The sequence below is a fragment of the Paenibacillus sp. SAFN-117 genome (genome assembly GCF_051966115.1).
Lineage (GTDB): Bacteria > Bacillota > Bacilli > Paenibacillales > NBRC-103111 > Paenibacillus_L > Paenibacillus_L residui.
In genome coordinates this window covers 56,425-107,801 of sequence record NZ_JBQCLK010000021.1, presented here as the reverse complement: position 1 = coordinate 107,801, position 51,377 = coordinate 56,425, and the positions used below count along the sequence as shown (strand labels likewise).

Here is a 51,377-nt window from a genome sequence, read left to right as displayed (position 1 = left end):
GGCCCGCGGCGAACGCGCAGCCGGCCCCGCCGCGAGCCGGCACGGCGCCGCCAAGGGCAGCGCGCGGCGTCGGCGCCGCTTCGGCTGCGCCGGGCGGCGCTGCCGATTCGCGCGGGCGGGCGCAGCAGCGGGTCTATATCAAGATAGACCCGCTGCATGAAGCGCCGCACACGCTCGAATCGCTGCAGAGCCTGCTGCAGGCGCAGCCGGGGCTGCTGCCGGTCGTGCTGTTCTACGAGCGCGAACAGCGAACGGTCATGCTGAGCGAACGATATCGGGTCAAGCCTTCCCCGCTTCTTTTTCAGCAAATTGAAAAGCTCCTAGGCGAAGGAACGGTTAAAGTAAAGTGAAAAAGTAAGGCTTGACCGGGTACGCATTGGAACCATAGTGCCTTAGAGGAATAAGCTTTGCTGACGGCTTCACATGGTTAGTCATCCATACTAATATTAAAGCACTCCAAGGGTCTTTGTCGTTCGCCGCGGCAAAGACTCTTTCTCGTATGATTTCGGTCACGAAATTCCTGCGATAATACATCAATTTATAAGCGATTCAGACACTTATGGAGAAAAGCCTGCGAAAATACATTAATTTCGACATCAATTCACCCGATCACCCTTGGAACGAGAAAAAAAGATGTATTTTAGCAGGCTTTGCTGCGGACACGGGACCCAACGGCTAAAAGCATGCAGAATTGCAGGCTTTTAAACCCTAGATATCAAATAGAGGAAGGTTAGACGCCGACTCTGCTGGTGTGCGGACGGAATACGCTTCGAAGGCCGAACGTTTCTTTGTAGGCCGGATGACTTTCGTGGTATAGTAAAAAAGAACTAAGCTGCGCGAAAGCTCTCTCCGTTTTAAAGTAATAATACAGGCTGTTGAGAAAAATAGCTCGCGGAGCATGTCTGTTAGTTGTACGATTATTCGCGGCATTCGCATGTCTGTTCGAAGACCATGAATGATTTCGTACAAAACGTACTCGTTCGCATTCATCCGTCGTGCATTTGTATCTCTTTAGAGTAAAGTAGACGATTTCTCAACAACCTGAAAAATTCCTTTTTATTTCTTTGCTTCGGCGGTGTTGGCCAAAGGGAGAATGGGATTGAGTTGCCCGATAGTATTCCGGGGATTGGCAAACCGGCCGCAACCTTGGAATGAGCATAGGATGAAAGTTAAGATTTCGTTCACACCTGTGTCCAATAATTGTCCATTTTCATGTTTTCTCACGCTTTCCCGCGTATTTATAACGGTTCCATCGGCTCCAGGGCGACTTGTCTTTGTTGCTATAAAAAGACGGGTTATGGTATCATTAATCCATTGTATAGGCTATATGAAGCAGGAGTTAGGGAGGTTATCGGCCATGTGGACAGTTATTTATATCGCTCCGACGGCCAAAATAGCGGATCGCATAAAGGAGAAGCTGACGGAAGAAGGGTTCCTCGTTCAAGTTCGGGCCATCAGCTTAACCAAGAATCAGTATGAAATTTTGGTTCCGGAAGGAGAACTGGAGGAAGTTCAGGAAGTTCTTAATTCCATTCTGCATCGGTAATCATCCTGCTGAAATTAACGCCTGGTGAGGTGTAAACGTGCTAAAGGATTTTTTTTACAAGAAAAAAAAGTACGCCACAATTCCTTCTGAAAGGGCAAAAAAGGAAATTCCCGAAGGAATCGCTAATAAATGCCCTAAGTGCGGTGCGATTCAATTCAGCACGGAGCTGGAAAAGAACCTGAAGGTCTGCGCTTCCTGCGGTTATCATTTTATCTTAAACGGTATGGAACGGATACAGATGACCCTGGATGACGGACGTCTGTTTGAATTTGACAGTGATATGATTTCGGCCGATCCACTTGAATTCCCGGGGTATCCCGAGAAGGTCGGAAAGATGATCGAGAAGACGGGCAGCAAGGATGCGGTCATTACCGGAGAAGGAACGATCGGGGGTTATCCCGTCGTTATTTGTGTGATGAGCTTTGATTTTTTCAGCGGAACGCTTGGCAGTGTGGTTGGAGAGAAGATCACCCGGGCGATCGAAGTGGCCATGCAGAAGAAGTACCCGTTGATTATTTTTTCCACTTCCGGAGGGGCCCGCATGCAGGAGAGCATATTGGCTCTTATGCAAATGGCCAAAACCAGTGCCGCTCTAAGCAAGTTTCACGAGCAAGGCGGTCTTTATATCTCCGTACTTACAGAACCGACCTTGGGCGGGGTAAGCGCCAGCTTTGCCATGCTCGGCGATTATGTGTTGGCCGAACCGGGAGCCATTATCGGTTTTGCCGGAAGAAGGGTCATTGAACAGACGATTCGGCAGAAGCTTCCAGACAATTTCCAGACGGCTGAGTTCAATCTGCAGCACGGTCAGTTGGATAAAGTAGTTCATCGGAAAGAATTGAGGACGGTTTTGACGCAAATTTTGGACATGCACACGGTGAAGGAGGTGTCTTCCGATGGCAGGTGATTTGCCGTTTGAGCAGCCTCTGGCGGAATTGCGTGCGAAAATTGAAGAGCTGCGCAGGTTTGGCAGCGACAAGAATATCGATTTCACCGAAGAAATTATGCGGCTGGAAGAAAGATATGCGCGGCTGGAGGAAGAAATCTACACCGAAATTTCCGTGCAGCACAAGCTGCAAATTGCCCGTTTTCCCATGCGGCCAACCACCCTGGATTACATACAGAACGTATTTACCGATTTTCTGGAGCTTCATGGGGACCGTTTGTACCGGGATGATTTGGCCATCGTCGGAGGACTGGCGAAGCTTAACGGTGTGCCGGTTACAGTGGTCGGCCATCAGAAAGGCAAGGACACCAAGGATAACATCGCTCGTAATTTCGGCATGCCCCATCCCGAAGGCTTTCGCAAGGCGCTTCGCCTGATGCAGCAGGCCGACAAGTTCAAGCGGCCGATTATAACCTTCATTGATACGAGCGGTGCTTATCCCGGAGGAGCGGCGGAAGAACGGGGACAAGCTGAAGCCATTGCGCGGAATCTGAGAGAAATGGCATCTTTCAAGGTGCCTATTATTTGTGTGGTCATCGGAGAAGGCGGCAGCGGGGGAGCATTGGCACTGGGCGTCGGTAACCGTGTGCTGATGCTTGAGCATGCCATCTATTCGGTCATTTCGCCGGAAGGTGCCGCTTCCATTCTGTTTAAAGACAGCACCAAGGCGCTGCAGGCAGCGGAAACGATGAAAATTACGGCCCAGGACATTTTGAAACTTGGAGTAATCGATGAAATCATCCCCGAGCCCAAGGGGGGAGCGCATCGCAATCTGGAGGAGCAATCCAGGAACATCAAAGAAATGCTTTGGAAACATCTCGAGGAGCTTGTCGCATTATCCGCGGACGAGCTACGGGAGGACCGCTATCGCAAATTCCGCTCGATAGGAGAAGTAGCCTTGTATCAGAATGGCTGACCGGAAATCATGGGAAGCGCCTATAAACACCATATTTCTATCTTTTATAGTCATCCTTGGCGGCAGTATTTAACTGCGGAGGATTGTTGAACTTACAGGAGGAACAGAACTATGCGTAAAGCTAAAATTGTATGTACGATCGGACCGGCCAGCGAAGCACCGGAAATGCTTGGCAAATTGATGCAGGCGGGAATGAATGTGGCCCGTCTTAATTTCTCTCATGGGGATTTCGAGGAGCATGGGGCGAGAATTCGCAATATCCGCGAAGTGTCAAAGCGGTTGAACAAGAACGTTGCGCTGCTTCTTGATACGAAAGGGCCGGAGATTCGGATCGGCAAGCTTGCGGAAGAACCGATTGAACTCGTGCAGAATGAGCGTATAGTGCTTACTACCGAGGAAATTCTGGGGGATAAGCATCGCATCTCCGTAACGTACAAGGATCTGCCTTCCGATGTTTCCATCGGCTCCACCATTCTGATTGACGATGGGTTGGTCGGGCTGGAAGTAGTGGGGATCCGCGGCACCGAGATCGAGTGCGTCATTGTTAACGGCGGACAAATCAAGAGCAAGAAGGGCGTCAATGTACCGGGAGTGAGTACGTCCCTACCGGGAATTACCGAGAAGGACGCCAACGATATTGTGTTCGGGATCGAGCAGGGGGTAGATTTCATCGCAGCTTCTTTCGTTCGTAAAGCAAGTGACGTGATGGAAATTCGCGAGCTGCTGGAGAAGCATAATGCCAGCCATATTCAAATCATATCCAAGATTGAGAATAGGGAAGGCGTAGAGAATCTGGATGAAATTCTGGAGGTATCGGACGGTCTGATGGTCGCCCGTGGGGACCTTGGGGTGGAAATCCCGGCCGAAGAAGTGCCGCTGGTCCAGAAGATGATGATCCGAAAATGTAACGAGGCAGGCAAGCCGGTTATTACCGCTACGCAAATGCTGGATTCGATGCAGCGGAATCCGCGCCCTACACGTGCAGAGGCGAACGATGTCGCCAATGCCATTCTGGATGGATCGGATGCGGTTATGCTGTCCGGAGAGACGGCCGCGGGCAAATATCCGGTGGAATCGGTAGAGACCATGGCACGGATAGCCGAAAAAGCGGAAACGGCCTTAAATCACAAAGAAATTCTCGAGAGACAGCGTAAAGCCCAACAAGTCACGGTTACGGAATCTATCAGTCAAGCGGTGGCCAATTCTGCGCTGGATCTGCAAGCCAAAGCGATTATTACACCAACGGAAAGCGGTTATACAGCCAGAATGGTTGCCAAGTACCGTCCGAAGTCGCCGATCGTAGCCTATACTCCTTCAGAGCAAACTATGCGTAAGCTGTCTCTGGTATGGGGGGTTATTCCGGTTCTGGGGCATAAGGCTAAAACGACCGACGAAATGATCGAATTCGGAATTGAAGGCGGTATGAAGGAAGGTCTTTTCCGGCTTGGTGATCTGGTGATTATTACTGCAGGCTTGCCGGTTGGACAGTCCGGAACGACCAATCTTATTAAGGTTCATCATGTCGGACAGCTGATTGCCAAAGGCCAGGGTTTGGGAACGCAATGCTCCACCGGCCAAATCGTAACCGCCCGCACTCCTGAAGAAGCGAATGCCAAGATGACGGAAGGCTCTATTCTGGTTGCCGTATCGACCGATAAGGAATACATGCCTGCGATTGAGAAGGCGTCCGCGGTGATTACGGAGACCGGGGGAATTACTTCACATGCCGCTGTTGTCTGCCTGAGCTTGGGCATCCCGGTTATTGTAGGAGTCGAGAATGCGTTTGAAGTGCTGCATGACGGATTGGAAGCAACCGTTTATGCCGAGATGGGCTTCATTTACTCCGGCAAGGCCAACGTCATATAGGTCGATGGAAACACGCCTGGGAAAGGGCGTGTTTTTGCCGTGCTTCGTGGTGAGATTGACTTCGTTATAAGAAGACATGCACTTTTGATTGTCTTTTCTTATAGTGTAAATGAGTCTGGAGATGGGGCTTAACATGAAAGTTACCCGTGACTCAAACCGGCTGTCGTATGCTGCGTATAAACCTGCTTGAGCGTTACAATTCCTACAGGAGGTGGTCCAATGAATCGATGGCACGTTCATTCCATCCGTGTCCGGTATGAGGAAACGGATCAAATGGGGGTTGTCTATCATGCAAACTATTTGACATGGTTTGAAATCGGCCGAACGGAAATGATAAGAGAGACGGGTTTTACATACCGTGAGTTGGAAGCCAACCGTCTTCTGCTTCCGCTCGTTGAAGCTTCCATGAAGTTCAAGCAGCCCGCAAGATATGACGATGAAGTAGCGATTTATACACGTATGGCGGATGTGACCCCCATCTCTATTGTATTCGAGTCGCAAGTCCGCAGAGCAGAGGGGGGTGAAGCGGAAAGTGGGAGGCAGGCGGATGTCGATGACCAGCCTGAAGGAGAGCTGTTGGTCAGCGGCATGACCAAGCATATTTGGGTCAATCCGGAATGGAAGCCGGTCCGGCTTGACCGGCAATTTCCCGAGCTATATGAACGGCTGCCTGTAAATCGGTAGAAAGGAAGATGCGGATGCTCAGATGGATAATCGTTCTGCTGATAGTCGCTCCCGCTTTGGAAATTTGGGGAATTCTTTCGGTCGGAAGATGGATTGGCGGCTGGCAAACGTTTCTTTTGATCGTCCTGACCGGACTGATCGGAGCTTATCTGGCCAAGAGAGAAGGGCGTAAGGTGTGGGAATACGCACAGCACCAAATGTCTCTCGGCTACAGTCCGACAGCTTCGATACTCGATGGCATTATCATTTTTGTCGGAGGAGTTTTTCTTCTTGCCCCCGGTTTTATAACGGATATCATTGGCTTGATCCTTCTGCTTCCATTTACTCGCCCGGTTGTCAAGCGCTGGCTCTATTATTGGCTGGAGAAGCAAATCCGGAATGGAAAATTCACCTTTATCATCCGCAGGTAAATGGAAGAATTAGAGCCGGTAAGATGATAATAAGATTTCAAGCTTTTTATACTCGAAATCAAAAAAGACTTTAATTGGTATCTGACTTGTATTAAAATTTGTTTATGGTACCGATAATGAACTTTTATAGCCCCACTGTTCACTTCTTCGACAAAATCCTTTATGATAAAAGGAGTTAGAGAAGTACAACACTTGTGAAATAAAATATTTATTGCAAACAAAGGAGAGAGATAGGGATGACGGCGACAAAAGGCCTGGAAGGAATCGTCGCAACTACTTCCTCAATAAGCTCAATTATTGATGGTGTGCTGACCTACCGCGGGATCAATATCGACGATTTGGCGGAGAAGGCAACCTTTGAAGAAGTTGTCTATTTGCTTTGGTACGGGAAGCTTCCGAACCAAGCGGAGCTGGATCAGCTACATAGGGATTTGAGTGCTAACAGCAGCGTCCCGAGCGAAGTGATTGAGCAAATCAAGCTGTACCCGAAAAACACGAACTCCATGGCTGCTCTAAGGTCCGCCGTGTCGAGCCTTGCGCTCTATGACAACGAGGCTAACGACATGAGTAAAGAAGCGAATGTACGCAAAGCGATTCGCTTGCAGGCACAGCTGCCTACTCTGATTGCCGCTTTCGCAAGAATCCGGGAAGGCCAGGAGCCGATCGCCCCGAAATCCGGTGCCTCCATTGCAGAGAATTTCTTGTATATGCTGACTGGCGAACAGCCTGATCCAATAGCGGTAAATGCCCTGGATAAAGCCCTTGTTCTCCATGCAGATCACGAGTTGAACGCATCGACATTCGCTGCCCGCGTAACGGTAGCCACTCTGTCCGATATTTATTCCGGGGTGACCTCGGCAATCGGCGCATTGAAGGGACCTCTTCACGGGGGGGCCAACGAGGCGGTTATGGCTATGCTTGAAGAAGTGGGCTCGATCGACAATGTCGAGAGCTATGTTAACCGCAAGCTGGAGAATAAAGAGAAGCTGATGGGATTTGGTCACAGGGTCTACAAGAATGGAGATCCCCGTGCCAAGCATCTGATGAAAATGTCCAAGGAACTGGGCAAAATTACGAACAATATGAAGTGGTACGATATGTCGGTCAAGATGGAAGAAATGGTTACCCGTTTGAAGGGACTCAAGCCGAATGTCGATTTCTATTCCGCTTCTGTTTATACTTCACTCGGCATTCCGAGAGATCTGTTTACGCCGATTTTTGCCATTAGCCGGACATCGGGCTGGACAGCTCATATTCTGGAACAATACGATAACAATCGTCTGATTCGTCCTCGTGCGGAATATACAGGCCCGGTGGGCACGCCGTACGTACCGATCGAGCAGCGTTAATAATTTACAGAGTGCAATCTGCGCTCCAGACCTTACGGGCCGTGCGAATCGTACCGAAACGCCTTCCCGTTTATCCGTACGTTCTCGACCGGTTTACTCTGCTAATACATTAAAGAGGAGGAAATAAAATCATGGCTCAATTCGAACAATTTTCCCTGCCGACCGAAGGCGAGAAGATTACTATTAAAGACAGCGTACTTCAGGTACCTAACAACCCGATCATTCCTTTTATCGAAGGAGATGGCACGGGACGCGATATTTGGCGGGCTTCCAAGCGTGTTCTGGACGCCGCTGTAGAGAAAGCTTACAAAGGCGAGAAGAAGATCGCATGGTATGAAGTATATGCAGGGGAGAAAGCATTCAACAAGTTCAATTCCTGGCTCCCTAACGATACTTTGACGGCTATCCGTGAATATATCGTTGCTATCAAAGGTCCTCTGACTACTCCGATCGGCGGCGGTATTCGTTCTTTGAACGTGGCGCTTCGTCAGGAGCTGGATTTGTATGTTTGCCTTCGTCCGGTACGTTATTTCAATGGAGTTCCTTCTCCGGTTAAACGCCCTGATCTTGTTGATATGGTTATTTTCCGGGAGAATACGGAAGATATTTATGCCGGAATCGAGTATAAGGAAGGCACACCGGAAGTTAAGAAAGTGATCGAGTTTCTGCAGAAAGAAATGGGAGTTAACAAAATCCGTTTCCCGGAAACGTCCGGTATCGGAATCAAGCCTGTTTCCAAGGAAGGATCTTCCCGCCTGATCCGTGCGGCGATTGAGTATGCTCTGCAGCATGGACGCAAGAGCGTTACTTTGGTGCACAAAGGCAACATCATGAAGTTTACAGAAGGAGCCTTCAAGAACTGGGGCTACGAGCTGGCGGAGCAAGAGTTCGGTGATAAGGTGTTCACTTGGGCCGAGTATGATCGCATCAAGGAAGAGAAAGGCACCGACGCTGCTAACGAAGCTCAGAAAGCGGCAGAAGCTGCCGGCAAGATCATCGTGAAGGACGCTATTGCCGATATTGCTCTGCAGCAGGTGCTGACCCGTCCGACCGATTTCGATGTCATCGCTACTCTTAATTTGAACGGGGACTATCTGTCTGACGCTTTGGCTGCACAAGTTGGAGGAATCGGAATTGCACCGGGAGCGAATATTAACTATGTAACCGGACATGCTATTTTCGAAGCCACCCATGGTACGGCGCCTAAGTATGCGGATAAAGACGTAGTTAATCCGGGATCGGTTATTCTGTCCGGAGTTATGATGCTGGAGCATCTTGGCTGGCAAGAAGCGGCTAACCTGATTTACAAAGGTATGGAGACCGCTATTAATAACAAAACGGTTACCTATGACTTTGCCCGCCTGATGGAAGGCGCGACTGAAGTGAAATGCTCCGAGTTCGCGGATGAAATTATCAAGCATCTTGGATAAGTTAGACGCAGTTAATCTTTTAGAGCCCGTTTCTTAAGAAACGGGTTCCCCAATTTATGAAATCTCCACATAAATCTCTGAGTGAAAGGATCTGTTATCCATGGCTATCCGTCGCAAAAAGCTGTCTGTTATCGGTGCCGGTTTCACTGGAGCTACTACTGCATTAATGCTTGCCCAGAAAGAATTGGGCGACGTCGTACTTCTCGATATTCCCCAACTGGAGAATCCGACCAAAGGAAAGGCACTGGACATGTTGGAAGCAAGCCCGGTACAAGGATTCGACAGCAACATTATCGGTACTTCCAATTATGAAGACACCGCTAATTCCGACATTGTCATCATTACAGCAGGTATTGCCCGCAAGCCCGGCATGAGCCGTGATGATTTGGTCAATACCAATGCCGGAATTATGAAATCGGTTTGTGAGAATGTTAAAAAATACAGTCCGGAATCGATCGTCATCATTCTAAGCAACCCGGTGGATGCTATGACTTATGTGGCCTATCAGACATTGGGCTTTCCGAAGAACCGCGTGATCGGTCAATCCGGAGTTCTGGATACCGCCCGCTACTGCACGTTCATTGCACAGGAGCTTAATGTATCGGTTGAGGACGTTCGCGGATTCGTATTGGGAGGACACGGTGACGATATGGTTCCGCTGGTCCGTTATTCCAATGTTGGCGGAATTCCGATTGAGAAGCTGATTCCCGCGGACCGGATCGAAGCGATCGTCCAACGGACCCGTACCGGCGGCGGAGAAATCGTTAACCTGCTCGGCAACGGCAGCGCCTACTACGCACCGGCTGCATCCCTTGTTCAGATGACAGAAGCCATCGTTAAGGACAAGAAACGCATCCTGCCGGCGATTGCCCTCCTTGAGGGGGAATACGGCTATGACAATCTGTTCATGGGCGTTCCGACGATTCTGGGTGGAGACGGAATCGAGAAAGTGTTCGAGCTTGAATTAACTGCCGAAGAGAAAACGGCGCTTGACAAATCCGCTGATTCGGTACGCAATGTAATTAAAGTCGTGGAAGGCAACTGATGATTCAAGCTGTTCCGGTATGGCTCACTGCTCCGGGGCAGCTTTTTTCCATTAAGCTTCATCCGGCCACAATTTCCTATGCTCCCGTATAGCACGAACCTTTGGCTATATTGTGTCCGGCAAGTAAAAAATGTGCAGTCCGCCCTTGGGACAAGTTGTAAGCCTGACAGGCATTTAGTATACTGATAGAGTACATAACTCAAACATTCAATAGGAGGGCTTTCATGGTCAGTTTTATTTTATTTCTGCACCTGTTAGGCTCCATTGGGATGGGATTTTATCTGCTCTTTCCTTTTCTTCTGATGAAAAAAGGGGAGGAAGGTTTGGCTCAGACGGTTGGCAATTATAATACGGCAAACCGGGTAGGGCAGATATTGCTGCTCGTCCAGTTTTTGACCGGAGGATACATGATTTCCCAAGCCAGTTATTCTACGGCCTGGATGATCGTCGTTATTCTGCTCGTCGTCGTTATCGGCGGTCTAACCGGCATGTTGGGCAAGAAGTTGAAGTCGGCTCGGGAGGCTCTCAGCTCCGGCAAGGCTGCGGCCGAAGCGGGAATGGGAGAGGTGCAAACATTTTCCTGGCTGATTGCCCTGAGCTTCCTTGTCATGATCATCCTGATGAGTTACCCATTCTAAGGAAAGAAAAACGCTGGAGAGCCAGTCCTATTCGGACAGCTCGTCCAGCGTTTTTTCGAAGCTGGGTGCCAAATGCTCAAGGAAATACCGGACCTCCGGCAGATCAAGCTCTATCATAGACTGCTCAATCTGTTTCTTGGCAACGGCGAACTCCCGGTTTCCCGTAGACAGCTCCGTCACACATTTGATATATGCATCCAACAGGTCAGCCGCCTTGACCATGACCCGCAGTTCTTCATCCTGTCCGCCTTCCAGCAAAGGACGGTAAGCATCCTTCAACTGAGGGGGCATCATGGACAGCAGCTTCTTGGAAGCGTGCCGCTCGATCTCGCGGAAGCTGGACAAGATGTCCTCGTTCTGATGCTTGACTGGTGTCGGGATATCGCCGGTGAACACCTCAGCCGCGTCATGGAACAGTGCCATTGATACGGCCTTGTCCACCGGCAAGCTTCGCCCGTAAACCTCGTTGGCAATCGTACAGAGCACATGGGTCAGCATCGCCACATGAAAGGAATGCTCCGCCACGTTCTCGCTTACGACATTGCGCATCAGACTCCATCGTTTAATATATCTTAGCCGGTACATATACGCGAAAAAATGGGAGTCCATAAGCCCCTCCTTTCTCCAACCCGTCCAACTTGATTATCCGCCAGACGTTCCCGCACATCATGACTCAAACAATAGCTTCTCGATATCGCTCCACCTGGCATAGGCTTTGCCCTCGATAACCTGAACGGGCTGTCCGATCGTTAAGCTGTTATTCTGGTGAAGAACGGTACGGCTCCCGGGACGAAGCTTCCATTCTCTGCCTTCATAACGAATAACGATCAGCCCCTCGCTATCCTCAGCTACTTCACCGCCCCAGTTCTCTACCATTTCCCTGAGCGGAATACGGTCATAGTTATGATGAACTGCCTGAATCTGGTTCTGAATCGATTTGTGCAGCTTGGCCGGCGAAATGTACGGGCCTCCCGCATTAATTCTTGGAATCGCGAGCCTGTCGGTCTGCCGTGTAGCCATTCCGGGTGCGATCGTGAATGCATACTCAATTCCCGCTGATTGCAGCGCCTCAGCCGCATCCCGATCATAGATTCCGAAAGGATAAGCCAAGGAATCGATAGGCGACGGGTTAACCTGCTCCAGTACCGATCGGCAGGTTCTGGTGTCGGCCATTATCCGCTGCCGGTAATCCTCTTCGCTCTCCCGCTTGCCGCTATCCAGATCCAGTCTTGCTGTTAACAGCGCCTGGCCATCCACTTTGTCATGCAAGGCATGAGTATGACATTGCACCTCAATCCTGCCGGGGGCTGCGGTGATCATTTCCGCAATTTGCTGTTGGGACATTGCCGGAATATAGCTCGCTTGCGGATTTAACGTGTCCTTCGTAATGGCGAAATTAACCGCAGGAATATTCAATTGGGATAATACAGGATAAGCATTGCTGTAGAAGCTCTCATATCCGTCGTCAAAGGTGACCAGCACGGCGTTGTCGGGGACGGGGCCGCCGGCTAAGTACTGTTTGAATTGATCGAGTGTAATAAATTGGTAGCCCTGTTGCTGTAAATAGGTCAATTGCCTCTGAAAAAGATCAACCGTGATCGTGCCGGAGCTTTGTATGGTGTCATCGACGTGATGATACATGATGACAGCGACCTGTTCGCGGTACATAGTATTCGGCTGATAGGCTGATAGAGAAGAGACCAATAAGGTCAAGCCGATAATCGTAACAAACAAGCTGCGAACAAAGAATTTAATCATTTCCATTCTCCTTACTTTGGCAGATACCTTATCAGTATATCAATTTAATTATCAACATACTATATTGTCATAAACATTTGCTATGCCAAAAGCAAGTCAATAATATTTTATCGAATGATAAGCATTTAGATTGATTCATTATTGATGAATAATAAAAACTATACCTATTAAAAGGTTCGGTATTAAAGATTAAATTTAGTAAAGATACATTGATTAATTCCTGTGAACGATGTTTAATGCACTTCAGGCAGCAAATTAGCGCTACTATGGAAAGGAAGAGTGAGTTGGGATAATGGAAACCTACCGATTGGGTTTTGATAAGCGCAGGTATATTTATTACGAGGAAGTGAGGGGATGTAGCAAAGTTTGACGGAAATCTGAGGAAAAGGAGCGATTTGGTTGTGCATAGCTTGACTGCGGTGATGAGTAAAATTTGCATTCAGAATTACTGTAGGGAGTACTGAAAGTCTTTATGAGCAAGCGCCACATTTCGCTTTTGATCGTGTGAAACTTGTGAGAGTCAATAATATCATTTAAAGGTGGTTTTAATCTCAGGCCATCTAAATTGATAAATTGTCGCCGATCTCCTTATACGCCTACGCTCTGGGATCGACGACAATGAATATTTTGGAAACTAACCGTTGGATCTAGATGATGTTTTTTGCATGGTTAAGATTCTATAACAATAGCAGGAATTATTATATTATCGATATTTATGGACAGTGCCAAAAGCTATCGCATGGTGGCAATGGACATTCAGAGAAAAATCCCATACAGTAATCATCGCTATTCGGTGAGACGGTAGATAAATTAAAAACTAATGCAGTAATAACAAATAACCCAGCTAATTTTTTCATTCTTTTCACCTCCTATTTCCAAAATATTACATTTTATTATATCAAACATTCGATATATGTCAAGGTCAGATGATGCCGAGGAACACTATTACGCTGTTTTCAGATGGAATACAACTTAACTGTTTTTCTATAGAGTTTATAGATAGAACTGACTCTCTCATATTATTTCTAATTTTTAAATAAATTTGGGTAAGCAGGAAATCAAATTGGATTGACTAGATTTTTGAAAATAGGCCAAATTCGCACTTGTCAACTTTGAAATCCAACTAGACAAATGGGACGTTTCCAAAGGCATTGCAAACTAAAGCTGATCGATTCGACAGGAGTAAGATTGCTCTCATCCTTTCTAACTGGGCCTATTAGGAATTACTGAATTTCTTCTAATGAGGAAAATCCGTGAGAAAGAATGATCATTCGACTCTCCCGTAATATGATATAATTATAAGCGTGTGTTCTATCGTGAAGTTTCATTGCAAAACAGGAGAGGAGTCTTAATCACATGCGGCATTTTCAAGAGAGCGTGTACCGACTAATCGTAGAAACGTCAACTAACTTGCCGGGGGATGTCCGTCAAGCGATTCGCAAGGCCCGCGAGCTGGAGGATAAAGGGACCCGGGCGGCCTTGTCTCTGTCTACCATTGCCAATAATATTGAAATGGCGGAGTACAATGTTTCCCCTATTTGTCAGGATACGGGGATGCCTACTTTTATTATCCACGTTCCGGTCGGAGCCAATCAGATAGTAATGAAGCAGCAAATTTATGAAGCCGTGAAGCGGGCGACTCAGGACAGCAAGCTGCGTCCGAATTCCGTTGATTCGCTGACCGGAGCGAACAGCGGCGATAATCTCGGGCCGGGAACGCCGGTCATTCATTTCGAGCAATGGGAAAGAGACGATATCGAGATGAAGCTGATCTTGAAGGGCGGCGGCTGCGAGAATAAAAATATTCAATACAGCCTTCCTGCTGAGCTGGAAGGTGTCGGCAAAGCCGGGCGCGATCTGGACGGTATTCGCAAATGTATTATGCATGCCGTTTATCAGGCGCAAGGACAGGGCTGTAGCGCGGGCTTTATCGGCGTGGGCATCGGCGGCGACCGCACGACCGGCTATGAGCTGGCCAAGCAGCAGCTGTTCCGCAGGGTGGATGATGTGAATCCGGTCGAGGAGCTGCGCCAATTAGAAGAGTACGTGATGGAAAATGCGAACAAGCTCGGCATCGGGACGATGGGCTTCGGCGGCGAAGTGACTCTGCTCGGATGCAAAATTGGAGTGATGAACCGGCTGCCGGCCAGCTTCTTCGTTTCCGTAGCCTACAACTGCTGGGCTTATCGCCGTCAAGGCGTTATTCTGGATGCCTCTACGGGCGAGATCAAAGAATGGCAATACTCGGCCGGTGAGAAGGTGGATGTGACCTTGGGCGAAGCGGAAAGCGCCGCAGCGGATCAAGGCGGGGAGCGCCGTCAGGTCGTTCTTCAGACGCCCATCACCGAGGAGCAAATTCGCGAGCTGCGGGTAGGCGACGTCGTTGTCATTAACGGTCTGATCCATACCGGCCGCGATGCTTTGCACAAGTATCTGATGGATCATGATTCGCCTGTCGATTTGAACGGATCCGTTATTTACCATTGCGGACCGGTTATGCAGAAGGATGAGAACGGCGAGTGGCATGTGAAGGCTGCCGGACCGACAACGAGTATTCGGGAAGAGCCTTATCAAGGGGATATTCTGAAGAAATTCGGAATCCGCGCCGTAATCGGCAAAGGCGGAATGGGGCCGAAGACGCTTAAGGCTCTGCAGGAGCATGGAGCCGTCTACCTCAATGCCATCGGCGGGGCGGCGCAATATTACGCACAATGTCTGAAGAAGGTGGAAGGCGTAGACTTCATGGAGTTCGGTATTCCGGAAGCGATGTGGCACCTGCAGACGGAAGGCTTCGCTGCCATTGTTACGATGGATTCTCATGGAAACAGCCTGCATGCCGACGTGGAGAAAGATTCTCTCGAGAAGCTTGCTCAGTTCAAGGAGCCGGTTTTCAAATAAATGATATTCGAATCTTATTATATTTAAAAAAGGTGGTCGGGCAGAGCGTTCTGTCCGACTTTTTTTCGGATTCTATTTACAGTTCCGGGACACCCGACTTTATTTCTTTACAATTTCTCAACAATCGGATTTGTCGGGTTCGGTGGATTTTCGCGGCAGCTCGGGTTACGATAAAGCTATCTAGTCATGGACAGCCATCTTGCGCGGAGGAACGAAGAGATGAATAAATTCAGAACCCGATTGACGGTTATTTTTATCATTATGATTGGCTTGTCGGTAACGGCAGCGGGAATTCTGGCTGCCAAGCTGCAGGAAAACACCTATATTCAAGCCCAGCGTGAAAATATGGAGAGAGAGCTGCATCTCATCGTGTCGACCTTTGATTGGGTGGCTTCGGGGACGGATGAGGAATTGATACGGCTATACAACGAGTGGATCAGCCAGCTCAAGCAGTCGGCGGATGCCCGGATTACGGTCATTCGGGCGGACGGCCGGGTGCTGGGGGACTCGGATCACGATCCCTTGACCATGGATAACCATTTGGACCGGGAAGAGGTGCAGGAGGCGATCCGATCCGGCTCGGGACATTCTATCCGCTACAGCGATACTTTAGGCCATAATATGCTGTACGTGGTCATTGCGAGCGATGCTTCGGATCAGCCTTTCGGGTATATCCGGATGGCCAGAGATTTGAGCGTTGTCGAATCCTCCCTGCGCAAGCTATGGTTATTCTTGGGCGGCGGTCTGGCCGTATTGTTTCTATTGGCAGGTGTGATCTCCTATCGATTGGCTCATAATATGACCAGACCTTTGGAGAAGATTATCAGGGTAGCGCAGCAAATCTCGCACCGTGATGCCCGATCCCGGGTAACCGTCACCCGCAATGACGAGATTGGAATGCTGGGCCGCGCCATCAACACGATGGCGGACAGTCTGCAGAGGCAGGTTCACCGGATTCAAGAGAATGAAAGCCGCCTGAAGAGCGTTCTGGACAACATGCCGAGCGGGGTGATGATGGCCGATCTAAGCGGCAAAATCGTGCTGTTGAACCGTGCGGTGGAGGATATTCTCGGATTCGCGGCGGAAGAGCTGCGAGGCACAGTATATACCGAAGCCAAGCTGCCGTTCGAGCTGAAGCAGATGATCCGGGAATGCTTGGAAACTCATGACCCGATTCATGATGAAATGATCGTCTATTTTCCGGAGGAGCGGATTTTGGAGGCGAATATCAGTCCGATGGCGCGGAACGACGAAGAATGGTCCGGAATTCTCATCGTGCTGCATAACATGACTGCGGTCCGCAGGCTGGAACGGATGCGGAGCGAATTTGTCGCCAACGTTTCCCATGAATTGAAAACACCGGTCGCCGCGGTCAAAGGCTTTGCCGAAACACTGCTGGCGGGAGCCATGGATGATAAAGAGACGGCCAAGTCGTTCCTGCAGATTATCTATGATGAGAGCGAACGCCTTAACCGGTTGATCGGCGATATTCTCGAATTGTCCAAAATCGAGTCACGACGGATTCCGCTGCAATTCTCTCCCATTGAGATGGAGCATTTTGTTGAGCAAACTGTTCAAGTCGTCAGTGCGGAAGCGGACAAAAGGGGGATTCGCCTCGAATCCTCGGTTCCGCCGAACTTGTTCCTGGAGGCGGATGAAGACAGGCTGAGACAGATCATGATCAATCTTCTGTCTAACGGGATAAATTACACCCCGGAAGGGGGAAGGGTCAGAATAGACGTCGAGGCCGTTGAACAGGAAGAGGGTCCCGAAAGCTATGAACGGGTAAGAATAACGATAAGCGATACCGGAATCGGCATTCCGAAAAAAGACCTTCCCCGCATCTTCGAACGCTTCTACCGGGTAGATAAGGCCCGTTCGAGAAGCTCGGGAGGTACCGGGTTGGGGCTGTCCATTGTCAAGCATTTGGTCGAGCTTCATAAGGGGACGATTTCCGTAGAAAGCGATGCGGGGCTTGGCTCCCGGTTTACTATCGAGCTGCCGGTTATTCATGATTCCTGAACCCGGCTTAACAAAACAATGCCGTTCAAGCTATAATGGAATCAGTTGGACGTTTGACGAATGGGGGATGGGTTCTGGAATGACTCATAAAATATTAATCATAGAAGATGAACCCACGCTGGCCAGACTGCTGTCCTACAATCTGTCGCAGGAAGGCTATGAGGTTCAATTGGCGGACCACGGCAGTGAAGGGTTGAGGACAGCGCTGCACGGTTTGCACGATTTGATCGTCCTCGATATTATGCTGCCGGGGATGAACGGCTTCGAAATTTTGTCCAGGCTTCGCCAGCACGGAATTCGTACGCCGGTCATCATATTGACCGCCCGCAACGCGGAAGAAGAGGTCGTTCAGGGCCTGAAGTATGGCGCGGACGATTACATTACGAAGCCTTTCGGAGTCGCGGAGCTATTGGCCAGGGTGTCGGCTGTGCTGCGGAGGACCGGGAATGAGGGCTCCGGCGTCAGCCAGGAAAATAACGGGGAGAAGATAATCCGCGTGGGGGAGTTGGCCATCTACCCGGAGAAATATGAGGTGGTCCTGCACGGGGAGCCTATCACCCTTCGTCCGAAGGAATTCGAAGTACTGCTGTATTTGGTGCAGAGGCCGGGGGTCGTCATTACCCGCGATGATCTGATGAATGCCGTATGGGGCTTCGATTACATCGGAGGACAGCGAACGGTTGACGTCCATGTCAGCTCCTTGCGCAAGAAGCTTGAGATGAATCAGCAATCGGTACAGATTGAATCCATTCGCGGTGTCGGCTATAAATTAGTCGCCCGAAAAGAGAAGACCCACTGAGCATTTCCACACAAAGTACTGACGAACTTCTCCAAGAAGCGAGGCCGATAATAAGAGCATAAGTACACTTAATTTACCACGTTATTGGAGAAATGTTCCATTTTTAAACTCCGAATCCGTTGGAGTGCGGACGGAATAAGCTGCGAAGGCATACGTCACTGTATGGGCTTATGTTATGCCCGCAATGGGATGGATCTATTGAGAGATGCAGGCAAGATCATGGTTGAAGGTATTTTTAAATAGAGGAGGCCGTGATGATGCGTAAATTGCGATGGGGTGTACTGGGAACCGGTAAGATTATTTCCAAGGCGGGAGTGGCCATTCACAAGGCCGCGAATAGCGAATGGGTAGGCATAGCCGGACGCCATGCCGAAACGGGGCGGGAGGCCGCGGAGAAATACGGGCTCGAACACCGGTACAACAGCTACCGGGAATTGATCGAAGACCCGGACATTGATGCGGTCTATATTGCTTTATTAAATCATCTACATAAAGAATGGGCGATTGAGGCGCTGCAAGCGGGGAAGCACGTGCTGCTGGAGAAGCCGTTCACGCTAAATGCACGGGAAGCGAAGCAAGTCGCCGACACTGCCAAAGCTAACGGAGTGCAGATCATGGAAGCGCATTCTTGGCGATTTCAGGAAGCATATCATGGTGTCAAAGCTTTGCTTGAAGAAGGAGTTATCGGCGATCTCGGAATGATGTGCAGCCATTTCTCATTTATGGCTCCGTCGGACAGCACCCGTTGGGTGCGCGAATGGGGCGGAGGCGCTTTGTATGACATAGGCTGCTATCCGATAGCTTGGAGCCGCTTTCTGATGGGGGCAGAGCCGGAAGCGGTTGAATGTCATATGGTCATGTCTTCTACCGGAGTGGATACCCGTTTTATCGGCACCTTGTATTATCCCGACGGGAGAGTCGCCCATTGCAGCGCTGCCTTCGATATGGCCAACGGCTCCGGCTTCGAGCTGTATGGAACGAGGGGAAGACTATCGTTGAATTCCCGCGTTCAACCGGAGAGCGTCACTCTGACCGCGGAGTATTCCGGTATGGAACGCCAGTGGACTTCGGACAGGATTCAGCCTTATGTCCATCAGGTCGAAGGCTTTGCCGATGCCATATTGAACGGCCGTCCCGTTCCTTATTCCGTCGAGGATGCCATCCAGCAAATGACGATAATGGATGCATTATTTCGTGCCAATGAGGAGCGGACCCGCATTTACCTGAATGATACCGCTAAATGATGTCGGCTTAGCAGTAAGCGGCGCGGCGCGTTAATCGATTTGGGAGCACATGCGCTTGATACGACACTATAAACTCAAAATAATAAACCGGCCCTGCCGTCAGGCTAAGGCCGGTTTTCCTGCAGTTACTTATTCTTTAGGTTTTAAATGCGGCCCCCAGAGAAACAAGATGATAATAGAAATGACAATCACCAGAGGAGGCGCGATCATGATTAGAAAGAAGTCCATCCCAATCATCCTTTCTTCGAGGTTTTTCCTTGCACATATTTGCTGTCGAACAGAAACAACCGCATGATCAGGAACAACGATGGAATGAGCAGAACCAATCCGGCAATGAAGGCGACAATCAAGGCAATGGCCATCGTTTCGTTAGTAAATCCGTCGTAAATCGTAATGTAAGGATACAACAGGTAAGGCAAGTGGGCCGCCCCGTATCCGAAGAAAGCGAAGGCGTATTGCAGGATGACAAAGATAAATGCCGTTCCATACCTGCGCCCTTTCCACAGAAAGAAGAAAACGACGAGAAAACAAAGGAACGATAGGACGAACATCCACGACAGATCGACCATTCTGTTAAAATGCTCCGGATTGTGTTGGCTGATAAAGAAGAAAACGAACAGGCTGGCAAGTATCGTCGGCATGCTCCAGGCAAGGGCGTATTTACGCAGGATGCCAAGAGCGGCATCGTCCTTCGCTCTGGAAGCATAATAGGTCAGGAATGTTGCCGAGATATACAAGACGCTTACGATGGCCAGCATCACGACGGCCCATGAATAAGGGCTCAGGAACAGCTTGTTGTACAGGAAAGTAATTTTTCCGTCGACTACGGAGATATAGCCTCCCTCGGAGATTGTCAGCACGGTCGAAAGCGAGGCCGGGATAAGAAGCCCCGTAGCGCCATAGAGAAAGGCGTAAATCCGGCTGTTTCTGGCTCCGTAGGTGCCGAAGGCGTAATAAGATCCGCGAATAGCCAGCAGAATAATCGCGATGCTTCCCGGAAGCAGCAGAGCCGTTCCGAAATAATAAGCCGTGTCCGGGAAAAAACCGATAATGCCAACGAAGAAAAAGACGAGAAACACATTGGTGACTTCCCATACGGGAGATAAATAGCGTTCAATAACCCCTTGGATAATATGCCTCTTGCCCGTAATCATACTGGAATAGCTGAAGAAGCCGGCCCCGAAATCGATGGAAGCCACGATCAGATATCCGAACAAAAAAATCCACAAAACGGTTATCCCTACAACTTCGTAGCTCATTGAAGATAACCTCCTTCTGCCGCGCCCTCCTCCAGCTCTTTCTCAGCCGGGTGGTTACGGAACAGCTTTCTCAGTACCTTAATGCAGGTTATAGCCAGTACAAGATACAATAAGCTGAACAATATAAGCATAGTTCCTACGTGCTCGGATGTCGTAGCTCCTTCCACCGTTTTCATATATCCTCGCAAGATCCAGGGCTGACGTCCGACTTCCGCGAAAATCCAGCCGAATTCGATAGCCAGGATGGCTAACGGGCCGCTGGCCACGATGAGCCTCAGCAAGGTACGGCGATGCGGGTTCCACGATTTTTTGTACTGCAGAACCATATAAACGCAGGAGATCAAGGCGAGGAAGACGCCGATCATAACCATTCCGTCGAACAAATAGTGAATATAGAGCGGCGGGCGCTCGTCTTCCGGAAAATCGTTCAAGCCGATCACTTCGGTGTTCGGCATGCCATGAGCCAGTATGCTGAGAGCATAAGGAATCTCAATGGCGTATTTGACCTGATTATCTTCCGTGAGAATACCCCCTAATATGAGGGGAGCCTTTTCGATAGTTTCAAAATGCCATTCGGCCGCAGCGAGCTTCTCCGGCTGGTATTTGGCGAGAAATTTACCTGAGAAATCACCGATCACCGCCGTCGAAATGGAGAAAATAAACGCCGCTGTCATCGTCAGATTTAATGCTTTTTTATAGTAGACGTGATCCCGTTTCTTCAACAGGGAGAAAGCCGCTATCGCAGCGAGAATAAAAGCGCTGGTCATATAGGCGGACGACAGGACATGGGAGACCTTAGTCGGTGTGGCCGGATTGAACATGGCCGCCAACGGCTGAATGTCCACCAGCTTGTTGTCTTGAAGCGTAAACCCTTGCGGTGTATTCATGAACGAATTGACGGTCGTGATAAAGAAAGCCGAAGCAGAAGAACCGATGACAACCGGAATGACGAGCAGGAAATGAGTGAAGCGGGATTTGAACCTGTCCCATGTATACAGATAAATTCCTAAGAAAATCGCTTCAAAGAAGAAAGCAAATGTCTCCATGAACAACGGCAAAGAAATAACCTGGCCGGCAACCTGCATGAAGCTCGGCCACAGCAAGCTCAGTTGCAGCCCGATAGCTGTTCCGGTTACAACGCCGATCGCTACCGTAATGACAAATCCCCGGGCCCAGCGTCTGGCAAGCAAAATATAATGGGGGTCCTTGCGGCGGATGCCCGTCCACTCGGCAAGAGCGATCATAAGAGGCACCCCGACGCCGACCGTTGCGAATATAATATGGAAACCGAGTGTTAAAGCCGTAAGAATTCTGCTGTATAAAGCCGGATCATTTGCAAACATGGCGTGAACTCCTTTCTCCCGTCAGGGTCAGAATAATCTTCTCAATAAGGCCAGCAGCATAACGGAAGCGGTGATGATGCACAGTACGATCAGCTTTTTTTCCTGTTTTTTATAATGGTTCATTCGGCTTCTTCCTTTCCATTAGCCAGAATTAATCCTCTTATCTATATATTAAGCCGAAAAGTGTGATCTTTTTCACATATATTGTGAGGAGTTCATGTCAACTTGTTTACAAACTGATGAATATTGCATGGCAGCTTGGTGACACAGGTATTCGGAAGCAGATTGGCAAGTGTCATTGATGCCGGGGAATGTCTTCACTGGAGACGGGTACTTGTCCATAGGCGCAACAGAAATAGTCGGTCGGTTCCACCAGATGTACGGGAACAAGGAAAAGCAAAGAAGCCGGGGGAAACCTTTGGCTTCTTTGCTTTTGTCAGTGCATGCGAAGATTGCAGGCCGTTTATTGACACTCGATTTATAAACGCTTATTCCGAACGTTTTTTGTCGGATTCGTAAATTGTAGGGGTGCCGAAAGGCTGGAACGATGAAATTTCTTCCTCGCCCAATCCAAAGGCCGTTTTACCGGATTTGGATTCCGCATGGGCGCCAAGTCCGTAGGGCATAACGTTTGGCAGTCCTGCGGCCTGCATGTTAGCCTCGTACGGCATGAAATTGGGCAATCCTGCGGCCTGCATGTTAGCCTCGTACGGCATGAAATGGGGCAGTCCTGCGGCCTGCACGTTAGCCTCGTACGGCATGAAATGGGGCAGTCCTGCGGCCTGCACGTTAGCCGAGTGCGGCATCACATTGGGAAGCCCGGCGGCCTGCACGTTAGCCGAGTACGGCATCACATTGGGAAGCCCGGCGGCCTGCATGTTAGCCGAGTAAGGCTTCACATTGGATTGGCCGGCAGCCTGCATGTTAGCGGAGAACGGCATGACATTGGGCTGACCTGCGGCCTGCATATTAGCGGAGAACGGCATGACATTGGGCTGACCTGCCGCCTGCATGTTAGCGGAGAACGGCATGACATTGGGTTGGCCGGCGGCCTGCATGTTAGCGGAGAACGGCATGATATTGGGCTGGCCGGCGGCCTGCATGTTAGCGGAGAACGGCATCACATTGTGATGGCCGAAATCATCCGGCTCTTGACCATACGGCATTATGGTAGGGGTGTATCCAGGCGCACCATATGTTTCATAGGGCATCGAATAAGGATGGAAGCCTCCCTCTTCGGCAAGGCCATGAAGTCCGGGATAACCCGGGGATTTGGACTTCCCGCCGGTTTGCAGCGGACCGATATTCGGCGCCGCCTGATAAGGCATCACCTGTGCAGGTGCGTTGGACATCGCCGAGTACGGTGCCGTTTGTTCCTTATATAATGTCTCGGTATGCATGCTGTGAAGTTTGGGGATGCCTACGACCTGACCGGCGCTTAAAGTCTGTGAACCTTTAAGATGAGGGTTCATCGTGCTAATGATTTGTGCCGGAACGTTGTAGGTTTCCGCCAGCCTTCCTAAGGTGTCTCCGTCTTCACACATATGCTGAGTGTAGAAGCTTTCATTCCTCTCATCGTCCTCACGGAAAAACGGGAAGAAGAACGGGGTCAGGAAGAAGAATGGAAAGAAGCGGCGCGGAAAAAAGAACGGACTGAAAAACGGGAAAAACTGTCTTTCGTCAAAACCTTGTGTCGTCGATGACTCAAATGAAGCACTCATGAATCGATCCTCCCAATCATTTCTTTTTGTTTTTTAAATATAGGCCATTATATGTGCGAATTCATGAACTGGTTCAATCGCCCGCCCATTTGGGCTTGCCAGAAGATTTTACATTCGCTTAACGAAACGATTGTTTTCCATTAACAAACCGTTGTTACGATGGAATTGTTAAGAACGAAGAGCATTTTTAAAAAGGGAGGACTCATGAATGTTTAAAAAGGTGACGAAAAAAGGTTTAAGCTTGGCTTTATCTGCCGTCCTGGCAGTAGGATTATTGGCCGGATGCGGCGGCAAAGAACCGGCGGGTAACGCGGGAGCGAATCCAAGCCCATCCCCGACGGCAACGGCACAAGCGAATGAGCCGGATAAAAATCCGGAAATCAGCGGCATGGTGACTTCCTCCGGATCAACGGCTCTCCTGCCCCTCGTTAAGCAAGCGGCGGAAGATTTTATGGCGAAGCATGAGAAGGTAACCATCAACGTGACCGGCGGAGGTTCCGGAACCGGAGTCAAGAATGTGGCGGACGGAACGTCGCATATCGGAAATTCGGACGTAGAGGCCGACGAGCAGTATAAAGATATTCTGGTAGATCATATCGTAGCGATCGCTCCGTTCGCACTTATTGTTCATAAGGACGTAACGGTCGACAATTTGACGAAGCAGCAGGCGGCGGACATTTACATGGGGAAAATCACGAACTGGAAGGAAGTTGGCGGGGAGGACAAGCCAATCGTGCTCGTTCACCGTCAGGACAGCTCCGGTTCCCGTAAAATCATTCGCAAGCTGATTCTCGACGGGCAGGAATTTTCCAAAGAGGGAGTTACCCAGGATTCCAGCAAGACGGTCGTAGAAGCGGTTGCTTCGACCGAAGCGTCTATCGGCTATGTTGATACACCTTACTTAAACGATCAGGTCAAGGCTCTGAAAATCGACGGCGTCGCGTTTTCCAAAGAGACTATCAAGGACGGCACCTATAAGCTTTATGGAGAGGAGCACATGTATACGAAAGGACAGCCGGAAGGAGCCACGAAAGCCTTCCTGGATTATATCATGAGCGATGAATTCCAGAATGAAAAGGTGGAGAAGCTTGGATTTCTGCCGGCCAACCTGTTGAAATAATAGCGATCATTCCGAAACTTTCAGGCCAAACGGTTCTTCTTTTGTGAAGGATCGTTTGGCTGTTTTGATGAAGGAGCAATTCCTGTTATGGCAGCCTTTTTTAAAGTTCGGGGCTCCCCGCAAAGTACCGGAATACGCTTCGAAGGCCATGCGTCATTTTGTGGGATATTTTACAGGGCTCCCCGCAAAGTACCCGGAATAAGCTTCGAAGGCTGCGCGTCACTTTGTGGGGGATTATAGGGATACGTTGGAAGCTTTTTTTTATATATTTCATAAAGATTGAAGGGCAGCGGCGAAACAAAGAGAGGGTTGGGGCTCATTTTTACAATGCGTTAACAAAAGCTTGATTCTCCTCTAACATAGTTCCCTTATGATGAAATTACTTGAAAAAAAGATTTGCCGGGACATCTGATCGAGATGTACGAAGGGGGATTATCATTTGGCTTACAAAATAGAGGACAAGTTGGAGGAGGTTAAGTCCGTTACACCGGAGAGCGGCGGCACGGCTCGCTGGACCCATAACCAGAACAGTAAGGACACGGTGATGAGGTGGCTGTTTATCGTTAGCGCTTCTTTAGTCTCCGTTATCATTTTTTCAATTATATTGTTCGTAGGCTTTCAAGGAACACAGGTGTTTAAAGATGTCTCTTTCGCACAGCTTTTTCTGTCTACGGACTGGAGTCCGTTATCGGATACTCCCAAGTTCGGTATTCTGTCCTTCCTGTTCAGCACCTTGCTGTTGACTCTGCTGTCGGTCATCCTGTCCGTGCCGATTGCCTTGTCAGGAGCGGTGTTCATGGCCAAGATCGCTCCGAAATGGATGAGGGAACTGATGAGGCCGGCAGCCGACTTGTTTGTCGGAATTCCATCGGTCGTATACGGACTGATCGGACTGACGGTGCTCGTTCCTTTCCTGGGCAAAACGTTCGGAGGTGCGGGATACGGTATACTGCCTGCAGCTATTATTCTGGCCGTCATGATCCTTCCTACTATTCTATCCATCTCCGAGGATGCTATCCGCAGCTTGCCGGGCAGGCTGGAAGAGGCGTCCCTGGCGCTGGGAGCCACCCGCTGGCAAACCATCTGGAAGGTGCTGCTTCCCGCAGCCAGGCCGGGGATACTGACTGCCATTATTCTCGGAATGGGGCGGGCCATCGGAGAAACTATGGCCGTCTTCATGGTCATCGGAAACTCGCCGAAAATGCCCGGATCGCTGCTCGATTCCACAACCGTATTGACGACCGCGATTGTAAAAGATATGGGCAACACGTTCTACGGCACGGCCTGGAACAACGCGCTCTATATGATGGCGCTGGTCCTGCTCGTCATTTCCATGCTGCTGATCATCATTATCCGAGTCGTCGCCAAAAGGAGTGAACTGCGTTGAAGCTTAGCAAAACAACCGATCGTATTGCGACCGTCTATTTTTGGGTGATGGGGATCGTGATCGTTGCCATTCTGGCCTGGTTTCTGATTCGGATTCTGGGTGACGGGCTGCCTCATATTTCCTGGAGCTTCGTGACCGGCAAGCCTTCGGAAATGACGGCGGGAGGGGGAGTAGGTCCCCAGTTGTTCAACTCGTTCTACATTCTGTTCCTGTCTCTGGCGTTCTCGCTCCCGATTGGGGTCGGAGCCGGAATATACCTGGCCGTATACGCTAAGAAAAATAAATTTACGGAGCTGGTCCGCATATCCGTCGAGGCACTGTCCTCTGTTCCGTCGATAGTCTTCGGGCTGTTCGGGGCGCTGTTGTTCGTCAGCCTGATGGGTCTGAAATTTTCCATCCTGGCGGGGGCGCTTACACTGTCGCTGCTGAACCTTCCCGTATTGGTGCGGGTGACGGAGGAAGCCATTCGTTCCGTCCCGGAATCCTACTGGGAAGCCTCGCTGGCGTTAGGCTCCACACGCTGGCAGGCGATCCGCAAGGTGCTTATCCCGGCTTCCCTGCCCGGGCTTATAACCGGGATTACCCTTGTATCGGGCCGGGCGCTTGGGGAAACCGCGTTATTGATCTATACAGCGGGGCTGTCGGTTTCGCGAACCTTTCCCGATTTCAACCCGTTGGTGATGGGGGAAACCTTGGCGCTTCATCTGTGGTATTCCGGTTCCAGCTCGCTCGCTCCGGATGCTAAAGAAATAGCTAAAGCGAGCGCCGCGCTGCTCGTAATTATCGTATTGGTATTTAATTTGCTCATAGCCATTCCAAGCCGAATACTGCAAAAAAGGCTGTCAGGAGGGAAATAACCGGTGGGTCAAACAGAGAAAATCAAAGTGGAACGATTAAATTTGCATTATGGAACAAACCAGGCTTTGTACGATATTGAAATGAACATTCCGGAAAATTCGATTTGTGCCTTGATCGGGCCTTCCGGCTGCGGGAAATCCACCTTCCTGCGGACGCTGAACCGGATGAACGACCTTATTGAGGGCGTCAAAATAACCGGGGAAGTCAAGGTTGACGGCCGTAATATTTACTCGCCGGACACCGATGTCGTCTCCTTGCGCAAGCGGGTGGGGATGGTTTTCCAGCGGCCGAATCCTTTTCCCATGAGCATATTTGATAATGTGGCTTATGGACCGCGAATTCACGGAACGAAGAAGAAGGCTGTCCTTAACGAAATTGTGGAGCGCAGTCTGAAGCAGGCGGCTCTATGGGATGAGGTCAAGGACCGTTTGCACAAATCCGCGCTGGGCTTGTCCGGAGGACAGCAGCAGAGGCTGTGCATTGCCCGTCTGCTGGCAGTGGAACCGGACGTTCTGTTGATGGATGAGCCGACCTCGGCCCTCGATCCGATTTCCACCTTGAAGGTGGAAGAATTGACGCAAAATCTGAAAGAACGGTACACCATTATCATTGTTACTCACAACATGCAGCAGGCCGCCCGGATTTCCGATTATACTTCATTTTTCCTGAACGGGTATTTGGTGGAGACGGACAAAACCGACAAAATGTTTACGGCCCCGGGAGATCAGCGTACGGAAGATTATATCACTGGCCGATTCGGCTAAAGGACCGGCGGAGGAAATTTAGGAGGGAGAAGAAATGGATACTCGCCCGAATTACCGGCAATCGTTGGCTGAATTGCAGCGATATCTGATGAAGATGGGGAACGAGGTCGAGCAGCAGATCCAACAGGCTGTTCAATCCTTGACCGATCTGGATGAGCGGAAAGCGAAGGAGACTGTGAGCCGCGACGATTCGATCGATGATATGATGATGAGAATTGAAGAGCGCTGTTTACGGCTTATCGCCCTGCAGCAGCCTATGGCTACGGATTTAAGAATTATTGGCATGACGCTGAAGATCGCCATCGATTTGGAACGGATTGCCGATCATGCGGTCGATATCGCCAAGGTTACGCTTCGATTGTCCGGTGAGAAGCTGGTCAAACCGCTCGTCGACATTCCAAGGATGGCCGAAGCCGCCATGGGGATGGTCAAGGACAGCTTGCTGGCCTTTACCGAGAGAGATATCCAGCGTGCGGCCGCCCTGGCCGAGCAGGATGATGTTGTCGACCATATCTACAGCTCCATGCTCCAGGAAATTACCGGCATGCTGGGCAAGGAACCTTCATCGAACCGGCAATGGATCCACCTTCTTCTGGTCGCCAATTATTTGGAACGGGTAGCCGATCATGCGACCAATATCGGAGAAGGAGTCATTTATCTGGTCACCGGCAAGCGCAAAGATCTCAATTTGTAATCCGGTCAGATTACAGCAGCACTGTCAATTGTTCGAGTTTACGAATAACGGCTACTTTTTTGCTCCCTATTTTTCTGAGGGAGCTTTTGTCTTTATGCCCGGGATTTAACCAGATCGCATCCATACCGGCACGGAGCGCACCGATTACATCGTTGGGCCATGAATTCCCGACCATAAGCGCCTGTTTGGGAGTGACCTTCATAGCCTGCATGGCATGGACGAAGATAGCCGCATGGGGCTTGCGCTTATCTTTCTGCTGGGAAGTGAATAAGTGTTCGGGAGGGAAAAATTTGTCCAGCCCGAGAGCGGTTAAATGCCGCTCCTGCTTCTCTCGCCGGCCGTTGCTGATGATGGCCAGCCGATAGCGGGGAGCCAAGTATTCCAAAGTATCGAGAACTCCCGGAAACAGCTTGGGCGATTGCTGCGCTCTTGCGTCGATCCGCTGCAGCAAGGATTGAATAAAGGATGGCTCCTGAGGGAGAGGGAGCGGTTTCAAAGCAGCGGCAAGAGAGCTTTGCCTTAACTGCAGACGGGAAGCGGAGGTACGTTTTTTGGAGCCGGCTCTCGATTTGTATTCGGAGTGAAACTTCGCCAGCGCCTGCCTGGCTATCCCATCTCTCTCAACGGAAAACCAACGGTCTGTGTATTCCTGCAGCACTTCGATGAAGCTTTCGTTATAGGCCGAGTCGGGGTCAAGCAAGGTTTGATTCATATCGAAGAAGATGACCCTCTTCCTCTCCGGCGTAAATAAACGTTTCAATTAACGTTCACCTCGGGCGTCGAATTTTGTAACTGCTCACTCTATCCCTATGCGGGCTTCAACTAATTTATCCTGCCGCTTTCATGCCCTGTCTATCGTATGCTATGATGAAATAAGAATGAATAATGGGGTGTGTGCGCATGAGCAAATTAATATTAATTGATGGTAATAGCATTGCCAACCGCGCTTTCTACGCTTTACCCTTGTTGACCAATTCGAGCGGACTGCACACCAATGCCGTCTACGGATTTACGACCATGCTGCTCAAATTGATCGAGGAGCAGCAGCCGACGCATTTCATGGTCGCCTTCGATGCCGGCAAGGTTACGTTCAGACATAAAGATTATAAAGAATATAAAGGCGGAAGAGCGAAGACGCCGCCTGAGCTGTCCGAGCAGTTTCCCCTGCTCAAAGAGCTGCTCCAAGCCTTCGGAATCACTCAATTTGAACTGGAAGGATACGAAGCGGACGATATTATCGGAACCCTGACCCGTCAAGCGGATGAACAGGGCATTAACGTGCTGGTAGTTACCGGGGATAAGGACATGCTGCAGCTGGCATCCCCGCAGGTCACTATCGCCCTGACGCGCAAGGGCATAAGCGAGGTAGAATTGTACGATCCTGCAGCCATTGAGGAGAAGTACGGTCTTAAGCCTCTGCAAATTATTGATTTGAAGGGTCTGATGGGCGATTCCTCCGATAATATACCGGGAATTCCCGGTGTGGGAGAGAAGACCGCGCTCAAGCTGCTTCATCAATATGGCAGTGTGGAAGAAGTGCTTGCCCATGCGGACGAATTGAAGGGCAAGATGCAGGAGAAGGTTAAGACTCATGCGGAGGATGCCCGGATGAGCAAGGAGTTGGCCACCATCTTCCGGGAGGTCCCGATGGAGTTGACCTTGGACGAGATGGCGTACTCCGGAAGCGAGGGACAAGCACTCGCTTCTATGTTCCAGAAGCTGGAATTCAAATCTTTGCTGGATAAGATGGATTTCACCGCCGAGGAAGCGGGAGAAGAGCCGGCTGAGGAGCTTGAATGCCAATGGGTGGATACGTCAGCCGCCGCTGCCTTCGCGGACAAGCTGAAGACGGTAAGCGCCATCTATGTGGAAGTGATCGGGGACAATCCGCATTATGCGGAAGTGGTCGGCATTTCCTTCTATGACGGAGAGACCGCCTATTATGCTCCTCTCGATGTGATTCTGTCGGAGGAAGGGGCGCCGATTCGCGCTTGGTTGTCCGACCCTTCGAAGAAGGTGGCATCGTACGATGTGCATCGGGCGGATGTGGCGCTGTCCTGGCAAGGCATAGAGCTGCGAGGCTGCTCGTTCGACGTGCAGCTCGCCGGTTATTTGCTGGATCCGACGGAAGCGAGCCATACGTTAGCCGCTATTGCCTCCAAATTTTCCGTCGGTGTGCTGAAGGAAGACGAAGCGGTGTACGGCAAGGGGGCTAAATTCAAGCTGCCGGATTCGGAGACGCTGAATAACCATCTTGGGCGCAAAGCGGAAGTGATCGCCAGGGTAACCCCGGTTCTGGAGAAAGCTCTGGAGGACAGCGAGATGGCCAAGCTGTTCCATGAGCTTGAGCTTCCTCTGTCCGCCGTGCTGGCCGGGATGGAGAAGCAAGGAATTCTCGTACACTCGGAAGAGCTGAGGACGCTTGGGGTCGAGCTGAATGAGCGCATCCAGGATTTAATGAAGACCATCTATGACTTGGCCGGAGGAGAATTCAATATCAACTCTCCCAAGCAGCTGGGCGAGGTTCTGTTTGACAAGCTGCAGCTTCCCGTGATCAAAAAAACGAAAACCGGTTATTCCACCGATGCGGAAGTGCTGGAGAAGCTGGCTTCGCGCCACGAAATTGTGCAGCATTTGCTTAATTACCGCCAACTGGCCAAGCTCCAGTCAACTTATATTGAGGGGCTGTTAAAAGAAGTTAACGAACAGACCGGAAAAATTCACACTTATTATAAACAAACGATTGCAGCCACCGGCAGACTCAGCAGCCAATACCCGAACCTGCAGAACATTCCCATCCGGCTGGAGGAAGGCCGCAAAATCCGTAAAGTCTTCGTTCCGTCGGAACCCGGCTGGTCTATTCTCGCGGCCGACTACTCGCAGATTGAGCTGCGGGTGCTCGCTCATATTTCGCAGGACGAGAAGCTGATGGAAGCTTTCCATCATAATATGGACATTCATACCAAGACGGCAATGGACGTATTCGGAGTTGCTGAGGAAGACGTGGATTCCAACATGCGCCGCTCTGCGAAGGCCGTTAATTTCGGAATTGTATATGGAATCAGCGATTACGGACTATCGCAAAATTTGGATATTACCCGAGCGGAAGCGGCCCGGTTTATCGAGCAGTATTTTTCCGTCTTCCAGGGGGTTCGCCGATATATGGAAGAGATTGTAATGAAAGCCCGCAAGGACGGCTTCGTAACGACCCTTCTCCAGAGGCGCCGTTATTTGCCGGAAATTAATGCGTCCAACTACAATCTTCGCTCCTTCGCGGAACGCACCGCCATGAACACGCCGATCCAAGGGACGGCAGCGGATATTATCAAGCTGGCCATGGTCCAGATCGCCGACCGCTTGAAGCGGGAGAAGCTGGCCAGCCGCATGCTGCTGCAGGTTCATGACGAGCTGGTGTTCGAGGTGCCTGATAATGAATTGGAGACTATGAAGCAGCTGGTTCCTGAAATGATGGAAAAAGCGATTAATCTGGACGTACCGCTGCGGGCCGATGTAAGCTGCGGAAGGAACTGGTACGAGGCCAAGTAGCCGGCCGGGTGGCAATCGCCCCGGTGTTGAGGTATGCTCAGTAATGTGAAGAACTGAATGGCCGGAGGTGAACAAGATGCCAGAGCTTCCAGAGGTAGAAACTGTAGTTCAAACATTAAACAAGCTCGTTAAAGGAAAGAACATCAACGAAGTCAGCGTCCATTTGGCGCGTATTATACAGCGGCCGTCCGACCCGGATGAGTTCTGTGCCATTCTGAGGGGAAGGTCTATACACAATATTGAGCGGAGAGGGAAGTTCATCCGTTTTCTTCTGGACGGTCTTGTTCTCGTCTCCCACTTGCGGATGGAGGGGCGCTATGGTCTCTACCAATCGGATGAACCGGTAGAGAAGCATACGCATGTTATTTTTCATTTTGATGACGGTACGGAGCTGCGCTACAAGGATGTGCGGCAATTCGGAACGATGCATTTATTCTCCCCCGGAGAAGAATTTGTCCAGCCTCCCTTGCATAAGCTTGGACTAGAGCCGCTCGGTCCCGAGTTTACGTTCGAGGCGTTCCGTGAGCAAATTTCTCCTCGCTCCACGAAAATCAAGCCGCTGCTGCTGAATCAGGAACGGATTGCAGGAATAGGCAATATCTATGCGGATGAAGCCTTGTTCAGGGCCGGTATTCATCCGGAACGAACGGCGGATTCCCTCACACGTAAAGAATTGCTCCGGCTGCATGAAGCGATCATAGAGACGCTTCAGGAAGCGGTGAGTGCCGGCGGGTCCTCTATCAAATCGTATGTCAACGGCCAAGGAGAAATGGGCATGTTTCAGCAGAGTTTGAATGTTTATGGCCGTAAGGATATGCCCTGCAACGAATGCGGACAGCTTGTTGCCAAAACCGTTCTTGGAGGAAGAGGGACGCATTACTGTCCTTCGTGCCAACCGTTAAAAAGGCGCAAAGTCCGCCGATAAACAGACCGGAGACGGGCCTGCTTCCCGCTTCGGTATCCGTCCATTCCTGCGATAAGCATGCAGTGGGCCCTGTATCCCGGGCATGCACAGAATAACGGCTTCTCCCATATGATGAAACTGACTCGCCTAACCGAGGACTTTATTCCCGGAATAGGAAAGGTCCCGTCAGGCGGGCGGTCTTCACGGGAGGGATGCAGGGATGATGGCGACATCATTAATCATATTGGCATTAGCTGTAAGCTTGGATGGGTTCGGTGTAGGGATTACATATGGTTTGAGACGGATCAGAATCCAGGCCTTCTCTATAATAATCATTGCTATTTGCTCCGGGTTGACCATTCTTCTATCCATGCAAATAGGGGGCTTGCTGTCCCGGCTATTTTCCCCGTCAGCAGCCAGTGCGCTAGGAGCCTTCATTCTGATCGGCATTGGAATCTGGTCTTTATATCAAATGCTGTCCAAAAAAGACGAGTCCAACGAAAATTCCGATTCCGGAAAACCGGAGCATGAGCCGGCGGCATCTTCATCTACCCATGTAAATAAAGCCATTGTCAGGATTGAACTCAAACGGTTGGGGCTGGTCATCCAAATTTTAAAAACCCCTTCGGCCGCTGATTTGGACCGTTCCGGGGTCATCTCCCCCTCAGAAGCGGCCTTGCTTGGCCTGGCTTTGTCTCTGGACGCTTTCGGGGCGGGTATAGGAGCGGCGTTATTAGGCTATAATCCTTATGTCACTTCTGCGGTTATCGCTATTTCCAGCGGTCTGTTTATTGCCGCGGGGCTTTATGCGGGCTTGCGTTTTGCGGGGTTTGGCTGGATGCGGAAATTATCGCTGCTGCCAGGTTGTTTTTTAATTATGATGGGGATTTCCAAGCTGTTTTGAAAAGACCGAGATGGGCGGGTAAGACACAGGCCGAAGGTTATATATGAAGCAACGGGATTTGTCTTATATTACTGTGTTTATAGACTATTATTGGGAGTGCAGCTTTTATGAATATAGGTTTGACTGGAGGAATAGCCAGCGGCAAATCAACCGTAGCCTCTATACTTGTTGAGCGGGGAGCGGTATTGGTTGACGCAGATCGGATTGCCCGGGAGGTAGTGCTTCCCGGAACCGAGCTGTTGGAGCAGGTTGCGAACCGTTTCGGACAAGCTATTCTTAATCCGGACGGTTCCCTGAACCGCAAGAAGCTTGGAGAAATCGTATTTGCGGATGACGCAGCGCGCAAAGATCTGGAGGGCTTGCTGCATCCGCAAATCCGATTGCGTATGAAACAAAGAATGCAGGAGGCGGAGGATACCGACCCCGGCCGATTGGTCGTTGTGGATGTGCCGCTTCTCTATGAATCCGGTCTTCAGCAGATGTTCGAGCAGGTAATGGTGGTCTATGTTCCCCGTTCAAAGCAATTGGAGAGACTGATGGCGCGGGACGGAATTACCGCAGCACAGGCGGAGCAGAGACTAAACGCTCAGATGGATATCGAGAAGAAAAGAGAGCTGGCCGACATTGTTATTAACAATGAGGGAAGCTTGACGGATACGATACGACAAATTGACCATTTTATAGAAGGAAAGGGGCTCTGATGAAAAGAAGACGGAAGCGAAGCCGGTTATGGTTCGTACTTTCATTTATTGTAGTGATCGTTGTCTTATTCTACAACAGCAATTGGCTTGGCAAGCTCGTTCATCCGATTCACTACCAGAAGGAAATTTTTCAGTTTGCGGAGCAGAACGGATTAGACCCTTATTTGGTAGCCGCCATTATCCGGGTGGAAAGCAACTTTAATCCCGATGCGGAATCGAAGAAAGGTGCTGTCGGGCTGATGCAGCTAATGCCGGACACGGCCGACTGGATATTGGAGAAGGAAGGATTTAGCACGTATGATTTCAAAGATTTGCGAAATCCGGAGCTTAATATTCAGGCAGGCACGAGATATCTGAATTTCTTGTTTGAATATTTTAACAATAATCGATTTGAGGTATTGGCTGCATACAACGCGGGGCAGGGCAATGTGAAGAAGTGGAAGGAAAGCGGAATATGGGACGGAACCTTGCAGGACGTGGATCGTATTCCATTCCGCGAAACTAAAAAATATGTCAGCTCTGTCGACTATTATTATAAGAAGTATATGGAAATCTACGCTAAAGAAAGGTAATATTGAAAGCATCGGACAAGCTCCGTAAGGAGCTCGCCGATGCATGAGGTACAAGACTAAAGAATTCCTTAACGGTTACCGCCAGACAGTTGTTGCTCAGCGATTTGTACCAGACGACGGGTGATATGACCTCCGATTGCACCTGCATCACGAGTAGCCATGTTACCCATGTAACCGTCTTGAGGAATGGCGATACCCAGTTCCTGAGCTACTTCGTATTTTAATTGATCCAATGCAGCGTTAGCTTGAGGAACAACCAATTGGTTGCTGCTCCGAGATTGTCCTTGTGCCATGTTGTTCACCTCCTTGTCGGTTGGTAATTCTATTATGTGCGCTTTGTTTGGGATCATAACAGGGAACGTCTGGTAAGAAGAATCGCAAATGGGAGAACGGGAAGAAGGAGGGACTCAAGTTGAAATGTCCATTTTGTGATCATTCGGGCACTAAAGTATTAGATTCGCGAGCCGCTAACGAGAATAAATCGATACGCCGGCGTAGAGAATGCGAGAAATGCTTTCGCCGCTTTACAACGTTCGAGATGGTGGAGGAAACACCGCTAGTCGTTATCAAGAAGGGTGGAAGCAGGGAAGAATTTAACCGCGAGAAAATTTTAAGAGGCTTGATCCGCGCTTGTGAGAAAAGGCCAGTTTCCATGGAAACATTGGAGAAGATGGTTTCCGAAGTGGAGAAACAGATTCGCAATACAGCCCGCAATGAAGTAGAAAGCCGGGAAATTGGCGAGATTCTGATGAACCAGCTCTATCCTGTGGATGAGGTGGCCTACGTTCGCTTCGCTTCAGTTTACCGGCAATTTAAAGATATTAACATGTTTATGAAAGAACTGAACCAGATCCTGACTAAGCACCAGCCGGATCCTAACGATGCCCCCTGAATAAATAACGCGGACACGGGTAATTTACGCGAGTCGCGTTATTTTTTTGTATAAAGAGCAGAACTTATCCCGGATTAAACAAATTAGGAGTTTCTCTCTTCCGGTAGAACACAACCGGCATCCGTGCATGCCGCACTGTCCTCTGATCCGCCGATGATGGTAAGCGGATTCTCTTCACCCCAGGCTTTCTGCAATGCCTCCACGAACACTTCACTTGGCTGTGCCCCGGATACCGCGTATTTACGATTAATCACGAAGAAAGGAACGCCCCTTACGCCAATCTGGCTTGCTTCCCGTTCATCATTTCGTACTTCATCGGCATACTTGCCGCTGTCTTTCAGAACCCGAAGGGCCTCCTCGCGATCCAGGCCGACCTCTGCGGCCAAGTCTGCCAATGTTTCATGATGGCCGACGTGCAGCCCATCGGTAAAGTGAGCTTTCAGCAATCGCTCGGTCAACTCTTTATTCTTGCCTTGGGAAGCCGCGTAATGAGTCAGACGATGAGCATCGAAGGTATTGGTCTGGATCGTGCGGTCGAAGTAGAAATCAAGGCCGACCGCCTTAGCTTGCTGCGCAATTTGGTTCGTATTGGCAATGGCCTGATCACGGCTCATTCCATACTTGGCCGCAAGCATGTCATATACGCTCGGATTGCCGTCGCGGCTGGCATTGGGATCCAATTCAAAGCTCCTATAAATCACTTCTACCGATTCCTTATTGGCAAACTGCTGCAGCCCGGCTTCGAACCGGCGCTTGCCGATGTAACAGAACGGACATACATAATCCGACCAAATTTCAACTTTCATTTTTTTCTAACCTCCAAATTTTGATAATAATAAGTATGCACATGCGGTGAAAACCAAATTATAGCACCAATTGGATAATTCCTGACAGATCTTAACAAGGATTAGACGAAGGTACGGTTGAATTTGGTCAACAATTTTCCGAAGGTATGGCAATCTTCATCGGACCAATCCTTCAATTTTTCCGTTACCCTTGCTAATCTAGCCCGCTTGCTTTCATCCAGTTCCTTGGCTCCCAAATCCGTAATTTGCAGAGAGAAGGATCTTCGATCTTGGGGGTCTGGTGTTCTATAGATGTATCCCTTCTGCTCCAGGGCCGCAGCTTGCCTGCTGACTGTGGAAATATCCAACCGGAATTCGTCTGCGAGAGCCTTGACGCCGGCGGAACCGTGAGCAGAAATTTGATGCAATAACAGGTATGCGGACCGGTCGAGGGTTCCGATTTTCTTGTCAGACGCAATGGAATTGATATGACGAACCAGAATAGCCAGCTCCAGCTCTATAGTTTCCAACGATCTCGGGTCCAATTTTTGTATCACCTCACAACAGAAGCTGCTTAATGCTCATACTCATGGTAGCATAATCGTTCATTTTTTCAAATTACAGCTAATGAAAGAAGATTTATTGACATGAAAATATATAGTTGTATAATACAATAATGTAGTTTCATTATACAACTTATTTTGTTTTCTTTGAAATTTAACTTTAATCGGAGAGGAGCAGGTATATGTCATATCAGAATTCGACAGAAGGCAGTTCATCCAATGCGCCTCTTTATGAAGAGGGGAGCCTTCTTAAACAGCCCAAGGCGGTTTGGGCGGTATTTTTCGCATGTATTATTGCTTTCATGGGCTTAGGCCTGGTAGACCCGATTTTGCTGGCTATTGCCGATCAGTTGGAGGCAACCCCCAGTGAAGTCTCTTTGCTTTTTACAAGCTATAATGCGGTCATGGCGGTTGCCATGTTAATAACGGGAGCTATCTCATCGAGGGTCGGAATCAAGCTGACACTGCTCGCCGGTATAGTAATTATCGCAATTTTCTCCTGTCTCGGCGGCCTCTCTAATGGAATATGGCCTCTTATCGGTTTGAGGGGAGGCTGGGGGCTGGGCAACGCGCTGTTTGTCGCGACGGCTCTGACCGCGATTGTTACTTTGTCCAAATCCGGTACGGCTAAAGCTATTATTTTGTACGAAGCGGCGATTGGACTAGGCATTTCGATAGGTCCGCTGCTTGGCGGCGAGCTCGGTTCCATTTCTTGGAGAGGACCCTTCCTGGGAGTGGCCGGGTTGATGGTCATTGCTTTCGTCAGCCTGCTTATTCTTATGCCGAAATCCCAGGTACCGCAGGCCGGGAAGCTTCCAAAAACCTCACTGCTCGATCCGTTCCGGGCAATGAAACATCGATCTCTTGTCGTTCTTGGAGTAACGGCTTGCCTGTATAATTTCGGTTTCTTTACATTACTGGCTTACGCGCCATTCGTTATGGGCTTGAGTGAACGGGGATTAGGCTATGTATTTTTGGGATGGGGCTTATTGTTGGCAATAACATCGGTATTTATGGCGCCGAGGCTGCAGCAGAGGTTCGGAACGATTAAATCCATGTGTGCTATGCTGATCTTGTTTGGCGTAGACCTGCTGGCCATGGGCATCTGGACTTCTACTCAGTGGTTAATCATCGCGGCCGTTATCATCGCCGGAGCCCTGTTGGGGAACAATAACACACTCATCACCACGGCGGTAATGAATGCCGCTCCTGTCGAACGTTCCACCGCGTCCGCCGTATACAGTTTCCTTCGTTTTCTTGGCGGGGCGGTTGCGCCGTTCCTGGCAGGAAAGCTCGCGGAATGGTACAATCCCCATGTTCCTTTCGTAGTAGGTGCGGTTTTCGTAGTGCTGTCCGTTTTCTTTGTGCTGGCAAACCGAAAGCACCTCAACCATGTTGACGATATGGAATCCGGTCATTAATTTTCCAATATTTCAAAAGGGCTGCTTTTTGCCTTTGCAGCCCTTTTTTCAATGGAGGATTTCAATTTATGAAGTTCGAAAATTTCTTAACTCATCCGATAACTGCAAGGCCAGACGGTCCAATTCTTCCGCCAGCTCCGTCAGCCGGTGGATGGAATGGCCCTGTTGCTCCACGGTGGCGGATACCTCTTCGGTCCCGGCTGCCGTTTCTTCCGTAATAGAGGTTGTCGTTTCCATGGCCTGCAGCATTCTCTCTTTCTGCTGTGTGGTGTCCAATATCGCCGCCGCAATGCTCCGAATCTGCTCCGTATTGGACTGAACGGTGCTCAGAATGGTTCGGAAAGCCGAGTCCGTATCCGATACAGCCGATTCCTGGCGCTGCATTAGGCGATGAGCCTCCTCAATCACGGTCATCGTATGCTTGGATTCGCGGCCGATTTCATCTATGATTTCGTCTATTCGGGCAACAGCGCTTTGGGATTGGTCGGCCAGCTTTCTGACTTCTCCGGCGACAACGGTAAATCCTCTGCCGGCCTCTCCGGCGCGTGCCGCTTCGATGGAAGCATTGAGCGCAAGCAAATTCGTCTGGGCGGAAATTTCGGATACCGTACCGATAATTTCGCTGATTTGCGCTGTCCGGTCGTTCAAGGTCGTTATCGCATCGACTATTTGTTCCATGGAACGGTTCGTGTGGGCTGATTGCTCCTTAAGCTCCATGACCGTATTCATTCCGTCCCTGGATACCATTTGCATTTGCTCTGATTCCGTCTCCAGAGACCGGCTCTGGGCTTCGATTTCGGTCAGCCGTTCAGCCAATTGATAGATCGCTTCCGAAGTTTGCTCCACCAATTCCGCTTGATGTCCCGCTCCCAGGGCAATCTGATCCACGGTTCTCGTAATTTCCGTGCTGGCTGCCTGATTTTCCTGCGAATTTGCGACCAGTGTCCGGGACGCTTCCTGCACTTTAGCCGAAATCTGATCGATGCCGCTAATCATGCTTCGTATTTTCAATACCATACTGTTAAATACCCCGGCCAGCTGTCCCAATTCGTCTTTGCGATCAAGCCGGATTTGCAGGTTCAAGTTCCCTTGCTCAACTTCTTTCATCGAATTCATCAAGCTATGGAGCGGTTTGGTTATTCGTCTGGCAAAAACGAAAGAAACAAGGACTACAATGATCAGCACGATAACCGTCATGATCGTAAGCGGCATAATCAGTTGCTTGGCCTCTTGTTCAAACTCGTTTACATAAACCGTTCCCGCCAGCTTCCAATCGGTCGTCGGATTGGTGGTGAAGCTGAATTTTTTATCTTCTCCGTAGAAGTTATAGGAGATGGTTCCTTGTTCGCCGGCCTCCATCATTTTAATATAATATTCTTCCTGCGTTACATCCGCCCCATTTAATTGGCTGTCGGGATGATACAGGAAGGTTCCCTTATCATCGAACAATATGGCATATCCGGCATGGCCGATTTGAATATTTTTCACCAAATCGATCAACTCATTCAGCGTTATATCAATAGCCAGCACCCCCCACGGCTTTCCGTCCCGGACCAATGTTTTGGCGGCGCTTATGACCAGAGAGCCATCCGTGGCCGTTACATAGGGTTCCGTCCAGATCACCTGTCCTTCATTCCGGACGGCCTCCTCATACCAGGGACGCGTGCGCGGATCAAAGCCGGGTGGCAACGATTGTCCCTCAGGATACAGAAAAATATCGCCTTCCGCTGTGCCCAGATAGATATTTGTAATATCATTGTTGGCTGTATGATACATCCCGAACACAGACATTAAACCGGATTGATCCTCCGGCTGTTGAGAGAAACCGCCAACCACCCCGTTGTCGGAAATAGCCGTTAACTGGTTTTCGAATTTTCTGAAGAAACGCTCGAACATCCGGTTGGTTTCCTCGATGGAATATCCGACATTTTTGGTCAGTGTGTCTACAGTCATATTTACGCTGAAATAGTAACTCGCGGAGGATAGAATGACGGCCGCCAGCAGAGTTAGTGCCAGGAAAGGAATGAGAATTTGCTGCTGCAATTTTAAATTTTTCATACGTACCCCCGAAGTTTGAAGTGGTTGCGGAATATTCTAGTAATTTAGTCGGAACAACTAGAAGTATTTTCTATTATATAGACGAAAAGACCTATAAAAATAGTCTATAGACGCAGGGAATTATGAAATTTTTGTTAATAAACTGTTTATTTTTTGTAATGTAAGGAATTTTCTATAAGAAATTAAGCAAAATATAAGTGGCGAGGTATAGGCTGCCTACAACTCATAATAATAAAGGGCTTGAAGGTCCGAACAGATTCAGGAGGCCACAATGAACGAGGATAATCAGAAAACCGAGCATGATCTTACCTTGACTAACCGGCAAGGGCATCCCGTCACAAACAATCAAAATTTAAGAACGGTAGGAAATCGCGGTCCGGCAACTTTGGAAAACTATGATTTTATCGAGAAAATCAGCCATTTCGACCGTGAGCGCATCCCGGAGCGTGTGGTTCATGCCCGCGGAGCGGGGGCCCACGGCTACTTCGAAGCTTATGGAACGGTAGGGAACGAGCCTGTATCCAAATACACACGTGCCAAGTTATTTCAAGAGAAGGGCAAGCGCACCCCTGTATTCGTCCGGTTCTCGACCGTAATCCATGGCGGACATTCCCCGGAGACGCTTAGAGATCCCCGCGGATTTGCCGTTAAATTCTATACGGAGGATGGAAACTGGGATTTGGTTGGGAATAACTTGAAAATTTTCTTCATCCGCGATGCGGTCAAATTTCCGGATATGATCCATGCCTTTAAACCGGACCCGATTACGAATATTCAGGATTCTGAAAGGTTCTTCGACTTTTGCGCCAATTCACCCGAAAGCTTCCACATGGTAACGTTTGTTTATTCCCCTTGGGGGATTCCGGCCAACTATCGTATGATGCAGGGCTCGGGCGTCAATACATATAAGTGGGTAAACAGCGAAGGGGAAGCCGTTCTGGTCAAATATCATTGGGAGCCCAAGCAGGGGATCAAAAATTTGACGATGAAGGAAGCTGCAGAAATTCAGGCAGTCAATTTCAATCATGCTACCCAGGATTTATATGAAGCGATTGAGCGCGGGGATTATCCGGAATGGGAGCTGCTGGTGCAGATCATGAGTGACGGGGAACATCCCGAGCTTGATTTCGACCCGTTGGACGACACGAAGCTGTGGCCTGAAGATCAGTTTCCGTGGCTGCCGGTCGGCAAAATGGTGTTAAACCGCAATCCGGAAGATTATTTCAACGAAGTAGAGCAAGTAGCCTTCGGTACGGGGGTGCTGGTGGACGGGCTGGATTTCTCCGATGACAAGATGCTTCAGGGGCGGACATTTTCCTATTCCGATACGCAGCGCTACCGTGTAGGCGCGAATTATTTGCAGCTGCCCATCAACTCGCCCAAGAAGAGGGTGGCCACCAACCAAAGCGGCGGCCAAATGCAGTACAGGGTGGACCGTGCCCCGGGGCAAAATCCTCATATTAACTATGAGCCATCGTTGCTGGGCGGCCTGAAGGAAGCTGAGCAGGCAGGGAAGGAATATACTCCCCAGGTCGAAGGCAGGCTGGTGCGCCAATCCATCGACCGGCAGAGCAATACGAAGCAGGCGGGTGAAACCTACCGCAGGTTCGAGGAATGGGAACGGGCCGAATTAATCGCGAATCTGGTGGCCGATCTTTCCCGCTGCGATAAACGAATACAGGAGAAAATGATCGCTCTCGCCGAGGAAGCGGATGAAGAATACGGTCGCCGTCTGAGAGAGGGATTGGCGAATGCGCCGCAGGGCGGATCGAGTCAGAAGCCGCTCGGCAACAGGGAAGGGGACAAGGCTCCTCAGCAAGCCGTGGACAAAGGCCACGAGGCCGAGCCGTATTAAGTGAAACGCAATTTAGAAAAAGCCCGCCTTGCAGTCGTTCTGCAGGCGGGCTATAAAGCTTTGATAAGTGTTCCAAGGCCTGTTTTTTATTCTTCACCTTGTCTTCCAGCGTAATAAGGCGCTCCCGGATCGAGGTCGATAACAACTCGCCGAGGTGCAGCCAGCGCATATTGATGCTCGCATCGCCAGCGCATATCTTCGGTGAAGCCGATCGTCTCCCCGTCAGCGATAACATCTCCATTATTAAATAAATAATACCCGATATTAATTAAATGGTCGCCTACCTCGTTGGGGTCCAAATCGTAGAAGTGACACTGAACATCGGGAATGCCGAGAGCGGCAAGTCCTACCGTATCCATCAATCCTTCGGGGCGATTGCTGCCGGTTCCTTCCACATTGTAGAATCGTAAATTCATTGCACCATATAAAGGGGCTCCTTCTTCCACCGCAGCCAAATACTCTTTGGGCTCAACCAGCTTGTCGCTCTCACGGAAGTAAATCGCATCGCAAGGCGCCGCTTCCAATATCGCTTTAAGGGCGCCAGTGAACAGCTCTAATCTCGATTTGGGATCAAGTCCGGAAGCCATCATGTCCGACATAAGTAATGAATGGCTGCACTCGCTTAGTGTCTGTGCGGCTTCCTTCCAATGCCAGCATTGCTGGATCGCTGTCTCATAGTCCGTGACCGGCCGGTTATCGATATTCATTAAGCTGGTCTGGGCGGGCATTTCTCCATCTGAATACCGAACCATATAGTTTAAATGGAAGAAATGCAGCAATTGCTCCTTTTCGGTTTCGTAGGCTTCCCAAACCGCTAGTCCGGCGGCATCGGCTTCCTCTAGTTCCGGCTGCTCCGTTTTGCCAGTGTAAAGCTCCATTTTCTTATAGAGTAAGTCCCGGTCAATCTCAGGCCGTTGTCTGTATTTAAGTTCAACCGTGTAAACCCGTGCAAATCCGAAATCCCTATCTTCTTCAAGCATATCGTTCATTTAACTTGTCTCCTTTGTCACCTTCATGATTGTTCGGCCCGTGTGCGATCTCCTTCATTTACTAAGTAAAAGAGTATGTATGGTTTTAGCGTCCCGCGAGCAAATCTTCCTTGCTGATGACAGATGAAAAGTATGGTTCATAACATTCCCATCCCCGTCAATGACTTCAATAATGTTATTCGTACGCTCTTATGCGCTGCGTTTGGCGGCCGCGGCCCGATTCGCATGCCGCTGCGACCAATAGGCCAGACTCATCGTGGCGAGCAGAAGGAGGCCTGTTGCCCAGAAGACGGCATGAATCGAGAACACGCCGCTAATGGCGCCGCCGACGAGCGGTCCCAGCATGCCGCCTAGTTGGTTCGCCGTCTGATTCAAGCTAAAGGCCCGTCCGCGGAACTCACTCTCCGTAGTGCGTACGACCAAGCCGTTAAGCGCCGGGAATACCGCACAGAAGAAAATACCGTACGCAAACCGGATAATAGAGAACCACCAGATGTTATGGAATGGAATTTGCAGCAAGGTTCCGATTCCTCCGGCTAGCAGACCGATAAGCAATATTTTGTGAAAACCTACCCGGTCGGCCAGCTTTCCCCATCGGGGAGCGAACATAATGCTCGCGACTCCGACCAGCGAGAACACTATGCCTGCGGCCAGCGAAGCGTCCTTTGTCGGAATGCCAAGCTCGACTATGTAGAGCGGCAATACCGGTTCGATCGTCATTACGGAAAACTGGGTGCATAACGTCAGCACGACAATGACGATAAACGGCTTGTTCTGCACCGCAATGCCGATCGTATGGATGATCGAGCTGCTGTCTTTGCTCGGCACGAAGGACTCCTCTTTCACCCAAAAAATAATGAGAATCGTCGCGATAAAGCAAAGCACCCCGGCGCTGCCGAATGCAATCCGGTTATCGAAAATTTTGGACAGTACGCCGCCCAGCATCGGTCCCATAATGCTTCCGGTTGCCGTAGCCGTTGATATCATTGACAGGGCATACCCTACCTTTTTCTCCGGAGTGTTCGTCCCCACAAGCGCTATCGCTCCTGGAATGAAGCCGGACAGCAAGCCTTGCAGCAGCCGAAGCACAAGCAATTGATATGGATTAGTCACGAATGCGGTCAAAAGATAAATAACACATAGGGCGATACCTGCCCGGATAATCATCGGCTTGCGCCCGTATTTATCTCCGATCGCGCCCCAGAACGGCGATGACACGGCCCCTGCCAAAAAAGCGCTGCTGAACAAGATGCCGGACCATAGCTCGATATGATCCTTCACCCCAATTTGCAGTAAAAACAGAGGCAGAAACGGAATGACCATCGAAAAGCTGGACGATACGATGAATGAGCCGAACCATAAGATCCATAAGTTTTTCTTCCATGTTTCCATACATGATCACTTCCGAAGTATTCTATTTGCCGCAGGTTACTGGCCGTTATAACTATGAGCAACGATTTCTATCGGGCCGAACTTTTTAATAGACTTTATTATACACCAATCCCCCCATTCTGCAATTTTCAATTAATCCATAAGCCTATTTCCAAGTATGCACAAGAAAAGATAGGCATTGAAACTTTAGGGCAATTTCACAAGCGAAAGCACCGCTCAAATGAACGGAATCGGATCAATCCTCAATTTCACAACTCTCAATTTCGCCTTGATTCTGAACAAATTTCAATGCTATACTCGAGTCAAACGGTCATGAAGCACATGCCGCTTTGATACTTAAAAGTATCGAGGCGGCATTTTTATTTTGTTTTGTGGAAAGGGGGCGAGCTTCATGTTTATGAAACAATATGAGATTTGGATGCAGAAGCAAATTGAACAGGAGAAGAACCATCGAAGACGTGAGTTGTTACAAAAAGGACTCAGCCACGGAACTGTGGAGTTGTTGCGTTCGATCTGGTATCCGGTTGTCGGTAACTTCGATCATTTGTATCCTGAATGGGAGGTCCGCGATTTCAATAATGGGTATCGGTATCTCGATTTGGCTTTCTTGCCAGGAGGTGCTAAAGGAGATATAGAAATTCAAGATTACCGATCGCATGCCAGAGATTTGGATACACGTCGTTTCAAAGACTTGTGTCGCAGACAAAGCTTGTTGTCGCTTGATGATTGGGTCTTTTTGCCGATTGCGTATTTGTCAATTCAAGAAGAACCGGAGTTTTGTAAGCAGTTAATCTTATCGTTCATTGGGAAGATTCTTTCGTTCGAGGTGGATGTCCGGCTGAACAGTATGGAGGCGGAAACAGTGCGATATGCGCGAAGACTTGTGAGGCCATTTACACCAACGGAGCTTGCGAGGCATCTTCGAGTAACTGATCGTTACGCCCGTAAGGTGCTGCATGACTTGGTAGAGAAACAACATTTGATAGTGGTTGGAGGAAAATTGAGATTTCGGACGTATCAGTTGAATATTGGCAGTAACATAAACATTGGGGGGTTAAGGAAAGGGAATAGGAGAGGATAGAGAAAGCCTGCGGAACTGAGAGGCGTTATTCAACGAAATATCGCCATTTTTTAAAGTTAACGGAACTGTACGCCGTTATTGGCTGCAATTCGCGAAGTATTGCCATCGAAATAAGCAAATAACGGTACTAAGTTCCGTTAGGATTAAAATGCTGCCAAAATCAATGAAATAAGGTCGCTGACTTCCGCTACTGTCACCAGAGCCTGGGGCATGTCCGAATCCCGATTGAACTTGCTGACGAAGCTTATTCGAAGAGGACTTTTAGCGGAAGATTCAGACGCCGATTTCTTACCCCACAAAGTGAAGAGCCGCTTCGAAAACGAAATCCGACTACTTTGCGGGGACCCCAGTGAACTTTCATGCCGCGCGGACGAACCCCCGGGGTTCGCTCCCAAGGCTCCGAAAAACAAATAACCGATCCAAAAGGATCGGTTATTTGTCTATGGAGCCTAGGGGGATCGAACCCCTGACCTCATCGCTGCCAGCGATGCGCTCTCCCAGCTGAGCTAAGGCCCCTCATGGCTACCTTTATCATTATATCCGGGAGCATACGGAAATGCAAGTCCGAACATTAAAGTTCTAAAATTCTAACAATTTCATTATTTCATTCATCTTTTAATGAGCTTCCGATTTTTAATGTTCGGCATATAACCCGGCGGCAATTGGGGATAATTTAAGAATACCCGTTTGCTTAATTCGATGATAATGGAACCTTCGGAAGGAGAGGGCATAATGGTTTTTTACATTTCGTTAATCCTTATCGGTTTGTTCGTATTATGGGGAGTGTTTTACCCGGAGCATCTTTCGGCTACAGCCAACGCAACATTCGAGTTTACTATAAGCACCTTCGGCTGGTTCTATTTATTGGTTACGCTAGGTTTTCTTATCTTTAGCTTATATATCGCCTTCAGTAAATACGGAACGATTCGGTTGGGGGATGACGACGATGAGCCGGAATACTCGAATATCAGCTGGTTTGCCATGTTGTTTAGCGCCGGAATGGGGATCGGCCTTGTCTTCTGGGGAGTAGCCGAACCACTTTCCCATTACCTGGTCCCTCCGGAAGGGGCGCTGGGGGGGACGGCCCAAGCCGCGCGGTTGGCCATGAGATATTCCTTCTTTCATTGGGGGCTTCATCCCTGGGCGATTTATTCCGTCATTTCACTAGCTCTGGCTTATTTCAAATTTCGTAAAGGCTACAGAGGGCTTATCAGCGCGACCTTTACTCCATTATTGGGAGATAGAGTGAATGGACCGATCGGCAAAGGAATCGATATCCTGGCCATACTGGCCACGGTATTCGGAGTGGCTACCTCCCTGGGACTCGGTACGCTGCAGATTGGAGGCGGCCTAAATCACTTGTTCCATATACCTAATGTGGTATGGACGCAAATCATCATTATAGCAGCGGTTACAGTTCTTTACTTGATTTCCGCGACTGCCGGTCTGGATAAGGGGATCAAAACGATAAGCAACATCAATTTGCTCATAGCCGTAGGCTTGATGCTGTTTGTGCTAATGACGGGCCCCACTTCGTTCATATTTGATACGTTTACCTCCACGCTCGGAGGATATTTGCAAAATGTCGTTCAGATGAGTTTAAGGCTGTCGCCTTTCACCGAAAGCACATGGATCGGCACATGGACCTTGTTTTATTGGTCGTGGTGGATTGCATGGGCTCCCTTCGTCGGAATGTTCATTGCCAGAGTGTCCAAAGGCAGAACCATACGAGAATTTATTCTTGGGGTATTAATCATTCCCAGTGCATTCGGCTTTGTCTGGTTTTCCGTATTTGGCGCCACTGGCCTTAAGCTGGAAATCTTCGACGGGGCTAATCTGGCCGAAGCCGTGCAGCGGGATGTGACGAGCGCATTGTTTATTATGCTGGAGCAGCTTCCTCTGGGGACAATAATAGCCGGTTTGGCGACAATATTAATCATTACGTTTTTTGTTACATCGGCCGATTCCGCCACCTTCGTTCTCGGGATGTTATCCAGCAAGGGGGCATTGAACCCTTCCGCCAAGGTTAAGCTGATATGGGGGGTTCTGCAATCGACCATTGCCGTCGTACTGCTCCTTAGCGGAGGGCTGAACGGTCTTCAGACGGCTTCCATTGTGGCAGCCCTTCCCTTTGCCTTGATTATGGTTTTTATGTGCTTTTCTATCCAAAAGGCGCTGAACGACGACTATAAGCAAATCCGCAAAAAAGAAAAGGAACGATTGAAAAAGCTGGAAGCTCTCCTTCTTAGGGAGCCCTAAGGTACGCTCCTAATACCCATAGGTTGCCTTTATGCCCGGGGTGGAGCTTCTGCGCTTCCCTCCGAAACGGATGAATATTGTCGAGGCGGCCTCGCTGGGCTTCTGCTCAACGCAGCACTTTTGTGAAAGAGGCCCCACCTGTGATATGATGTTCAGCAGTACGCCCCCCAGTTAGTACAGCTCATTCTTATAGGGATTCACGGTCCAAAATGAAATCAGCCCAATGTACCAAGACTCCAAAGAGGGTATTCCATATCCAAGGGAGACTTATTATAATTTATTTTTAAACCCCTATTGCATACCTTAGGGGGGTATGGTAATATGAATGTGTAACAAGGAGGGATTGCTCATGGATCACTTGATGGATGACTTAATGGACGACACTCATGCCTGTGCTTCCGGAGATGAAAGGAAGAGTCATCATTCTGATAAAATCAAATCCAATCTGATTACCCGGCTGAACCGGATTGAAGGGCAAATCCGCGGAATTAAAGGGATGATTGAGAGAGATACTTATTGTGATGATGTACTTAACCAGATTGCCGCTATTCAGTCCGCATTGAATGGTGTAGGGAAGATGCTGTTGGAAGGGCATATGAGAAGCTGTGTGGTAGAAAGAATTCAAGAAGGCGATCATGATGTGATCGACGAGTTGTTAAAGACCGTCAATAAGCTTATGAAATAAATTACACGAATAAGGAGAGGTTTGTTATGAAATCCATCGTTCTGAAAGTGGAAGGAATGTCCTGCAATCATTGCGTTAATTCGATAGAAGGTGCATTGAAGAAGATTGGTGCTGCCGGTAAAGTCGATTTGGAGGGGAAGACCGTCGCGGTTGAATTTGACGAGTCCAAACTGACGGAAGATGCGATTAGAAGCGCCATTGAAGATCAAGGGTACGATGTAGCCTAACGTCGCTGGTTAGTACAACCCCGGGAGAGTATGTCAGCCCGAGGGACGATGACATCAGCGATAGCTTAACTAATCCTGGCTTCGAGTGAACAGTACGACGAAAGATTAATCTCAGAACATTGGGGAATTCTATAAATAACCTGTATGCTCCGTTCAGGAGCTTTTCTTCCCTCAATTATATACCCTACTGGGGTATGGTGTTTACTTACCTAGAGAGGTGTTTCCGATGGATGCCAAAGAAGCAGTAAAATCAACTAAAAATACGACCTACCAAATAACGGGGATGACCTGTGCAGCATGTGCTAATCGAATCGAAAAAGGATTGGCCAACATGGACGGAGTCGAGTCGGCCAACGTCAATTTTGCCCTGGAAAAAGCAACGGTAGTGTATCATCCGGATAAAGTCGATTCCGAGCAGTTGGAGCATAAGATACAGCAATTGGGTTACGACACCGTAAAGCAATCCGTTGAGCTGCAAATCTCCGGAATGACTTGTGCCGCCTGCGCGTCCCGAATTGAAAAGGGGCTGAACAAGCTGCCGGGCGTCACCAAAGCGACGGTTAATTTCGCTTTGGAAACGGCGCATGTCGATTATTCGGAAGATGAGGTAAAGCTGGAAGATTTGCAGAGGAAGGTCGAAGACCTGGGCTATAAGGCTGTTTTGAAGGAAGAAGCGGCCGGGACCGATCACAGGAAACAGGAAATCAAAATTCAGCTAACGAAATTGATTGTTTCGGCGATATTATCGCTGCCGCTGTTATGGTCGATGGTCAGTCATTTCCGGTTTACTTCGTTTATCTGGATTCCTGATTTATTTATGAATCCCTGGTTCCAGTTCGCTCTGGCAACCCCCGTTCAATTTATTATTGGATGGCAGTTTTATGTCGGAGCTTACAAGGCTCTGCGGAACAAAAGCGCGAATATGGATGTGCTTGTAGCACTCGGGACATCCGCGGCTTATTTCTACAGTCTCTATCTAACGACCAGATGGAGCGGCAATGCGCATCATTCGGTTGATCTGTATTATGAAACAAGTGCCGTCCTTATTACGCTAATTATTCTCGGTAAAGTGTTCGAAGCGTTGGCCAAGGGCCGGACCTCCGAAGCGATCAAGAAGCTGATGGGGCTTCAAGCCAAATCGGCTCGTGTGCTGCGCGATGGACAGGAGATGGATGTTCCTGTCGAACAAGTGGTTGTCGGAGATATCGTCCTTGTGAAACCGGGGGAGAAAATTCCGGTAGACGGCGAAGTGTTGGAAGGACAATCAGCCGTCGACGAATCGATGCTGACCGGAGAGAGCATACCGGTAGAGAAGCATGCCGGAGACCGGGTCATCGGAGCGACCTTGAACAAAAATGGTTCTCTTCGCTTCCGGGCAACCCAGGTAGGGAAAGAGACGGCGTTGGCACAAATTATTAAAGTCGTGGAGGAAGCCCAAGGCTCGAAGGCTCCTATTCAAAGAGTGGCTGACCGTATTTCGGGAATATTTGTCCCGATTGTCGTTGGCATTGCTCTTGTCGCTTTTCTCTTATGGTACTTTATCATCGATCCGGGACAGTTTGCCGGTGCGCTGGAGAAAGCGATCGCTGTACTCGTTATCGCTTGTCCTTGTGCTCTCGGGCTGGCGACCCCTACCTCGATTATGGCCGGGTCCGGCCGGGCGGCGGAAGCCGGAATTCTGTTCAAGGGAGGAGAGCATCTGGAATCCGTTCACCGGATTACAACCGTTGTTCTCGATAAGACAGGGACCGTCACCAAAGGCAAGCCGGAGCTGACGGATGTGTTACCGGCTTCGGGTGTGGAGCGTACACGGTTCCTTCAATGGCTCGGAGCGGCCGAGAGATTG

General features: G+C 49.6%; 47 protein-coding genes and 1 tRNA gene (1 of these 48 running past the window's edge). 33 read left to right on the top strand and 15 right to left on the bottom strand.

Annotated features, from left to right (window positions below; all coding sequences use genetic code 11):
* The 11 genes from ACTHRH_RS15110 to ACTHRH_RS15060 form a co-directional block, all read left to right on the top strand.
* A partial coding sequence (locus ACTHRH_RS15110) for a hypothetical protein (protein WP_440416337.1) occupies window positions 1-350 on the top strand: 350 nt, incomplete at its 5' end.
* A gap of 1,007 nt (window positions 351-1,357) precedes the next feature.
* Window positions 1,358-1,546, top strand: a complete 189-nt coding sequence (locus tag ACTHRH_RS15105; protein ID WP_144932176.1) for a glutamate decarboxylase — start codon at window positions 1,358-1,360, stop codon at window positions 1,544-1,546.
* Between the two features lie 37 nt (window positions 1,547-1,583).
* Complete coding sequence (gene accD, locus ACTHRH_RS15100; protein WP_379288682.1) at window positions 1,584-2,453, top strand: acetyl-CoA carboxylase, carboxyltransferase subunit beta; 870 nt, start codon at window positions 1,584-1,586, stop codon at window positions 2,451-2,453.
* Entirely contained in the window at window positions 2,443-3,408 is a 966-nt protein-coding gene (locus ACTHRH_RS15095; protein ID WP_440416335.1) for an acetyl-CoA carboxylase carboxyltransferase subunit alpha, read from the top strand. Before accD ends, ACTHRH_RS15095 begins: the two co-directional genes overlap by 11 nt.
* Before the next feature lie 111 nt (window positions 3,409-3,519).
* Window positions 3,520-5,274: a pyruvate kinase gene (gene pyk, locus ACTHRH_RS15090; RefSeq protein ID WP_379288680.1), complete on the top strand. Its 1,755-nt coding sequence runs from the start codon at window positions 3,520-3,522 to the stop codon at window positions 5,272-5,274.
* A gap of 219 nt (window positions 5,275-5,493) precedes the next feature.
* Window positions 5,494-5,958, top strand: coding sequence for an acyl-CoA thioesterase (locus ACTHRH_RS15085; RefSeq protein WP_144932168.1), 465 nt, complete (start codon window positions 5,494-5,496; stop codon window positions 5,956-5,958).
* 14 nt (window positions 5,959-5,972) lie between these two features.
* On the top strand, window positions 5,973-6,368 hold the full coding sequence (locus tag ACTHRH_RS15080; protein WP_440416332.1) for an FxsA family protein: 396 nt from the start codon (window positions 5,973-5,975) through the stop codon (window positions 6,366-6,368).
* Between the two features lie 236 nt (window positions 6,369-6,604).
* Window positions 6,605-7,717, top strand: a complete 1,113-nt coding sequence (citZ, locus tag ACTHRH_RS15075; RefSeq protein WP_144932164.1) for a citrate synthase — start codon at window positions 6,605-6,607, stop codon at window positions 7,715-7,717.
* Between the two features lie 131 nt (window positions 7,718-7,848).
* On the top strand, window positions 7,849-9,147 hold the full coding sequence (icd, locus tag ACTHRH_RS15070; protein ID WP_144932162.1) for an NADP-dependent isocitrate dehydrogenase: 1,299 nt from the start codon (window positions 7,849-7,851) through the stop codon (window positions 9,145-9,147).
* A gap of 100 nt (window positions 9,148-9,247) precedes the next feature.
* Entirely contained in the window at window positions 9,248-10,192 is a 945-nt protein-coding gene (gene mdh, locus ACTHRH_RS15065) for a malate dehydrogenase (RefSeq protein WP_379288676.1), read from the top strand.
* Between the two features lie 224 nt (window positions 10,193-10,416).
* Window positions 10,417-10,830 (top strand): hypothetical protein, encoded by a 414-nt coding sequence (locus ACTHRH_RS15060; RefSeq protein WP_144932158.1) that lies wholly within the window; start codon window positions 10,417-10,419, stop codon window positions 10,828-10,830.
* A 27-nt stretch (window positions 10,831-10,857) separates the two neighbouring features.
* On the opposite strand, the gene yfbR is transcribed toward ACTHRH_RS15060, so the two are convergent.
* The 3 genes from yfbR to ACTHRH_RS15045 all read right to left on the bottom strand — a co-directional run bounded on the left by yfbR (window position 10,858) and on the right by ACTHRH_RS15045 (window position 13,445).
* A complete protein-coding gene (yfbR, locus tag ACTHRH_RS15055; protein ID WP_379288673.1) occupies window positions 10,858-11,439 on the bottom strand; it encodes a 5'-deoxynucleotidase in 582 nt (193 codons plus the stop codon).
* Between the two features lie 57 nt (window positions 11,440-11,496).
* Complete coding sequence (locus tag ACTHRH_RS15050) at window positions 11,497-12,588, bottom strand: polysaccharide deacetylase family protein (RefSeq protein ID WP_379288671.1); 1,092 nt, start codon at window positions 12,586-12,588, stop codon at window positions 11,497-11,499.
* Between the two features lie 713 nt (window positions 12,589-13,301).
* Complete coding sequence (locus tag ACTHRH_RS15045; RefSeq protein ID WP_186328137.1) at window positions 13,302-13,445, bottom strand: hypothetical protein; 144 nt, start codon at window positions 13,443-13,445, stop codon at window positions 13,302-13,304.
* A 499-nt stretch (window positions 13,446-13,944) separates the two neighbouring features.
* Here ACTHRH_RS15045 and ACTHRH_RS15040 point away from each other — a divergent pair, with 499 nt between their 5' ends.
* From ACTHRH_RS15040 to ACTHRH_RS15025, 4 genes are all read left to right on the top strand, one after another.
* Window positions 13,945-15,486: a fumarate hydratase gene (locus ACTHRH_RS15040; RefSeq protein ID WP_144932152.1), complete on the top strand. Its 1,542-nt coding sequence runs from the start codon at window positions 13,945-13,947 to the stop codon at window positions 15,484-15,486.
* Window positions 15,487-15,705: 219 nt separating this feature from the next.
* The gene (gene pnpS, locus ACTHRH_RS15035; protein WP_440416328.1) at window positions 15,706-17,508 is read left to right on the top strand and encodes a two-component system histidine kinase PnpS; all 1,803 of its coding nucleotides are present in this window, start codon (window positions 15,706-15,708) and stop codon (window positions 17,506-17,508) included.
* A gap of 79 nt (window positions 17,509-17,587) precedes the next feature.
* Window positions 17,588-18,307: a response regulator transcription factor gene (locus tag ACTHRH_RS15030; RefSeq protein ID WP_440416326.1), complete on the top strand. Its 720-nt coding sequence runs from the start codon at window positions 17,588-17,590 to the stop codon at window positions 18,305-18,307.
* 254 nt (window positions 18,308-18,561) lie between these two features.
* The gene (locus ACTHRH_RS15025) at window positions 18,562-19,551 is read left to right on the top strand and encodes a Gfo/Idh/MocA family protein (protein ID WP_440416324.1); all 990 of its coding nucleotides are present in this window, start codon (window positions 18,562-18,564) and stop codon (window positions 19,549-19,551) included.
* Between the two features lie 129 nt (window positions 19,552-19,680).
* Here ACTHRH_RS15025 and cydS read toward each other — a convergent pair whose 3' ends face one another.
* The 4 genes from cydS to ACTHRH_RS15005 form a co-directional block, all read right to left on the bottom strand.
* Window positions 19,681-19,779 carry a cytochrome bd oxidase small subunit CydS gene (cydS, locus tag ACTHRH_RS15020; protein WP_440416322.1) on the bottom strand — a complete coding sequence of 33 codons (99 nt, stop codon included), beginning with the start codon at window positions 19,777-19,779 and terminating at the stop codon, window positions 19,681-19,683.
* 5 nt (window positions 19,780-19,784) lie between these two features.
* Complete coding sequence (locus ACTHRH_RS15015; protein WP_144932146.1) at window positions 19,785-20,810, bottom strand: cytochrome d ubiquinol oxidase subunit II; 1,026 nt, start codon at window positions 20,808-20,810, stop codon at window positions 19,785-19,787.
* The gene (locus ACTHRH_RS15010; protein ID WP_144932144.1) at window positions 20,807-22,153 is read right to left on the bottom strand and encodes a cytochrome ubiquinol oxidase subunit I; all 1,347 of its coding nucleotides are present in this window, start codon (window positions 22,151-22,153) and stop codon (window positions 20,807-20,809) included. Before ACTHRH_RS15010 ends, ACTHRH_RS15015 begins: the two co-directional genes overlap by 4 nt.
* A gap of 488 nt (window positions 22,154-22,641) precedes the next feature.
* On the bottom strand, window positions 22,642-23,874 hold the full coding sequence (locus tag ACTHRH_RS15005; RefSeq protein ID WP_440416319.1) for a LysM peptidoglycan-binding domain-containing protein: 1,233 nt from the start codon (window positions 23,872-23,874) through the stop codon (window positions 22,642-22,644).
* Window positions 23,875-24,082: 208 nt separating this feature from the next.
* Between ACTHRH_RS15005 and ACTHRH_RS15000 the strand changes: the two genes are divergently transcribed.
* The 5 genes from ACTHRH_RS15000 to phoU all read left to right on the top strand — a co-directional run bounded on the left by ACTHRH_RS15000 (window position 24,083) and on the right by phoU (window position 28,697).
* A complete protein-coding gene (locus ACTHRH_RS15000) occupies window positions 24,083-24,994 on the top strand; it encodes a phosphate ABC transporter substrate-binding protein (RefSeq protein ID WP_379288662.1) in 912 nt (303 codons plus the stop codon).
* A 544-nt stretch (window positions 24,995-25,538) separates the two neighbouring features.
* Window positions 25,539-26,381 (top strand): phosphate ABC transporter permease subunit PstC, encoded by an 843-nt coding sequence (gene pstC / locus ACTHRH_RS14995; RefSeq protein WP_144932250.1) that lies wholly within the window; start codon window positions 25,539-25,541, stop codon window positions 26,379-26,381.
* The gene (gene pstA, locus ACTHRH_RS14990; RefSeq protein ID WP_150959528.1) at window positions 26,378-27,238 is read left to right on the top strand and encodes a phosphate ABC transporter permease PstA; all 861 of its coding nucleotides are present in this window, start codon (window positions 26,378-26,380) and stop codon (window positions 27,236-27,238) included. Before pstC ends, pstA begins: the two co-directional genes overlap by 4 nt.
* 3 nt (window positions 27,239-27,241) lie before the next feature.
* Entirely contained in the window at window positions 27,242-28,003 is a 762-nt protein-coding gene (pstB, locus tag ACTHRH_RS14985; protein ID WP_144932136.1) for a phosphate ABC transporter ATP-binding protein PstB, read from the top strand.
* A gap of 34 nt (window positions 28,004-28,037) precedes the next feature.
* Window positions 28,038-28,697: a phosphate signaling complex protein PhoU gene (phoU, locus tag ACTHRH_RS14980; RefSeq protein ID WP_144932134.1), complete on the top strand. Its 660-nt coding sequence runs from the start codon at window positions 28,038-28,040 to the stop codon at window positions 28,695-28,697.
* Window positions 28,698-28,707: 10 nt separating this feature from the next.
* Here the strand turns inward: phoU and ACTHRH_RS14975 are convergent, their stop codons facing one another.
* Window positions 28,708-29,457 (bottom strand): HAD family hydrolase, encoded by a 750-nt coding sequence (locus ACTHRH_RS14975; RefSeq protein WP_144932132.1) that lies wholly within the window; start codon window positions 29,455-29,457, stop codon window positions 28,708-28,710.
* A 140-nt stretch (window positions 29,458-29,597) separates the two neighbouring features.
* On the opposite strand from ACTHRH_RS14975, the gene polA reads away from it, so the two are divergent.
* From polA to ACTHRH_RS14950, 5 genes are all read left to right on the top strand, one after another.
* Window positions 29,598-32,243, top strand: coding sequence for a DNA polymerase I (polA, locus tag ACTHRH_RS14970; RefSeq protein WP_440416315.1), 2,646 nt, complete (start codon window positions 29,598-29,600; stop codon window positions 32,241-32,243).
* A 76-nt stretch (window positions 32,244-32,319) separates the two neighbouring features.
* On the top strand, window positions 32,320-33,168 hold the full coding sequence (gene mutM, locus ACTHRH_RS14965) for a DNA-formamidopyrimidine glycosylase (RefSeq protein WP_144932128.1): 849 nt from the start codon (window positions 32,320-32,322) through the stop codon (window positions 33,166-33,168).
* 199 nt (window positions 33,169-33,367) lie between these two features.
* A complete protein-coding gene (gene ytaF / locus ACTHRH_RS14960; protein WP_379288658.1) occupies window positions 33,368-34,051 on the top strand; it encodes a sporulation membrane protein YtaF in 684 nt (227 codons plus the stop codon).
* Between the two features lie 107 nt (window positions 34,052-34,158).
* Entirely contained in the window at window positions 34,159-34,752 is a 594-nt protein-coding gene (gene coaE, locus ACTHRH_RS14955; RefSeq protein WP_440416313.1) for a dephospho-CoA kinase, read from the top strand.
* The gene (locus tag ACTHRH_RS14950) at window positions 34,752-35,324 is read left to right on the top strand and encodes a lytic transglycosylase domain-containing protein (RefSeq protein ID WP_144932122.1); all 573 of its coding nucleotides are present in this window, start codon (window positions 34,752-34,754) and stop codon (window positions 35,322-35,324) included. Before coaE ends, ACTHRH_RS14950 begins: the two co-directional genes overlap by 1 nt.
* 68 nt (window positions 35,325-35,392) lie before the next feature.
* On the opposite strand, the gene ACTHRH_RS14945 is transcribed toward ACTHRH_RS14950, so the two are convergent.
* On the bottom strand, window positions 35,393-35,617 hold the full coding sequence (locus ACTHRH_RS14945) for an alpha/beta-type small acid-soluble spore protein (protein WP_150959533.1): 225 nt from the start codon (window positions 35,615-35,617) through the stop codon (window positions 35,393-35,395).
* 119 nt (window positions 35,618-35,736) lie between these two features.
* Between ACTHRH_RS14945 and nrdR the strand changes: the two genes are divergently transcribed.
* A complete protein-coding gene (gene nrdR / locus ACTHRH_RS14940; protein ID WP_440416310.1) occupies window positions 35,737-36,216 on the top strand; it encodes a transcriptional regulator NrdR in 480 nt (159 codons plus the stop codon).
* Window positions 36,217-36,299: 83 nt separating this feature from the next.
* Here nrdR and ACTHRH_RS14935 read toward each other — a convergent pair whose 3' ends face one another.
* Both ACTHRH_RS14935 and ACTHRH_RS14930 read right to left on the bottom strand, forming a co-directional pair.
* On the bottom strand, window positions 36,300-37,022 hold the full coding sequence (locus ACTHRH_RS14935; protein WP_440416308.1) for a DsbA family oxidoreductase: 723 nt from the start codon (window positions 37,020-37,022) through the stop codon (window positions 36,300-36,302).
* 101 nt (window positions 37,023-37,123) lie between these two features.
* Entirely contained in the window at window positions 37,124-37,546 is a 423-nt protein-coding gene (locus tag ACTHRH_RS14930) for a MarR family winged helix-turn-helix transcriptional regulator (protein WP_144932113.1), read from the bottom strand.
* Window positions 37,547-37,746: 200 nt separating this feature from the next.
* On the opposite strand from ACTHRH_RS14930, the gene ACTHRH_RS14925 reads away from it, so the two are divergent.
* The gene (locus ACTHRH_RS14925) at window positions 37,747-38,985 is read left to right on the top strand and encodes an MFS transporter (RefSeq protein WP_440416305.1); all 1,239 of its coding nucleotides are present in this window, start codon (window positions 37,747-37,749) and stop codon (window positions 38,983-38,985) included.
* A 66-nt stretch (window positions 38,986-39,051) separates the two neighbouring features.
* On the opposite strand, the gene ACTHRH_RS14920 is transcribed toward ACTHRH_RS14925, so the two are convergent.
* Window positions 39,052-41,043: a methyl-accepting chemotaxis protein gene (locus ACTHRH_RS14920; protein ID WP_440416303.1), complete on the bottom strand. Its 1,992-nt coding sequence runs from the start codon at window positions 41,041-41,043 to the stop codon at window positions 39,052-39,054.
* Window positions 41,044-41,314: 271 nt separating this feature from the next.
* On the opposite strand from ACTHRH_RS14920, the gene ACTHRH_RS14915 reads away from it, so the two are divergent.
* On the top strand, window positions 41,315-42,898 hold the full coding sequence (locus tag ACTHRH_RS14915) for a catalase (RefSeq protein ID WP_440416301.1): 1,584 nt from the start codon (window positions 41,315-41,317) through the stop codon (window positions 42,896-42,898).
* An 86-nt stretch (window positions 42,899-42,984) separates the two neighbouring features.
* Here ACTHRH_RS14915 and ACTHRH_RS14910 read toward each other — a convergent pair whose 3' ends face one another.
* Both ACTHRH_RS14910 and ACTHRH_RS14905 read right to left on the bottom strand, forming a co-directional pair.
* Window positions 42,985-43,887: a DUF4261 domain-containing protein gene (locus tag ACTHRH_RS14910; protein ID WP_440416299.1), complete on the bottom strand. Its 903-nt coding sequence runs from the start codon at window positions 43,885-43,887 to the stop codon at window positions 42,985-42,987.
* Window positions 43,888-44,076: 189 nt separating this feature from the next.
* On the bottom strand, window positions 44,077-45,279 hold the full coding sequence (locus ACTHRH_RS14905; protein ID WP_150959540.1) for an MFS transporter: 1,203 nt from the start codon (window positions 45,277-45,279) through the stop codon (window positions 44,077-44,079).
* Window positions 45,280-45,670: 391 nt separating this feature from the next.
* On the opposite strand from ACTHRH_RS14905, the gene ACTHRH_RS14900 reads away from it, so the two are divergent.
* A complete protein-coding gene (locus ACTHRH_RS14900; protein WP_440416297.1) occupies window positions 45,671-46,360 on the top strand; it encodes a transcriptional regulator in 690 nt (229 codons plus the stop codon).
* Window positions 46,361-46,803: 443 nt separating this feature from the next.
* On the opposite strand, the gene ACTHRH_RS14895 is transcribed toward ACTHRH_RS14900, so the two are convergent.
* Window positions 46,804-46,876, bottom strand: a tRNA-Ala gene (locus tag ACTHRH_RS14895).
* A gap of 216 nt (window positions 46,877-47,092) precedes the next feature.
* Here ACTHRH_RS14895 and ACTHRH_RS14890 point away from each other — a divergent pair.
* From ACTHRH_RS14890 to ACTHRH_RS14875, 4 genes are all read left to right on the top strand, one after another.
* A complete protein-coding gene (locus ACTHRH_RS14890; RefSeq protein ID WP_440416295.1) occupies window positions 47,093-48,619 on the top strand; it encodes a glycine betaine uptake BCCT transporter in 1,527 nt (508 codons plus the stop codon).
* A 373-nt stretch (window positions 48,620-48,992) separates the two neighbouring features.
* Complete coding sequence (locus ACTHRH_RS14885; RefSeq protein ID WP_144932248.1) at window positions 48,993-49,304, top strand: metal-sensitive transcriptional regulator; 312 nt, start codon at window positions 48,993-48,995, stop codon at window positions 49,302-49,304.
* 26 nt (window positions 49,305-49,330) lie between these two features.
* Window positions 49,331-49,531, top strand: a complete 201-nt coding sequence (locus tag ACTHRH_RS14880) for a copper ion binding protein (RefSeq protein WP_144932096.1) — start codon at window positions 49,331-49,333, stop codon at window positions 49,529-49,531.
* Between the two features lie 226 nt (window positions 49,532-49,757).
* A protein-coding gene (locus ACTHRH_RS14875; RefSeq protein ID WP_440416293.1) for a heavy metal translocating P-type ATPase crosses the window boundary here: on the top strand, window positions 49,758-51,377 show its 5' portion. The gene runs 810 nt beyond the window's last position; the window shows 1,620 of its 2,430 coding nt (coding positions 1-1,620); its start codon is at window positions 49,758-49,760; the stop codon falls past the right edge of the window.

What these genes read in the sequence shown, in the direction of transcription:
- pyk (WP_379288680.1), top strand. Translation starts at nt 3,520, where the DNA reads ATGCGTAAAGCTAAAATTGTATGTACGATCGGACCGGCCAGCGAAGCA.
- ACTHRH_RS14900 (WP_440416297.1), top strand. Translation starts at nt 45,671, where the DNA reads ATGTTTATGAAACAATATGAGATTTGGATGCAGAAGCAAATTGAACAG.
- cydS (WP_440416322.1), bottom strand. Translation starts at nt 19,779, where the DNA reads ATGGACTTCTTTCTAATCATGATCGCGCCTCCTCTGGTGATTGTCATT.
- ACTHRH_RS14920 (WP_440416303.1), bottom strand. Translation starts at nt 41,043, where the DNA reads ATGAAAAATTTAAAATTGCAGCAGCAAATTCTCATTCCTTTCCTGGCA.
- ACTHRH_RS15095 (WP_440416335.1), top strand. Translation starts at nt 2,443, where the DNA reads ATGGCAGGTGATTTGCCGTTTGAGCAGCCTCTGGCGGAATTGCGTGCG.
- citZ (WP_144932164.1), top strand. Translation starts at nt 6,605, where the DNA reads ATGACGGCGACAAAAGGCCTGGAAGGAATCGTCGCAACTACTTCCTCA.
- ACTHRH_RS14915 (WP_440416301.1), top strand. Translation starts at nt 41,315, where the DNA reads ATGAACGAGGATAATCAGAAAACCGAGCATGATCTTACCTTGACTAAC.
- ACTHRH_RS14925 (WP_440416305.1), top strand. Translation starts at nt 37,747, where the DNA reads ATGTCATATCAGAATTCGACAGAAGGCAGTTCATCCAATGCGCCTCTT.
- ACTHRH_RS15060 (WP_144932158.1), top strand. Translation starts at nt 10,417, where the DNA reads ATGGTCAGTTTTATTTTATTTCTGCACCTGTTAGGCTCCATTGGGATG.
- ACTHRH_RS15085 (WP_144932168.1), top strand. Translation starts at nt 5,494, where the DNA reads ATGAATCGATGGCACGTTCATTCCATCCGTGTCCGGTATGAGGAAACG.
- ACTHRH_RS14935 (WP_440416308.1), bottom strand. Translation starts at nt 37,022, where the DNA reads ATGAAAGTTGAAATTTGGTCGGATTATGTATGTCCGTTCTGTTACATC.
- ACTHRH_RS14890 (WP_440416295.1), top strand. Translation starts at nt 47,093, where the DNA reads ATGGTTTTTTACATTTCGTTAATCCTTATCGGTTTGTTCGTATTATGG.
- ytaF (WP_379288658.1), top strand. Translation starts at nt 33,368, where the DNA reads ATGATGGCGACATCATTAATCATATTGGCATTAGCTGTAAGCTTGGAT.
- coaE (WP_440416313.1), top strand. Translation starts at nt 34,159, where the DNA reads ATGAATATAGGTTTGACTGGAGGAATAGCCAGCGGCAAATCAACCGTA.
- ACTHRH_RS15000 (WP_379288662.1), top strand. Translation starts at nt 24,083, where the DNA reads ATGTTTAAAAAGGTGACGAAAAAAGGTTTAAGCTTGGCTTTATCTGCC.
- ACTHRH_RS15105 (WP_144932176.1), top strand. Translation starts at nt 1,358, where the DNA reads ATGTGGACAGTTATTTATATCGCTCCGACGGCCAAAATAGCGGATCGC.
- mutM (WP_144932128.1), top strand. Translation starts at nt 32,320, where the DNA reads ATGCCAGAGCTTCCAGAGGTAGAAACTGTAGTTCAAACATTAAACAAG.
- ACTHRH_RS14950 (WP_144932122.1), top strand. Translation starts at nt 34,752, where the DNA reads ATGAAAAGAAGACGGAAGCGAAGCCGGTTATGGTTCGTACTTTCATTT.
- ACTHRH_RS14910 (WP_440416299.1), bottom strand. Translation starts at nt 43,887, where the DNA reads ATGAACGATATGCTTGAAGAAGATAGGGATTTCGGATTTGCACGGGTT.
- ACTHRH_RS14885 (WP_144932248.1), top strand. Translation starts at nt 48,993, where the DNA reads ATGGACGACACTCATGCCTGTGCTTCCGGAGATGAAAGGAAGAGTCAT.
- pstC (WP_144932250.1), top strand. Translation starts at nt 25,539, where the DNA reads ATGAGGTGGCTGTTTATCGTTAGCGCTTCTTTAGTCTCCGTTATCATT.
- phoU (WP_144932134.1), top strand. Translation starts at nt 28,038, where the DNA reads ATGGATACTCGCCCGAATTACCGGCAATCGTTGGCTGAATTGCAGCGA.
- ACTHRH_RS15050 (WP_379288671.1), bottom strand. Translation starts at nt 12,588, where the DNA reads ATGATTAAATTCTTTGTTCGCAGCTTGTTTGTTACGATTATCGGCTTG.
- ACTHRH_RS14945 (WP_150959533.1), bottom strand. Translation starts at nt 35,617, where the DNA reads ATGGCACAAGGACAATCTCGGAGCAGCAACCAATTGGTTGTTCCTCAA.
- mdh (WP_379288676.1), top strand. Translation starts at nt 9,248, where the DNA reads ATGGCTATCCGTCGCAAAAAGCTGTCTGTTATCGGTGCCGGTTTCACT.
- ACTHRH_RS15030 (WP_440416326.1), top strand. Translation starts at nt 17,588, where the DNA reads ATGACTCATAAAATATTAATCATAGAAGATGAACCCACGCTGGCCAGA.
- ACTHRH_RS15005 (WP_440416319.1), bottom strand. Translation starts at nt 23,874, where the DNA reads ATGAGTGCTTCATTTGAGTCATCGACGACACAAGGTTTTGACGAAAGA.
- ACTHRH_RS15015 (WP_144932146.1), bottom strand. Translation starts at nt 20,810, where the DNA reads ATGAGCTACGAAGTTGTAGGGATAACCGTTTTGTGGATTTTTTTGTTC.
- ACTHRH_RS15040 (WP_144932152.1), top strand. Translation starts at nt 13,945, where the DNA reads ATGCGGCATTTTCAAGAGAGCGTGTACCGACTAATCGTAGAAACGTCA.
- yfbR (WP_379288673.1), bottom strand. Translation starts at nt 11,439, where the DNA reads ATGGACTCCCATTTTTTCGCGTATATGTACCGGCTAAGATATATTAAA.
- ACTHRH_RS15010 (WP_144932144.1), bottom strand. Translation starts at nt 22,153, where the DNA reads ATGTTTGCAAATGATCCGGCTTTATACAGCAGAATTCTTACGGCTTTA.
- pnpS (WP_440416328.1), top strand. Translation starts at nt 15,706, where the DNA reads ATGAATAAATTCAGAACCCGATTGACGGTTATTTTTATCATTATGATT.
- ACTHRH_RS15025 (WP_440416324.1), top strand. Translation starts at nt 18,562, where the DNA reads ATGATGCGTAAATTGCGATGGGGTGTACTGGGAACCGGTAAGATTATT.
- ACTHRH_RS14880 (WP_144932096.1), top strand. Translation starts at nt 49,331, where the DNA reads ATGAAATCCATCGTTCTGAAAGTGGAAGGAATGTCCTGCAATCATTGC.
- icd (WP_144932162.1), top strand. Translation starts at nt 7,849, where the DNA reads ATGGCTCAATTCGAACAATTTTCCCTGCCGACCGAAGGCGAGAAGATT.
- ACTHRH_RS15080 (WP_440416332.1), top strand. Translation starts at nt 5,973, where the DNA reads ATGCTCAGATGGATAATCGTTCTGCTGATAGTCGCTCCCGCTTTGGAA.
- polA (WP_440416315.1), top strand. Translation starts at nt 29,598, where the DNA reads ATGAGCAAATTAATATTAATTGATGGTAATAGCATTGCCAACCGCGCT.
- ACTHRH_RS14905 (WP_150959540.1), bottom strand. Translation starts at nt 45,279, where the DNA reads ATGGAAACATGGAAGAAAAACTTATGGATCTTATGGTTCGGCTCATTC.
- ACTHRH_RS15045 (WP_186328137.1), bottom strand. Translation starts at nt 13,445, where the DNA reads ATGAAAAAATTAGCTGGGTTATTTGTTATTACTGCATTAGTTTTTAAT.